This window comes from Bradyrhizobium sp. 62 (assembly GCF_023073035.1).
GTDB lineage: Bacteria > Pseudomonadota > Alphaproteobacteria > Rhizobiales > Xanthobacteraceae > Bradyrhizobium.
In genome coordinates this window covers 1,031,254-1,076,774 of sequence record NZ_JADPIT010000015.1, presented here as the reverse complement: position 1 = coordinate 1,076,774, position 45,521 = coordinate 1,031,254, and the positions used below count along the sequence as shown (strand labels likewise).

The 45,521-nt window shown below is 64.4% G+C and carries 41 protein-coding genes, 3 tRNA genes and 1 pseudogene; 23 read left to right on the top strand and 22 right to left on the bottom strand.

The window, feature by feature from the left end; translation table 11 throughout:
- Positions 1-50: 50 nt before the first annotated feature.
- Positions 51-1,232 carry a GNAT family N-acetyltransferase gene (locus tag IVB47_RS15675; RefSeq protein WP_247462488.1) on the bottom strand — a complete coding sequence of 394 codons (1,182 nt, stop codon included), beginning with the start codon at positions 1,230-1,232 and terminating at the stop codon, positions 51-53.
- Between the two features lie 127 nt (positions 1,233-1,359).
- Here IVB47_RS15675 and IVB47_RS15670 point away from each other — a divergent pair, with 127 nt between their 5' ends.
- Positions 1,360-2,403 carry a polysaccharide deacetylase family protein gene (locus IVB47_RS15670; RefSeq protein ID WP_247462486.1) on the top strand — a complete coding sequence of 348 codons (1,044 nt, stop codon included), beginning with the start codon at positions 1,360-1,362 and terminating at the stop codon, positions 2,401-2,403.
- A 5-nt stretch (positions 2,404-2,408) separates the two neighbouring features.
- Here the strand turns inward: IVB47_RS15670 and IVB47_RS15665 are convergent, their stop codons facing one another.
- Positions 2,409-2,630, bottom strand: a complete 222-nt coding sequence (locus IVB47_RS15665) for a DUF2842 domain-containing protein (protein WP_247462484.1) — start codon at positions 2,628-2,630, stop codon at positions 2,409-2,411.
- A 93-nt stretch (positions 2,631-2,723) separates the two neighbouring features.
- Here IVB47_RS15665 and IVB47_RS15660 point away from each other — a divergent pair, with 93 nt between their 5' ends.
- Positions 2,724-3,806 (top strand): COX15/CtaA family protein, encoded by a 1,083-nt coding sequence (locus tag IVB47_RS15660; protein WP_247462483.1) that lies wholly within the window; start codon positions 2,724-2,726, stop codon positions 3,804-3,806.
- A gap of 13 nt (positions 3,807-3,819) precedes the next feature.
- Here IVB47_RS15660 and IVB47_RS15655 read toward each other — a convergent pair whose 3' ends face one another.
- The 4 genes from IVB47_RS15655 to IVB47_RS15640 all read right to left on the bottom strand — a co-directional run bounded on the left by IVB47_RS15655 (position 3,820) and on the right by IVB47_RS15640 (position 7,285).
- Positions 3,820-4,164: a hypothetical protein gene (locus IVB47_RS15655; protein ID WP_247397375.1), complete on the bottom strand. Its 345-nt coding sequence runs from the start codon at positions 4,162-4,164 to the stop codon at positions 3,820-3,822.
- Positions 4,165-4,284: 120 nt separating this feature from the next.
- Positions 4,285-5,565 carry an O-acetylhomoserine aminocarboxypropyltransferase gene (locus tag IVB47_RS15650; RefSeq protein ID WP_027567230.1) on the bottom strand — a complete coding sequence of 427 codons (1,281 nt, stop codon included), beginning with the start codon at positions 5,563-5,565 and terminating at the stop codon, positions 4,285-4,287.
- Between the two features lie 138 nt (positions 5,566-5,703).
- Positions 5,704-6,288, bottom strand: a complete 585-nt coding sequence (locus tag IVB47_RS15645; RefSeq protein ID WP_247356251.1) for a CoA-binding protein — start codon at positions 6,286-6,288, stop codon at positions 5,704-5,706.
- Between the two features lie 172 nt (positions 6,289-6,460).
- Positions 6,461-7,285: an enoyl-CoA hydratase gene (locus IVB47_RS15640; RefSeq protein ID WP_027567228.1), complete on the bottom strand. Its 825-nt coding sequence runs from the start codon at positions 7,283-7,285 to the stop codon at positions 6,461-6,463.
- Positions 7,286-7,371: 86 nt separating this feature from the next.
- Between IVB47_RS15640 and IVB47_RS15635 the strand changes: the two genes are divergently transcribed.
- The 6 genes from IVB47_RS15635 to IVB47_RS15610 all read left to right on the top strand — a co-directional run bounded on the left by IVB47_RS15635 (position 7,372) and on the right by IVB47_RS15610 (position 11,059).
- Positions 7,372-7,800, top strand: coding sequence for a PaaI family thioesterase (locus IVB47_RS15635; RefSeq protein WP_007603483.1), 429 nt, complete (start codon positions 7,372-7,374; stop codon positions 7,798-7,800).
- Between the two features lie 158 nt (positions 7,801-7,958).
- Entirely contained in the window at positions 7,959-8,423 is a 465-nt protein-coding gene (gene rplM, locus IVB47_RS15630; protein ID WP_007603484.1) for a 50S ribosomal protein L13, read from the top strand.
- 1 nt (position 8,424) lies between these two features.
- Entirely contained in the window at positions 8,425-8,904 is a 480-nt protein-coding gene (gene rpsI, locus IVB47_RS15625; protein ID WP_007603485.1) for a 30S ribosomal protein S9, read from the top strand.
- A 229-nt stretch (positions 8,905-9,133) separates the two neighbouring features.
- Positions 9,134-10,366, top strand: coding sequence for a GGDEF domain-containing protein (locus tag IVB47_RS15620; RefSeq protein ID WP_247462481.1), 1,233 nt, complete (start codon positions 9,134-9,136; stop codon positions 10,364-10,366).
- 57 nt (positions 10,367-10,423) lie between these two features.
- Positions 10,424-10,660, top strand: a complete 237-nt coding sequence (locus IVB47_RS15615) for a hypothetical protein (protein WP_247435244.1) — start codon at positions 10,424-10,426, stop codon at positions 10,658-10,660.
- A gap of 102 nt (positions 10,661-10,762) precedes the next feature.
- Positions 10,763-11,059: an antibiotic biosynthesis monooxygenase family protein gene (locus tag IVB47_RS15610; protein ID WP_027518288.1), complete on the top strand. Its 297-nt coding sequence runs from the start codon at positions 10,763-10,765 to the stop codon at positions 11,057-11,059.
- A gap of 6 nt (positions 11,060-11,065) precedes the next feature.
- Here IVB47_RS15610 and IVB47_RS15605 read toward each other — a convergent pair whose 3' ends face one another.
- Positions 11,066-12,202 carry an AI-2E family transporter gene (locus tag IVB47_RS15605; RefSeq protein WP_247463182.1) on the bottom strand — a complete coding sequence of 379 codons (1,137 nt, stop codon included), beginning with the start codon at positions 12,200-12,202 and terminating at the stop codon, positions 11,066-11,068.
- 136 nt (positions 12,203-12,338) lie between these two features.
- Between IVB47_RS15605 and IVB47_RS15600 the strand changes: the two genes are divergently transcribed.
- Together IVB47_RS15600 and IVB47_RS15595 are read left to right on the top strand one after the other, a co-directional pair.
- Positions 12,339-13,043, top strand: a complete 705-nt coding sequence (locus IVB47_RS15600; protein WP_247435249.1) for a hypothetical protein — start codon at positions 12,339-12,341, stop codon at positions 13,041-13,043.
- Positions 13,044-13,134: 91 nt separating this feature from the next.
- Positions 13,135-13,908, top strand: a complete 774-nt coding sequence (locus IVB47_RS15595) for a gamma-glutamyl-gamma-aminobutyrate hydrolase family protein (protein WP_027567222.1) — start codon at positions 13,135-13,137, stop codon at positions 13,906-13,908.
- 318 nt (positions 13,909-14,226) lie between these two features.
- Here the strand turns inward: IVB47_RS15595 and glnA are convergent, their stop codons facing one another.
- Complete coding sequence (gene glnA / locus IVB47_RS15590) at positions 14,227-15,636, bottom strand: type I glutamate--ammonia ligase (protein WP_007603494.1); 1,410 nt, start codon at positions 15,634-15,636, stop codon at positions 14,227-14,229.
- Between the two features lie 149 nt (positions 15,637-15,785).
- A complete protein-coding gene (locus tag IVB47_RS15585; protein WP_007603495.1) occupies positions 15,786-16,124 on the bottom strand; it encodes a P-II family nitrogen regulator in 339 nt (112 codons plus the stop codon).
- 381 nt (positions 16,125-16,505) lie between these two features.
- Here IVB47_RS15585 and IVB47_RS15580 point away from each other — a divergent pair, with 381 nt between their 5' ends.
- Entirely contained in the window at positions 16,506-18,005 is a 1,500-nt protein-coding gene (locus IVB47_RS15580; RefSeq protein ID WP_247462479.1) for an NAD(P)H-hydrate dehydratase, read from the top strand.
- A gap of 4 nt (positions 18,006-18,009) precedes the next feature.
- Here IVB47_RS15580 and IVB47_RS15575 read toward each other — a convergent pair whose 3' ends face one another.
- Positions 18,010-19,326, bottom strand: coding sequence for a multicopper oxidase domain-containing protein (locus IVB47_RS15575; RefSeq protein WP_247462477.1), 1,317 nt, complete (start codon positions 19,324-19,326; stop codon positions 18,010-18,012).
- A 152-nt stretch (positions 19,327-19,478) separates the two neighbouring features.
- Here IVB47_RS15575 and IVB47_RS15570 point away from each other — a divergent pair.
- From IVB47_RS15570 to IVB47_RS15545, 6 genes are all read left to right on the top strand, one after another.
- A tRNA-Leu gene (locus IVB47_RS15570) sits at positions 19,479-19,563 on the top strand.
- Positions 19,564-19,736: 173 nt separating this feature from the next.
- The gene (gene tig, locus IVB47_RS15565) at positions 19,737-21,098 is read left to right on the top strand and encodes a trigger factor (RefSeq protein WP_247462476.1); all 1,362 of its coding nucleotides are present in this window, start codon (positions 19,737-19,739) and stop codon (positions 21,096-21,098) included.
- A gap of 306 nt (positions 21,099-21,404) precedes the next feature.
- Positions 21,405-22,040 carry an ATP-dependent Clp protease proteolytic subunit gene (locus tag IVB47_RS15560; RefSeq protein ID WP_007603501.1) on the top strand — a complete coding sequence of 212 codons (636 nt, stop codon included), beginning with the start codon at positions 21,405-21,407 and terminating at the stop codon, positions 22,038-22,040.
- 441 nt (positions 22,041-22,481) lie between these two features.
- Positions 22,482-23,753: an ATP-dependent Clp protease ATP-binding subunit ClpX gene (gene clpX, locus IVB47_RS15555; protein ID WP_007603503.1), complete on the top strand. Its 1,272-nt coding sequence runs from the start codon at positions 22,482-22,484 to the stop codon at positions 23,751-23,753.
- Between the two features lie 322 nt (positions 23,754-24,075).
- A complete protein-coding gene (gene lon / locus IVB47_RS15550) occupies positions 24,076-26,499 on the top strand; it encodes an endopeptidase La (protein ID WP_007603504.1) in 2,424 nt (807 codons plus the stop codon).
- Positions 26,500-26,588: 89 nt separating this feature from the next.
- Entirely contained in the window at positions 26,589-26,993 is a 405-nt protein-coding gene (locus IVB47_RS15545) for a GFA family protein (protein ID WP_247462474.1), read from the top strand.
- 34 nt (positions 26,994-27,027) lie between these two features.
- On the opposite strand, the gene IVB47_RS15540 is transcribed toward IVB47_RS15545, so the two are convergent.
- Positions 27,028-27,104, bottom strand: a tRNA-Val gene (locus IVB47_RS15540).
- A 128-nt stretch (positions 27,105-27,232) separates the two neighbouring features.
- Between IVB47_RS15540 and IVB47_RS15535 the strand changes: the two genes are divergently transcribed.
- Positions 27,233-28,093, top strand: coding sequence for a methyltransferase domain-containing protein (locus IVB47_RS15535; protein WP_247462472.1), 861 nt, complete (start codon positions 27,233-27,235; stop codon positions 28,091-28,093).
- Positions 28,094-28,249: 156 nt separating this feature from the next.
- Here the strand turns inward: IVB47_RS15535 and IVB47_RS15530 are convergent, their stop codons facing one another.
- The 6 genes from IVB47_RS15530 to IVB47_RS15505 all read right to left on the bottom strand — a co-directional run bounded on the left by IVB47_RS15530 (position 28,250) and on the right by IVB47_RS15505 (position 35,429).
- Positions 28,250-29,212, bottom strand: a complete 963-nt coding sequence (locus IVB47_RS15530) for a cation diffusion facilitator family transporter (RefSeq protein ID WP_247289448.1) — start codon at positions 29,210-29,212, stop codon at positions 28,250-28,252.
- Positions 29,213-29,214: 2 nt separating this feature from the next.
- Entirely contained in the window at positions 29,215-32,424 is a 3,210-nt protein-coding gene (locus IVB47_RS15525) for a CusA/CzcA family heavy metal efflux RND transporter (protein ID WP_247462470.1), read from the bottom strand.
- Complete coding sequence (gene ihpB / locus IVB47_RS15520) at positions 32,417-33,394, bottom strand: divalent metal ion exporter adaptor subunit IhpB (protein ID WP_247462468.1); 978 nt, start codon at positions 33,392-33,394, stop codon at positions 32,417-32,419. Before ihpB ends, IVB47_RS15525 begins: the two co-directional genes overlap by 8 nt.
- Positions 33,391-34,665, bottom strand: coding sequence for a divalent metal ion exporter subunit IhpA (ihpA, locus tag IVB47_RS15515; RefSeq protein ID WP_247462466.1), 1,275 nt, complete (start codon positions 34,663-34,665; stop codon positions 33,391-33,393). Before ihpA ends, ihpB begins: the two co-directional genes overlap by 4 nt.
- A 55-nt stretch (positions 34,666-34,720) precedes the next feature.
- Positions 34,721-35,083, bottom strand: a complete 363-nt coding sequence (locus IVB47_RS15510) for a hypothetical protein (RefSeq protein ID WP_247462464.1) — start codon at positions 35,081-35,083, stop codon at positions 34,721-34,723.
- A 121-nt stretch (positions 35,084-35,204) separates the two neighbouring features.
- A complete protein-coding gene (locus tag IVB47_RS15505; protein ID WP_247289457.1) occupies positions 35,205-35,429 on the bottom strand; it encodes a hypothetical protein in 225 nt (74 codons plus the stop codon).
- 352 nt (positions 35,430-35,781) lie between these two features.
- On the opposite strand from IVB47_RS15505, the gene IVB47_RS15500 reads away from it, so the two are divergent.
- A complete protein-coding gene (locus tag IVB47_RS15500) occupies positions 35,782-36,672 on the top strand; it encodes a hypothetical protein (protein WP_247462462.1) in 891 nt (296 codons plus the stop codon).
- Positions 36,673-36,727: 55 nt separating this feature from the next.
- On the opposite strand, the gene pepT is transcribed toward IVB47_RS15500, so the two are convergent.
- Both pepT and IVB47_RS35425 read right to left on the bottom strand, forming a co-directional pair.
- Positions 36,728-37,978, bottom strand: a complete 1,251-nt coding sequence (pepT, locus tag IVB47_RS15495) for a peptidase T (RefSeq protein WP_027567208.1) — start codon at positions 37,976-37,978, stop codon at positions 36,728-36,730.
- A gap of 102 nt (positions 37,979-38,080) precedes the next feature.
- Positions 38,081-38,551 (bottom strand): HU family DNA-binding protein, encoded by a 471-nt coding sequence (locus IVB47_RS35425; protein ID WP_256465240.1) that lies wholly within the window; start codon positions 38,549-38,551, stop codon positions 38,081-38,083.
- Between the two features lie 62 nt (positions 38,552-38,613).
- On the opposite strand from IVB47_RS35425, the gene IVB47_RS15485 reads away from it, so the two are divergent.
- Together IVB47_RS15485 and IVB47_RS15480 are read left to right on the top strand one after the other, a co-directional pair.
- Positions 38,614-38,690, top strand: a tRNA-Asp gene (locus tag IVB47_RS15485).
- A gap of 3 nt (positions 38,691-38,693) precedes the next feature.
- Entirely contained in the window at positions 38,694-39,278 is a 585-nt protein-coding gene (locus tag IVB47_RS15480) for an FkbM family methyltransferase (RefSeq protein ID WP_247462460.1), read from the top strand.
- A 90-nt stretch (positions 39,279-39,368) separates the two neighbouring features.
- Here the strand turns inward: IVB47_RS15480 and IVB47_RS15475 are convergent, their stop codons facing one another.
- The 3 genes from IVB47_RS15475 to IVB47_RS15465 all read right to left on the bottom strand — a co-directional run bounded on the left by IVB47_RS15475 (position 39,369) and on the right by IVB47_RS15465 (position 42,262).
- Positions 39,369-39,572 (bottom strand): hypothetical protein, encoded by a 204-nt coding sequence (locus IVB47_RS15475; protein WP_007603528.1) that lies wholly within the window; start codon positions 39,570-39,572, stop codon positions 39,369-39,371.
- Between the two features lie 142 nt (positions 39,573-39,714).
- A complete protein-coding gene (locus tag IVB47_RS15470; RefSeq protein ID WP_346015282.1) occupies positions 39,715-41,010 on the bottom strand; it encodes an MFS transporter in 1,296 nt (431 codons plus the stop codon).
- Between the two features lie 61 nt (positions 41,011-41,071).
- A complete protein-coding gene (locus IVB47_RS15465) occupies positions 41,072-42,262 on the bottom strand; it encodes an aromatic ring-hydroxylating dioxygenase subunit alpha (protein WP_247462458.1) in 1,191 nt (396 codons plus the stop codon).
- Positions 42,263-42,442: 180 nt separating this feature from the next.
- Between IVB47_RS15465 and IVB47_RS15460 the strand changes: the two genes are divergently transcribed.
- Together IVB47_RS15460 and IVB47_RS15455 are read left to right on the top strand one after the other, a co-directional pair.
- The gene (locus IVB47_RS15460; protein ID WP_027567203.1) at positions 42,443-42,958 is read left to right on the top strand and encodes a MarR family transcriptional regulator; all 516 of its coding nucleotides are present in this window, start codon (positions 42,443-42,445) and stop codon (positions 42,956-42,958) included.
- Between the two features lie 201 nt (positions 42,959-43,159).
- Positions 43,160-45,398, top strand: a pseudogene (locus IVB47_RS15455) (TonB-dependent siderophore receptor).
- The last annotated feature ends 123 nt before the right edge of the window (positions 45,399-45,521 follow it).

The window sequence follows — 45,521 nt, the reverse complement described above, 5'->3', positions numbered from 1 at the left end:
GCCACCTTCTCCCACAAGGGGAGAAGGAGGGCAGTCGTGCAATGCGAGAGCTACCCGAACGCTCGCCGTAGCCGCTGCGCCAGGTCGAACAACATCTGGTTCTGCTTCACCAGCCGCTTGCCGTGGCTCAGCGAGGACATCGCCATGGCCGCGAGCTTTCCGCGTGACGTCAGCGGAACAAAACTGTCGAAGATGTCCTGGTCGTCCTTGCAGAACATCCGCTTGTACTCGTCCGAGCCGATGCCGAGGTCGAGCGAGCGGTAGCCGCGCTCGGCGCAGCGGTCGATGATGTAACGCATCAGGATCAGCCCGGGGCTGTAGCGGGCGTGCTCGGACATCGTGTAGGTGTTGAACATCATCGAGAAGCGCTGGCCGTCGGCGACGCCGGCGAAGATCGCGATCACCTCGTCGTCGCATTCGAGCGCATGGATGTCGATGGCGCGGCCGTCACCGCGTGGCGCAAGGCAGGCGCTGCGGACGAATGGCTCGACGCCGGGCTCGGCGAAGACGTTGGGAAGCTTCTGTTCGGCCATCCGCGCCGGCTTGACGCGGAAGAACCAGTCGAGCAGGCGGGTGATGTCCGCATCGGTGGTCGCCAAATGATAGCGATAGCCGGCGAGCGCCTGGAGCTTCTTCTCCTTGCTCTTGAGGCGGCGGCGGAAGGAGTTGCTGATCCGCGATGCCGGCGGACCGCCCGGTTCCATCGTGAGCAGCGGGCAGCCGTTGATCGCGCTCTGGCGCGGCAAATGCGCGAACGGGTTCTGCTGGTCGTTCCAGTGCAGCGGCTGCTGCGTCAGTGCGAGAACGTCGGCATGCTCGCCGAGCGGCGTAAGCAGCGCGTCGAGATCGCCGATGGTGACCTGCGCTGCAAATTCGGCGTTCCACAGGCCCATGTTGAAGGTCGTATGCTTGCCGCCCATGAAGCAGGCCGTGCGGACGCCGTGGTTTTGGCGCAGCGAGAGCGGCAGCAGCAGCAGTGGCTGATGCTCGGCGTCGCGGGCCACGACGATGAAAGGGCGGGCGCGTTCGTGCTCGCCGACCAGACGCTGCCAGGGACTGAGCAGATCAAATCGCTGATAGGGCGTGAAGAGCTGGCCGGGCTGCTCGAAGGCGCGCCAGGCGGCCTCGGCCGCGCCGAGATCGGTCACGATATCGACATGCACGATGCGGTCCGCTTTCGACCGCGCTGGCAATTCTGCCGTCCGGCTTTGCATCGCCGCAGCCATGGTCATTCGCGAACCTGTCGAGAAATCAAAAATATGCGTAATTCGGCCTGTGGCCGACCTTTGCAAAGAAATGTCAACAAAGAGTAATGACTATAAGAGGGGGAACGGCCGCCGACGGGCGCGAGGTGGGACATTGGCATCCGACGACAGATGGCTGGAACGGCTGCGCCTTGAGCTGACTTGGTTCACAGGCCAGGCTGCGCTGCGCAGTCGTGGTGCCGGCGCCATCCTGCGTTTTGCGCATGTGCGGCCGAGGCGGCGCGGCGGGTTTCAGCCGCTGCGCGAAAACGAGATCACGCCGCATTTCCTCGATCGCGCCATTCGCGCGCTGAAGCGGTGGAAGTATGATTTTCTCGGCATGGACGAGGTCTGCCGGCGCGCGGTGACGCTGTCGGAACAGCGGCGCTTCGTGGCACTCACCTTCGACGGCGCCGGCAAGGACCTGATCGACTTTGCCTATCCGGTGCTGGCGCGCCATGCCGTGCCCTTCACGATCTATGTGCCCACGGCGTTTCCCGACGGCGTCGGTGAGGCCTGGTGGCTCGGACTCGAACAGGTGATCGCGCGCGAGAGCCGTGTCAGCCTGATGATGGGCGAGAAGGAGCAGCGCTTTACTGTGACTGGCAACGCCGAGAAGCAGGCGCTGTTTTCGTTCGTCGAGGCCTGGCTGCGCTCGCTGCCGCCGGCGGATGTGTCGGCCGCGATCGCAGACCTCTGCGCGCGCTACCGGGTCGACCTTGCCGCGCTCTCACGCGAGGCATCGATGAATTGGGAGGATCTGGCAAGGATTGCGGCCGACCCGCTGGTGACGATCGGCAGTGCGACCGTGAACTATCCCGTTCTCGCCAACATGAAGGATGCGGCCGCGCTGCGCGAGATGACGATGGGCAAGGCAGTCGCGGAAGCGGCCTTCGATCGCGACATCCGGCATCTCGCCTTTCCGTTCGGCGATCGCGCCTCGTTCCGGCGCAGCCATGTCATCATGGCGGAGGAGGCCGGCTTTGCCAGCGCGGTGACGACGATCCCGGGTGTCGTGGACGCGGAGGGACGCACCAATCTGCGCGCGCTGCCGCGCATTTCCTGGGATGGCCGGGTGCGCTCGCTGCGCATCATGCGGGGGCTGGTGTCGGGGGTTGCTTTTGCGCCGGTGAAGCCGACCAGCACAGCCGCGATCTAGAAGCGCTACGAACTCGACTTGACCCGGTCGCGCCGCTGCATCCAGCTCACGATCGGCATCGCCGGCAGCACCCAGCCCATGCCGACCACCACGTAATAGATTGCCTGCCGCCAGCCGGACTCGGCGATCCAGGGCATCTGCGCCAGCGCCATGCCGAGCAGGGCCCAGACGGTGGCGAGCACCAGGAGCAGGATGGTGCCGAGGAACTTGCGGGTGCGGATCGTCATGATGGAATGTCGCGGCTTTCACGTAACTTGCGCTGCGGAAGCGGGGGACTATAAGGGGCACGCAGTCCGGTTCAAGCTCTGGTTTTGCCTCGAATGACGACGATTTCCACCCCGTCCGAGCCACATCGCGCCGTGCGTTGGTGGCTGATCTCAGTCGCTGCGCTGATCGCACTGATGGTGTTGGTCGGGGGCGCGACGCGGCTGACGGAATCCGGACTCTCGATCGTCGAATGGAAGCCGGTCACGGGCAGCGTTCCGCCACTCTCGGAAGCGCAGTGGACGGCGGCCTTCGAGGCCTACAAAACGATCCCGCAATATCGCGAACTCAACGCCGGCATGAGCCTGTCCGAGTTCAGGGAGATATTCTGGTGGGAATGGAGCCATCGGCTGCTCGGCCGTTTCATTGGCGTCGCCTATCTTTTGCCGTTCCTGTTCTTCCTCTGGCGCGGCGGCCTGTCCGGCGAGTTGAAGCGGCGGTTGTGGCTGTTGTTCGGGCTCGGCGGGCTCCAGGGCGCGGTGGGGTGGTGGATGGTGGCCTCGGGGCTGTCTGAACGCGTCGAGGTGTCGCAATATCGGCTGGCAACGCATCTTGTGCTCGCGCTCGTGATCTTCGCCGGCATCGTCTGGACGGTGCGGCGGCTCGCCGAGCGTCCGCCGATCGCAGCACCCTCGCGGCTGCGCTTCACGAGCGCCTTGCTCCTGGTCGTGACCTTCATCCAGATCTATTTCGGTGCGCTGGTTGCGGGCTTGCGCGCCGGCCGCGCCTACAACACCTGGCCGCAGATCGACGGCGCGTTCATTCCGTCAGGGGAGCGGCTGTGGTTCGAGACGCCGTGGTGGCGCAATATGTTCGACAATGTGCTGACGGTGCAGTTCGAGCACCGCATGACGGCCTATGCGCTGTTCGCGCTGGCGGCGTTGCACGCGTTCGATGCGGTGCGTTCACGCGCGGGGTCTGCGGCGAGCGGCGCGCTTTTGCTGCTGGGCGCGGTCAGCCTGCAAGGCGTGCTCGGCATCCTCACGCTGCTCAACCAGGTGCCGATTGATCTCGCGCTCGCGCATCAGGCGGTCGCGATCCTGGTGCTGACGCTTGCGGTGATGCAGACCGAACGGCTCGCGACGCGTGGCGCAACCGAAGCGCAGCCGCGCGCCGTTCCCGTCGGTCAGGCCGGCTGATCGGATCTGCTCTTCAGCAATAGCCGTAGATGCCGCACGAATAGGGCAGGCGCCAGAAATAATCGACCTGCTTCCCGCCGTAATACGCGCCCTGGTAATCGTAGTCCCAGGGGCGGCCGTAATAGCCCGGCAGCGTATGCGAGCCCGGCAGTAGTGGCGTACCCGGCAAATTGCGAATGTAGCTGCCGATGCCATAGGCCGGCGAGATCAGCGCATCCGGATCGGTTTCGACATAGACCTGCGGCGGCTCCTGTGGCGGAGCGGCCGCCCGCCGCCTCGGCGTGGCCGGCAAATCGGCCGCAACCGCAGCTGAGACCGTCAGCATCGCCGCAAGGGCAGGCACCATCCAGCGCAGCATCGTCGGCTCCGAATCAAAAGGGGTGATCCAGGGACGATGTATGCGGCAGATATGGTTAATGACTGTTAACTGGAGCCATATTCCGGGGCGCACTCAAGCGCCCCGGAATGACCAGGACAGCTACGCGCCCAGCGCCTGCTCCAGATCGGCGATCAAATCTTCCTTGTCCTCGATGCCGATCGAGAGCCGCACCACGTCGGGGCCGGCGCCGGACTTGACCTTGGCGGCGTCGTCGAGCTGGCTGTGCGTGGTCGAGGCTGGATGGATGACGAGCGAGCGGGTGTCGCCGACATTGGCCAGATGCGAGAACAGCTGCAACTTCGACACCAGGCTGACGCCGGCATCGTAGCCGCCCTTCAGGCTGAAAGTGAACACGGCGCCGGCACCCTTCGGCGCGTATTTGCGCGCGAGCTGGTTGTACTTGTCGCTTGCAAGGCCCGCATAGTTCACCGCGGCCACCGCCGGATGGCCGGCGAGGAATTCGGCGACCGCTTTCGCATTGTCACAGTGCTTCTGCATGCGCAGCGGCAATGTCTCGATGCCGGTGAGGATCATGAAGGCGTTGAACGGCGACAGCGCCGGTCCGAGGTCGCGCAGGCCGAGTACGCGGCAGGCGATCGCGAAGGCGAAATTGCCAAACGTCTCCTGCAGCCGGATGCCGTGATATTCGGGCCGCGGCTCCGACAGCATCGGATATTTGCCGCCGGTCGACCAGTCGAAGGTGCCGGCATCGACGATGATGCCGCCGATCGAATTGCCATGGCCGCCGAGAAATTTCGTCAGCGAGTGCACGACGATGTCGGCACCGTGGTCGATGGGACGGATCAGATAGGGCGAGGCCAGCGTGTTGTCGACGATCAGCGGTACGCCGGCCTTGCGCGCCACCGTCGAGATCGCCTCGATGTCGGTGATGCTGCCGGCGGGATTGGCGATGGACTCGATGAAGATCGCTTTCGTGCGCGGCGTGACCGCGCGTTCGAAGCTCGCGATGTCGTCGGGATCGGCCCACACCACGTTCCAGCCAAAGCTCTTGAACGCGTGCGTGAACTGGTTGATGGAGCCGCCATAGAGCTTTCGCGCGGCGATGAACTCGTCGCCGGGCTGGAGCAATTGCTGCAGCACCACGACCTGCGCGGCATGGCCCGAGGCCACCGCAAGCGCGGCCGTGCCGCCTTCGAGCGCCGCGACGCGCTCTTCCAGCACCGCATTGGTGGGATTGCCGATGCGGGTATAGATGTTGCCGAACGCCTGCAGGCCGAACAGCGAGGCGGCGTGGTCGGCGTCGTTGAAGACGAACGATGTCGTTTGATAGATCGGAGTCGCGCGCGCACCGGTGGTGGGATCGGGCTGTGCACCGGCATGCACGGCGAGGGTCGAAAATCCCGGAAGGCGATCGCTCATTGAGGGCGTCCTGTTCTCGTGGTCTGAAATCGCGCGGCATGCTGATTGGCGCCGCGGCTGCCGTCAAGGCGCGGCTTCACATCGGAACGATCGTGCTACGCATTGTCGCGTTCGCGAAATGAAACCTTCGCAATTGCGTCAGCTTTGCTCGCTCTTGTTCTTGGCGGCGCGGTCCGATGCCGCGGTGTCGCCGCCGCCGACACTCATCCGATTGAGGGATAAGCGCATGCCCTGCGTCGGCACCGGGGCGCGTTTGGAGCTCAGCGTGCGTGAATTGACGCCCATCCAGGAGATCTCCGACGACAGGCGGCCATATTCGATCTTGGGACAGCGGTTCATCACCACCTTGATACCGACCGATTCCGCCTTCAGCGCCGCCGCATCGTCCCGCGCCCCCAGCTGCATCCAGATCACCATCGGCAGCGGATCGAGGGTGAGGGCTTCCTCGACCACCGGCATGATGTGGCTGGAGTTGCGGAAAATGTCGATCATGTCGACGGGACGGCCGATGTCGGACAGCGAGGCGACGAAGGGTTTTCCGAGCAGCTCCTTGCCGACATGGCCGGGGTTGACCGGAATCATGTCGTAGCCGCGCTGGGCCAGATATTTGAACGCGAAATAGCTTGGCCGCACGTTGGCAGGCGAAGCGCCGACCATCGCGATCGACTTCACGTTGTTGAGGATGCCCCGGATGTAATTGTCGGGATAGGCGTCGTGGTTCATTGGCTTATCTTTTCGGGCTCATCTTTTCGCCGTCATTGCGAGGAGCGAAGCGACGAAGCAATCCAGTCTGCCTCCGAGGAGGGAGCAATCCAGAATCCGTGCCGCGGAAATAGTTGGATTGCTTCGCTTCGCTCGCAATGACAGATTGCTTCGCTTCGCTCGCAATGACGAATTACTCGTCCCGCCATGTCGGCGTGCGCTTCTCGATGAAAGCGCCGATGCCTTCCTCGGCGTCTCGCGCCATCATGTTGTCGGTCATCACCTCTGCCGCATAGCGATAGGCGTCTGCAAGGCTCATCTCGGCCTGGCGATAGAACGCCTCCTTGCCGAGCTTGACGGTATAGGCGGATTTCAGCGCGACCTGTTCGGCGAGCGCAATGGCGGCAGCGCGCTCAGTGCCGGCCGCGACGACACGATTGACGAGGCCGATCTCGCGGGCGCGCGCGGCCGGGATCGGCTCGCCCGTCAGCAGCATCTCCATCGCCTGCTTGCGCGGCACGTTGCGCGACAGCGCCACCATCGGCGTCGAGCAGAACAGGCCGATGTCGACGCCGGGCGTGGCGAAGTGTGCTGCTTCCGAGGCGATGGCGAGATCGCAGCTTGCCACGAGCTGGCAGCCCGCGGCGGTCGCAATGCCCTGGACCGATGCGACCACAGGCTTGGGCAGGTGCACGATCGCCTGCATCATCGCGCTGCAGGCGGTCATCATCTCGGCGAAGAAGGCACGGCCACGGTCCGGGTCGGTGCGGCGCGCGGTCAGCTCCTTCATGTCGTGGCCCGCGGAGAAGGCGGGACCGTTGGCCGCGATCACGACCCCGCGGACGGACTTGTCGTCCCGGATCTCGTTGAGCTCGGCATGCAAGCTTGCGATCATCGCCGCCGACAGGCTGTTGCGGGCGGCCGGGCGGTTGAGGGTCAGGACCGCGATGAGGCCCACGGTCTCGCGCAGCAGGATCGGTGGTTGCGGGGAGGGGACGCGGGCGGCCTGGACGGACATCAAAGCGTTTCCGATTGGATTATTGCGATTGGATGACGCAGATAACTTAATGTAACAGGGGACGTGAAGCGAGGGTGAGGGGTAGCATGGCGTTAGCGAAAATGAGCGTGGCGGAGCTCGAGCAGTTCCTCCGCAACGAGTTTCCCCAGGCCTTCAGCGGCGACGACATCACGATCGAGAGCGCGGACGGTCAGGCCTGCCTTTTGCGTCAACGCTATAGCGAAAAGATGCTGCGGCCGGGCGGAACCGTGTCCGGCCCGACCCTGATGGCACTCGCCGATTTCGCGATGTACGTGGTGCTGTTGTCCGCAATCGGGCCGATCGGGCTCGCCGTCACCACCAATCTCAACATCAACTTCCTGCGCAAGGGGCAACCCGGGCAGGACGTGCTGGCGGAGGCGCGGCTGCTCAAGCTCGGGAAGCGCCTCGCGGTCGGCGAGGTGAAGCTGTTGTCCGGTACCTCGCCCGATCCGATTGCCCATGTCACCTCGACCTATTCCATTCCAAACGTTTAAGCTTTTTGAGGGTACCTTAATACCATATTTCTAAGCAATTGATATTGCACATGTAAATTACGCCTTTGGGCATTGACCGCGGCGCCCCCGTTCTCTAGAAAACCGCCCAGTCCGGTGCGGTGTTCGCGCCGATGCTCCCCGTCCACGGAAACTCTGACATGAAAACCTTTTCGGCAAAGCCGGCTGAGGTGACGAAGAAGTGGGTATTGATCGACGCCAAGGGTCTGGTCGTCGGCCGTCTCGCCACCATCGTCGCCATGCGCCTGCGCGGCAAGCACCTCCCGACCTACACCCCGCACGTTGATTGCGGCGACAACATCATCATCATCAACGCGCAGTATGCGGTTCTCACCGGCCGCAAGCGCGAGCAGAAGACCTATTACAAGCACACCGGTTACGTCGGCCACATCAAGGAGCGCACCGCGCGCCAGATCCTCGAGGGCAAGCATCCCGAGCGCGTGCTCGAGAAGGCCGTCGAGCGCATGATCCCGCGTGGTCCGCTCGGTCGCGTCCAGATGGGCAACCTCCGCGTCTATGGCGGCGCCGATCATCCGCACGAGGCCCAGACGCCCGAGAAGATCGACATCGCCAAGTTGAACCGCAAGAACACGAGGGCCGCATAACATGGCCGAATCCATCCAGTCGCTCGACCAGCTCTCGCAGCTCAAGACGGCGGCCGCGCCCGACGCGCCCAAGCACGAGAAGAAGGTCGACAAGTTCAACCGCGCCTATGCCACCGGCAAGCGCAAGGACGCGGTCGCCCGCGTCTGGATCAAGCCGGGCGCCGGCAAGGTCACGGTCAACGCGCGCGAGGTCGAGGTCTATTTCGCCCGTCCGGTGCTGCGTATGATGATTGAGCAGCCGTTCTCCGTGGCCGCGCGCTCGGGCCAGTATGACGTGATCTGCACCGTCGCCGGCGGCGGTCTGTCCGGCCAGGCCGGTGCCGTCCGTCACGGCATCTCCAAGGCGCTGACCTATTTCGAGCCGGAGCTGCGCACCGTGCTCAAGAAGGGCGGCTTCCTCACCCGCGACTCCCGCGTGGTCGAGCGCAAGAAGTACGGCAAGGCCAAGGCCCGCCGGTCCTTCCAGTTCTCGAAGCGTTAATCGCTTCGGTCGCATTCGCTGCGAAAGCGGCTTCAATGAGATGCAAAAGGGCGCTGATTTCAGCGCCCTTTTTGCTGTTCGTTTGTATGCAAATTGATGGCGTGTTTCCTGAAAACTTGGGCTCGCATGAAAACCTGAATGGAACCCGCGAGACATAGCGTCGCATTTGGAAGGGCGCGCAAATCGGTGGAGCCGATCGCGTAACTGCTATGTCTAGAAGGGGGCCGACATGATGTCGCTCGATAGCATCACGCTCTATTTGGTCGCCACCATGGTCGCCGCACTGCTCGGCGCCATGATGGTATTTTTCGGAAGGCAGGAGAACAGCCCTGCGCTGAAATGGTGGGGCACCGCCTATCTCCTTGGCGCCGCATCGGTCGCGCTCTGGACGGCGGCCGGCGACAAGCTGGGCCCGCATCTTTACCTTGCGCTGAACGCAGTTGGCTTCGTCGCCTGCGGCATGGTGTGGAATGCGGCGCGCGTCTTTCATGGCCGCAAGCCGAACTGGCCGGGTCTCCTGGTCGGCGCGCTCGCCTGGACCGCTGCCGCCACGCTGCTCGATCCCGCGGTGTCCATGCTGCGCATGATCGTCGGCGCCGGCATCGTCTCGGTCTATGCGGCGCTGACGGCGAGCGAGCTCTGGGTCGAGCGGCGCAAGAGCCTGCAACGGCGCTGGCCGGCCTTCGTGGTCCCGGTGATGCACGGCTGCGTCTTGATGCTGCCGATTCTGCTCGGCAGTTTCCTGCGCCCGAACGATGCCGGCTTCTCCAACAGCATCTGGGTCACCGTGTTCGCGGTCGAGCTCGTGCTCTATGCCGTCGGCACCGTGTTCGTGATCTTCATGCTGGTGTCCGAGCGCACGGTCACTGCGCACCGGACCGCCGCGTCCACCGATCCGCTGACCGGCATGCTCAACCGCCGCGGCTTCTCGGAAGCCTGCGGACGCGTGATCGAGCGCGAGGCCAAGGCCGGCCGTCCCGTGACCGTGATGATCTTCGATATCGATCATTTCAAGTCGATCAACGACCGCTTCGGCCATCCCGCCGGCGACGAGATGCTGAAACTGTTCTCGACCGTCGTCGTCAGCAACCTGCGCATCAGCGACATGTCGGGTCGCATCGGCGGCGAGGAGTTCGCCGCCCTCCTGCCGTGTTCGCTGGAGGAGGGCGTGCTGGTGGCCGAGCGCGTGCGCGAAGCCTTCGAGACCTCCGGGGTCGTCGTCGATGAGGGCCCGGTCGACACCACCGTCAGCATCGGCGTCGCGGGCGGTCCGGCCGGCACCGAACTCGAAGTGCTGCTGGCCTCGGCTGACACCGCGCTTTACCAGGCCAAGCGCGGCGGCCGTAACCGCGTCGAGGCGGCGGAGGAGCTGCCATTGTCGCTGGAGAACTGGCGCCGCCAGAGCGCCGCACGGATAGGCGTCTCCAACACGCAGTCCAAGGCGCAGACGGCGACAGCTTAGGCAACGGAGGCCTTGCGGTAATCCCCTGTTTACCATTCGATCCCTACCATTGCGGTCATGGAATCGATCCGTCGACAGAGCCCGCAGACCGCCCTGATGTCGCTCGAAGCCGCGGCGACTTCGGCACGCGGCGGCTTCGCCTGCCTGTTCTCGACCGCGGACGAATATGAGAGCGCGCTGATCACCGAGCGCCGCGCCCAGGGGCATTACACGCAAGGCCGCAATTACTGGCCGCTTGCGCTGTTCGCCGGTTGTGCGCTGATCGTGGCGGGCACCGCTCTGCTGCTCGCCTGAGTGATCTGCATTCTCGGACCGGGCAGGGCGCCATTTCGGCGCCTTTTTCTTTGTCGCGGGCTGCGGTAGACACTCCCATCGAACAAAAATGGGTGGAAACAGATGATCACCGAGATCGCGCAAATCGACGTCAAGCCGGGCAGCGAGAAGGACTTTGAGGCTGCCGTCGCCAAGGCCAAGGCCGCTTTCGGCCGCTCCAAGGGTTTCCATGGTTTCGAGCTGCACAAGTCGATCGAGAAGCCGCAGCGCTATCGTCTGATGGTGAAGTGGGAAACGCTCGAGAACCATACCGTCGATTTCCGCGGCTCCGAGAATTTCACCGAATGGCGCGGCCTCGTCGGCCAGTATTTTGCGGCACCCCCTGAGGTCGAGCACACCGAAACCGTGCTCACCACCTGAGGCGGCTCAGGCCGCCTCCGCCAGAGGCGGCGCTTCGTACGTCTTGAAGTGGTCGATCACGACTTTGGCGATGGCGACCAGTGGCAGCGCCAGCGCCAGACCCCAGATCCCGAAGACGACGCCGAGCAGGATCTGGAACGCGAACAGCGTAGCCGGCGGGATGTCCAGTGCCTGCCGCTGCAGCAGGGGCGTCAGCACGTAGCTCTCCATGGCGTGGACGCCCATGAAGAGGAGAAAGGCCGACAGCGCCGGAATCCATCCTGAGGCGAGGCTCGCCAGCACGACCACAACGCCGGCAATGATGGCGCCGACGGTCGGAATGAAGCCGAGCAGTCCCGCCTGAATCCCGAGGATGAAGGAGCCCGGGATGCCGATGATGAGAAGCCCGATCCAGGTTACCGCCCCGACCGCGAGCATGACGATCATCTGTGCGATCAGCCATCGTTCAAGTGTCTCGCTGACGCGGTCGATGATGACGGCCGCGCGCGCGCGATGTTTTGCAGGCGCGATGAACAGCAATCCCTCGCGATAGACGCTGGGTTGGGCGGCGAAGGCGACTCCCAGAAACAGCACGATGAAGATGTTTCCCACGCCGTGGATGGTGCCAAGCAGCAGCTTGAACGTCTGGCTCACGATCGCCCCGCCGTTGGAGGCAAGGGCGCCTGCGCCGGGTATTGCCCCGCGCGACGTCGTGCCGGCCGACGGCGTCGGCTCCGGTTGCGCGTCGGGAGACGAATCGGGTCCGGAGCTCCCGAAATCGAAGAAGCTGGTGTCGATGCCGTGATTGTCCAGGAATGATTTGACGTTGCCGATCTGGGATTTGATGGTTTTGCTGAGTCCCGCCGCCTGATCGGCGATGGTGGCGCCGCCGAGATATGCGATGCCCGCGAGCATGAGCGCGAGGGCCAAGCAGACGATTGCGAGCCGCAGCGCATGCGGCAGACGCGCATGCCGGCCAAGCGCGTTGGTCAGCGCGTTGAGCCCAAGGCCCAGCAGCACCCCGGCGAAGATCAGGAGCAGGGTGGTCGCGAAGTACCAGGAGAACGCGAGCAGCACGGCGAACAGCACCACGCCGATGCCGCCGACCGAAATGCCCCAAGCCAGATCAAAACGGGTCGGGGGTCGTTCATCCGGGAATGTGATCACGCAATGTCCTTTAGGTGGACCGGGGGGAAGTCTTTCGGCAAACACGCTTTTGATCAAGACCGCGTCAACGCGCTGGTTTGACGCTGCCGTGTGAACGGTGCAGACGGACGAGGAGAGAACAGGTGGGGCGCGCTTGAGTTTCATCAGCAAATGGGTGGGTCTGCTCGGGCTTTTGGCCGTGCTCGTGATTGGCGACCAGATCCGGATCAACCGGCCCGGCCACAAATATCGCCTCACGGTCGAGGTGACGACGCCCGAAGGCGTCAAGTCCGGCTCCGGTGTTCTGGCCGTCGTGCCCGATCGCGGCTATAGCCGGGGCGGCCGCACCACGATGCGCGGCGAGGCTGTGTTCGTCGACCTCGGCCGGGGAAAGAATGTGGTGGCATTGCTGGCACATCAGCAGGGCGCGAAGCTCGATCTCGACGACATCAACTATGTCGCGCTCCGCGCTTATGGCGCCGCGCGAGGCAACCGTGTCTCGTTCAACGAGCTCAACCGGCAGACCGGCGTCGTCGCGGTGCAGGGGGACCTAATGCCCGTGCTGGTGAGCTTTGGCGATCCCATGGACCCTGCGACGGCGCGCCTTGTCGCCGGCGACCATGCGGAGGCGGTCCTGGGCGACGGCTATGCACTCCGTGGCCTTACCGCCGAAATGGTGCCCAACGGGCTTTGGCCGATCGATTTCGGTGGCGCGCTCGGGGAGTCCGTGACGCGCGGAATCGAAACGAAACTGCCCTGGTTGGCTGCGCCGGGCGACCCGGCGGCGACCGCACTGAAGACCGCCGGCCTGCCCCTTGGCGGCGCGATCGTGGCCCGGGAGGCATTTGCGCGAAAATAGCATTGCCGTCCCGCGTACCCTTCTGTTGAATTTGTTCCACCCCGGGGGCATGTTTGGAGAATCTTCTTCGGCGGGGAGGTCTGAGCGGGAGATGAGAAAGCCGGTCGTCGGCGTGATCGGGAATGCCCATCGCGTTGAAAATCGATTTCAGGTCCAGATGGTCGGCGAGCGTAATCTGCGCGCCGTGGCCGAGGTTTCAGGCGGCCTGCCGGTGATGTTCGCGGGGTCGCCTGACATCACCGATATCGGCGCGCTGCTCGATACGGTCGACGGCATCGTGCTGACTGGCGCCCGGGCCAACGTCCACCCGACCCGTTTCAACGTCGATCCATGTGAGGCGCACGAGCCCTACGACATCCACCGCGACGAGGTGGCGCTGGCGCTCTCGGTCGCCTGCGTTGCTCGCGGTATCCCGCTGTTCGGCATCTGCCGGGGCCTCCAGGAGATGAATGTCGCCTTCGGCGGCTCGCTGCATCCCGAGATCCGCGAGATCCCGGGCCGCATGAACCATCGCATGCCGAGGCTCGAGAACGGTGAGATCCACCCCGATCCGACAGTGGTGTTCGCCGATCGCCACGACGTCGATCTGACGCCGGGCGGCGCGTTCGCAGAATTGCTCGGCTGTGACAAGATCAGGGTCAATTCGCTGCACGGCCAGGGCATCCTCGATCCCGGCAAGCGCGTGCTGATCGAGGGCATTGCCGAGGACGGCACCATCGAGGCAATCCGCATCGCGGAAGCCAGGGCTTTTGCGCTCGGGGTGCAATGGCACGCCGAATACGACCCGCAGCACAATCCGATCAACCGAAAACTGTTCGAGGCGTTCGGTCAGGCCATGGTGGCGAAGCAGCGCGCGGCGGCGTAGCTGCGGGGTTGCGCCGAGGCCGATAAGGCTCTCGATCGTTGCGACCGGCGGCGGAGGATTGGCGATTTTCGCAAACAGGCACGAGAACTAGTCTCCAGGATGGATTTCGCGGCGCTGAACGCATCCTGCGATTACCAACAGCGCTCGCGATCTCTCGGGCGCAATAAACCAGATATCAAGAATTGATGCGCGCCAGTTTTCTCGATTCCGATTCGTTCTTTGAGAACGAAGTGGAGTCAGACGCAGAACAAAACTCGAGGACCACAAAAAAAGGCGCCCCGAGGGGCGCCTTTCGTGCGTCGTAGTCGTTCCGGCGGCTTAGCCCGAATAGTACATTTCGAACTCGACCGGGTGCGGGGTCATTTCGAAGCGGGCGACTTCGGTCATCTTCAGCTCGATATAAGCGTCGATGAAGTCGTCGTCGAACACGCCGCCGTTCTTCAGGAAGCCGCGATCCTTGTCGAGGTTTTCCAGCGCCTCGCGCAAGCTGCCGCACACCGTCGGGATCTGCTTCAGCTCTTCCTTCGGCAGATCGTAGAGGTCCTTGTCCATCGCCGGACCCGGATCGATCTTGTTCTTGATGCCGTCGAGGCCCGCCATCAGCATCGCGGCGAAGCCGAGATAGGGATTGGCGAGCGGATCGGGGAAGCGCACCTCGACGCGCTTGGCCTTCGGCGAAGCGGTGTAGGGGATGCGGCAGGACGCCGAGCGGTTGCGGGCGGAATAGGCGAGCAGCACGGGAGCCTCATAGCCCGGGACCAGACGCTTGTAGGAGTTGGTCGACGGGTTGGTGAAGGCGTTGATCGCCTTGGCGTGCTTGATGATGCCGCCGATGTAGTGGAGGCAGGTCTCCGACAGGTCGGCGTATTTGTTGCCGGCGAACACCGGCTTGCCGTCCTTCCAGATCGACTGGTGCACGTGCATGCCCGAGCCGTTGTCGCCGAAGACCGGCTTCGGCATGAAGGTGGCGGTCTTGCCGTAGATGTGCGCGACCTGGTGGATGCAGTATTTGTAGATCTGCATGTGGTCGGCCATCAAGGTCAGCGTGTCGAACTTCATGCCGAGCTCGTGCTGGGCGGAAGCGACCTCGTGATGGTGCTTCTCGACCTTCACGCCCATCTTGGCCATGGCGCCGAGCATCTCCGAGCGCATGTCCTGCACGGAGTCCTGCGGCGGCACCGGGAAGTAGCCGCCCTTGGTACGGACACGATGGCCGAGATTGCCGCCTTCATATTCGGTGTCGGAGTTGGTCGGCAGCTCGGAAGAGTCGAGGCGGAAGCCGGTGCTGTAGGGGTTGGCGGAGAAGCGCACGTCGTCGAACACGAAGAACTCGGCTTCGGGGCCGACGAACACGGTGTCGCCAACGCCCATCGACTTGACCATCGCCTCGGCCTTCTTGGCGATGCCGCGGGGATCGCGGTTGTAGGGCTCGCCGGTGGTCGGCTCGAGCACGTCGCAGGTGATGACCATGGTGGTCTCGGCGAAGAACGGATCGATCGTCGCGGTCACCGGATCGGGCATCAGGCACATGTCGGACTCGTTGATCGCCTTCCAGCCGGCGATCGAGGAGCCGTCAAACATCGTCCCTTCGGCGAAAATGTCCTCATCGATCATGCTGATGTCGAAGGTGACGTGCTGCCACTTGCCGCGCGGATCGGTGAAGCGCAGGTCGACGTATTTGACGTCGTTGTCCTTGATCGATTTCAGGACGTCTTTGGCGGTCTTCATGCATACCCCTTTTGGCTCTGCGGGTCGGTTTCCAAACTTCGAGCGACCGTGTTCACGCTTCTTGAGGCGCGCGAGGCACAAACAAAATGAGGCCGCCGAAGCAGCCTATTTCTTGTCAGAATGTCGCAAAATGCGGGATAGCACCCGGCTCAGATAGCGTCCAGCCCGGATTCTCCGGTTCGGATGCGGATCGCCTCTTCGATGTTGGAGACGAAGATCTTGCCGTCGCCGATGCGCCCGGTTTGCGCAGCGCGGCGGATTGCGTCGATGGCGCGCTCGACCAGATCGTCGCCGATCACGATCTCGATCTTCACCTTGGGCAGGAAGTCGACGATGTATTCTGCGCCGCGGTACAGCTCGGCGTGACCCTTCTGCCGGCCGAAGCCCTTGGCTTCAGTGACGGTGATGCCCTGAAGGCCGACTTCCTGAAGCGCTTCCTTCACCTCGTCGAGCTTGAATGGCTTGATGATGGCTTCGATTTTCTTCACTGCGCGCCTCCCGGCCTTTCGAACAAATAGCAACGTCTTCGTCAGGATGCGCTTTTCTTAACGCACGATCTTGTCTTCGCTATGCCGGGATCCCTGACCAGTCCGGCAACAACGGCCGGCCACACCCTGATAAATGCCAGTGAGCACGACGAACCGAAGCGACTTCCGCGAAAGCAGGGTCTATGCCAAGTTGCAAATGCCCTGATTATTGGAGCGTTATCAGCCTTTTAACGTGCAGCTCTGATAGGTGGCGCCGACCCGCACAAAATACCGCAGACTACGAAATAGGCAAACGGTTCAATATCTGTGCAGATCGTCGTTCCGTCGGATGGCCTGGTGCGGAACGTGCCTCTTGAAAAGGCTTTTGGACAGGGAAGTGGCATGGAAGTTCTGACCAACGCCGAAATACAGCGCGCCGACCAGCTCAGCATTGCGGCAGGCACCCCCGGCTTCAAGCTGATGCTCAGCGCCGGTCAGGCGGTCGCCGAGGCCGCCCACGCGCTGGTGGAGGAGGGGCCGATCCTGATCGTGGCCGGCCCGGGCAACAACGGCGGGGACGGTTTTGTCGCAGCCGCCGAGCTCGCCGCGCAAGGCCGCGAGGTCTCGGTGATCCTGATGTGCGAGCGCGACCAGCTCCAGGGCGATGCGGCCTCGGCCGCGCGGGGCTGGAAGCACCCGGTGCTCCCGTTCAACCCGCAGGCGATCGGGCGACCGGCGCTGATCATCGATGCGCTGTTCGGCGCGGGCCTCAGCCGTCCCGCCGAGGGCGAGGCGCGTGCGATGATCGAGGCGATCAACGCCAACGGTGCGCCGGTGCTCGCGGTCGACCTGCCGAGCGGCATCAATGGCACCAGCGCAGCCGTGCTGGGCGTGGCGGTGAACGCCACCGAGACCCTTACCTTCTTCCGGAAGAAGCCGGCGCATCTGCTGCTGCCGGGGCGGATGCATTGCGGCCACGTGCGTGTCGCCGACATCGGTATCGACGCGCAGGTGCTGGACGAGATCGCGCCGCAAATATTCGAAAACGATCCGGACTTCTGGGGCGCGGCCTTTCCGGTGCCGCGCATCGACGGCCACAAATACGCGCGCGGCCATGTGCTGGCGGTCTCGGGCGACGCGGCGGCGACCGGTGCCGCGCGGCTCGCCGCGCGCGGGGCGCTGCGGGCAGGTGCGGGCCTGGTGACTCTGGCCACGCCGCGTGATGCGCTCGCGATCAATGCGGCTGCGCTCACCGCGGTCATGGTTCGCCCCGTCGATACCGCCATCGAGTTCGGCGAGCTGCTCGGCGACAAGCGTTACAACACCTGCATCATCGGCCCCGGCGCGGGTGTCGGCGAGCGCACCTGCGATCTCGTCCACACGGCGCTTAACGCGCAGCGGCATCTGGTGCTCGACGCGGATGCGCTGACGAGCTTTGCCGCGAATCCCGAGCGCCTGTTCGAATCGATCAAGACGTCGCAGGACAAGGCGGTGGTGCTGACGCCGCACGAGGGCGAGTTCCCACGGCTGTTCTCCGACCTCAGCAATAAATATCCGGGCCGCTCGAAGATCGAGCGCGTGCGCGCCGCCGCCGAGCGCTCCGGCGCGGTCGTGCTGCTGAAGGGCGCGGACACCACGATCGCCGCGCCCGACGGCCGCGCCACCATCGCCGCCAACGCACCGCCCTGGCTCGCCACCGCGGGTGCCGGCGACGTGCTCGCCGGCATCATCGCAGGGCTGCTGGCGCAAGGCGTGCCGGCATTCGAAGCCGCCAGCATCGCCGTCTGGATGCATGGCGAAGCGGCGAGCGAGGCGGGGCCGGGGCTGATCGCGGAGGATCTCACCGAGACGCTGCCGGCCGTGCACCGGCGAATCTATGGTGCGCTGGGGGTGGAATACTGAGCTCTCACTCCACCGCGTACCAGCGCACCAGCCGCGGTGCGGCCCAGTCGGTTGCGACGGATTCGATCAGCCACCGCCCGGGGGAGGCCGCAGCGAATGCGATGCGCTGGGTCTGGCCGGGTTCGATCGCGAGCGTGTCGAGCCAATAGGGCTTCCAGCCGTCGTCGAGCTTGTCGAGCAGGCGGAAAGGGTGGCCGTGGAGATGGAAGACGGTGGCGACGGGTGCGGGGTTCTTGAGGGCCAGCACGACGGTGCGGCCGGCCCTGGTGCGAAAGGTAGGGGCGGAGGACGTCGAGAAATTTGCGGGCCGTACCCACCCGACGTCGGCTGCCCCAAGCGCGACATCGAATCGCAGGGCGCCTCTCAGATCGAGGCGGTCGGGCTGGTCATTTGGAGGGAGCGGCTGCGGCGGCAACAGCGGCACGCGCCGGTCAAGCTTGCCGGAGACAGTGAGGCGGCCGACCTGGTGCGCCTCCTTGCCGTCATGCAGCAGGAATGGGGCCGATGTGGCCGCATCCACGAAGGCGTCGGCGCGTGAGCCGGGAGCCAGCACCAGCGCGCCGTTGCGAGCCGGGAACGGCTCGGCCGGCTGTCCGTCCAGGGCCAGCACCTGGACTTCGTGGCTTTCCAATTTGATCGCCAGAACAGAACGTTGCGAGCCGTTGATAAAGCGCAGCCGCAGCCGCTCATTTGCCGCAGCTGAGAGTTCGAATGAAGTCGTTCCGTTGATTGTATAGAGCGGGGATGTGTCCTTCGGGTCCCGGCCCGGGGGAAGTGCGGTTCCATCTGGCCGTAGCCGCCATTCCTCGATCAAGAGAACCACGTCGCGATCGGCGGCGACCGGGTTTGTCTCGGCGGCAATGATCGGAAGCGGGCGCGCGGGCTGCTTCAGGCCGTCCTCGAACAGCCGGAAGTTGGCCAACAGGGTTCCCGCGTTTAGCACTGAAATAATTGATGTTTCCGTCGCGTCCGGGGCCGTTGGGGCGCGTCCTCGAAGCGGGTCGGCCGCGGCCGGGCCGCCAAGGCCGTACCAGACTGGTGCAAGCGGCACAGGCAGGTCGTTGCGGAAGACCACCTCGCAGTGGTCGCCACGTTTGAGACGGACATCCCCGAGGTGGCTGACGGCGGCCAGCTCCCAGATGGGTGTGGCCGGCTGCCCCGGCCTCAGAGCCAGCGTCGCCGGCCTTGCCTGAAGCGCGAGCTGGGCGGTCACGGTCGGGACTGCGCCGCCCGCCATCAGCCCGGCCACAGAGGCGCCAAGTCCGGCTCCAAGTCCGGCCAAAACCTCGCGCCTCGTCGGGTCGAAGATCCGCGTTTTCATGGCCGATCCGGACCACGGCGTGCTGGATAAGTCCAGCCGTCGTGCCTAGTTGAAGCCTGCCTCTATCGGGCCATTTTTTTGCTGCGAACAGGCGGGCACATGCTATAAGCCCGCCGCCCGCGGCATCGCGGCCGGTCTTGATGCAAATTTACGCGGGCGTGGCGGAACTGGTAGACGCGCTGGATTTAGGTTCCAGTGACGAAAGTTGTGGGGGTTCGAGTCCCTCCGCCCGCACCAAGCGCTTTCAGCGTTTGCACGGATTACGCGATCTGCTCCCGCGCGGATGTTTGTCCGCCGGAAGCCGGTCCGATGAACCACCGGCGTTGAGGCGTTCGCCTCGCGCCGGATCGATTAATGACAGCGTCCCGACGCATGCGCGCCGGGACCGAACGAGAAGAAGATTGGACACCATGCAGGTCACAGAAACCCTCTCGGAAGGTTTGAAGCGCGAGTTCAAGATCAGCGTTCCCGCGTCTGATCTCGACGCCAAGGCCGGTGCCAAGCTCGTCGATCTCAAGGACAAGGTCCGCATCAACGGCTTCCGTCCCGGCAAGGTGCCGGTCACGCACCTCAAGAAGGTCTACGGCCGCTCGGTGATGGCCGAGACCATTGACCAGACTATCCGCGACACCAACACGCAGCTGTTCTCCGAGCGCGGCTTCCGCCTGGCGACCGAACCGAAGATCACCATGCCGACCGAGCAGGCCGAGGTCGAGGAGCTGCTCAACGGCAAAACCGATCTGACCTACACGGTTGCGATCGAGGTGGTGCCGTCGATCGCGCTCGCCGACTTCAAGACCTTCGAGGTCGAGAAGCCCGTCGCCGAAGTCACCGACGCCGACGTCGATGAGGCGATCAAGCGCATCGCCGATTCGAACCGTGGCTATGCCGCGAAGGCCGAGGGCGCCAAGGCCGAGTCGGGTGATCGCGTCACCGTCGCCTTCAAGGGCACCATCAACGGCGAGGCCTTCGAGGGCGGCGCCGGCGAGGGCATCCAGGTCGTGATCGGATCCAACACCTTCATCCCCGGCTTCGAAGAGCAGCTCACCGGCATCGCCACGAACGAGACCCGCACGCTGAAGGTGGCGTTCCCCAAGAACTACATGAACGACAAGCTCGCGGGCCAACCGGCCGAGTTCGAGACCACCGCGACGCTGATCGAGGCGCCGCAGGACCTCGCGATCGACGACGAGTTCGCCAAGACGCTCGGCCTCGAATCGCTGGACAAGCTGAAGGAAGCGGCGCGCGAACGGCTGGTCGCCGAGTTCGCGACCGCGACGCGCCAGCGCGTCAAGCGCGCGCTGCTCGACCGCCTCGACGAGGCCCATCGCTTCGAGGCTCCGCCCTCGCTGGTCGACGAGGAGTTCAATCTGATGTGGAACTCGGTGAAGGCCGAGATGGACTCCGCCGGCAAGACCTTCGCCGACGAGGACACCACTGAAGAGGCCGCCAAGGAAGAGTACCGCAAGATCGCCGACCGCCGCGTGCGGCTCGGCCTCGTGCTCTCCGAGATCGGCGAGAAGAACAAGATCTCCGTGACCGACGACGAGGTCGGCCGCGCCGTGATCGAGCGGGCGCGCTCGATGCCGGGCCGCGAGAAGGAGGTCTGGGACTATTACCGCAGCAACGCCCAAGCGTTGGCCCAGCTTCGTGCACCGATCTATGAGGACAAGGTCGTCGACTTCATCCTCGAACTCGCCAACGTGACCGAAAAGAAGGTTTCGCGTGACGATCTCTACAAGGACGACGAGGCGGAAAAGACCGCCGCCTGAGGGCTCCAGAAGACCCTTTAGGATAGCCTTGCATTAAGGATGATCAGCAAAGAGGTCGAGCTAGCCAGGTGGCCGGCTGGGCCTCTTTGTACGAATCAGCTTCAACTGCCTCACGGATTAAGCCTTAATTCGCTCCGCACTTGTCAGGCGCGAATTGGGCTATATCTGTCGCTACGCCTTCCGCTTCTACCAAGTTCGTCTATCAAGTTCCTGCATCACGGGACGTCCATCGGCCCTCCGGCAGATCCAGCCCCGACTGGCAGCCGGGCCTGGCGATGTCCGCCTCTTCAAAACCCTAGGTGACTCATGCGCGATCCGGTTGAAACCTACATGAACCTCGTGCCCATGGTGGTCGAGCAGACCAACCGTGGCGAGCGCGCCTACGACATTTTCTCGCGCCTTCTGAAAGAGCGCATCATCTTCCTGACCGGGCCGGTCGAGGACGGCATGTCGACGCTGATTGTCGCGCAGCTGTTGTTCCTTGAGGCGGAAAATCCGAAGAAGGAAATCTCGATGTACATCAACTCGCCGGGCGGCGTGGTGACGTCGGGCCTCGCGATCTACGACACCATGCAGTTCATTCGCCCGCCGGTCTCGACGCTGTGCACGGGCCAGGCCGCCTCGATGGGCTCGCTGCTGCTCTGCGCCGGCGAGAAGGACATGCGCTTCTCGCTGCCGAACGCGCGCATCATGGTGCATCAGCCCTCCGGCGGCTTCCAGGGCCAGGCCACCGACATCATGCTGCACGCCCAGGAAATCCTGAACCTGAAGAAGCGGCTGAACGAGATCTACGTGAAGCACACCGGTCAGACCTACAAGGCGATCGAGGACGCGCTGGAACGCGACAAGTTCCTGACCGCGAGCGACGCCAAGGAGTTCGGCCTGGTCGACAGGGTCATCGACAAGCGCGCCGAGGAAACCGCGGCGCCGAAGACCCCGTAGCACTACTGCGGCGGCGAACCCTGCGGGCTCGCCGGCGCCATCAGGGAGCGTTCACGTTAAGGACACGTGCGCGCGTCGCAAAACGTAGTTTTGCGCCCTGCGACAGGCAGAAAGTTCCGCTTTCGTGCTTGTTTTTCGTGGCAATCCAGCAACGCCGGGGTGATTTCGATCACTTCGCCCGTGCCAAGACCGGAAATCACGGTATTGTCACGGGTAGCCGGCGACCCCCGATTAGCGAATTCTTGATAGTCGGGTGACAGCATGGTTCGCTACGACTGATCGGCTATGATCGCGGGGAATCGAGTGACCGTGATTCGCACGGCATGTAACGCGTAGGGTCTTTTTTGGTACGGAATTTGCTCTATTTGAAGGACTGTACCGGCTGTCGTGCCGGAATAGGGCGATCGAGCGGACGGGATCGAACCGCGGACGGAGACATGAATGAGTAAGGTCGGCACGAGCGACTCCAAGAACACGCTGTATTGCTCGTTCTGCGGCAAGAGCCAGCACGAAGTGCGCAAACTGATCGCGGGTCCCACGGTCTTCATTTGCGACGAGTGCGTTGAGCTCTGCATGGACATCATTCGCGAGGAGAACAAATCCTCGCTGGTGAAGTCGCGCGACGGGATTCCGACGCCGAAGGAAATCTGCAAGGTGCTGGACGATTACGTGATCGGCCAGAACCATGCGAAGAAGGTCCTCTCGGTCGCGGTGCACAATCACTACAAGCGCCTCAACCACCAGACCAAGCACAACGACGTCGAGCTTGCGAAGTCGAACATCCTGCTGATCGGTCCGACCGGCTCGGGCAAGACGCTGCTCGCGCAGACGCTCGCCCGCATCCTGGACGTGCCGTTCACGATGGCGGATGCGACGACGCTGACCGAGGCCGGCTATGTCGGCGAGGACGTCGAGAACATCATCCTGAAGCTGCTCCAGGCCGCCGACTACAATGTCGAGCGTGCCCAGCGCGGCATCGTCTATATCGACGAAATCGACAAGATCAGCCGCAAGTCCGACAATCCCTCGATCACGCGCGACGTGTCGGGTGAGGGCGTGCAGCAGGCGCTGCTCAAGATCATGGAAGGCACGGTGGCTTCGGTCCCGCCGCAGGGCGGCCGCAAGCATCCGCAGCAGGAATTCCTGCAGGTGGACACCACCAACATCCTGTTCATCTGCGGCGGTGCGTTCTCGGGCCTCGAAAAGATCATTTCGGCACGCGGACGTTCGACCTCGATCGGTTTCGCCGCCCAGGTGCTCGCGCCGGAAGACCGCCGCACCGGCGAAATCTTCCGTCACGTCGAGCCGGAGGATCTCCTGAAGTACGGCCTGATCCCGGAATTCGTCGGCCGTCTGCCCGTCGTGGCGACGCTGGAGGATCTGGACGAGGCTTCGCTCAAGAAGATCCTGGTCGAGCCGAAGAACGCGCTGGTGAAGCAGTACCAGCGGCTGTTCGAGATGGAGAACATCGAGCTGACCTTCGCCGACGAGGCGCTTGGCGCGGTTGCCCGCAGGGCGATCGAGCGCAAGACCGGTGCGCGCGGACTGCGCTCGATCCTCGAGGCGATCCTGCTCGAGACCATGTTCGACCTGCCGGGCCTCGAAGGTGTGGAAGAAGTCGTGATTTCCCGCGAAGTCGTGGAAGGAACGGCGCGTCCGCTCTACATCTACGCCGATCGGTCCGATCGCGCCGTCGAGAACGCCAGCGCCTGATTTCGGCGCTGGGACGCTCCAATCGTCTCCTCAAGCAAGGGCTGCGGAAAGTATCTCCGCAGCCGGTGTTGTGTCGCTTATTTGCGTGCGTAAGCGCCTGATGGCGCGCGTCTTCAATGACTTGACACCCCCCGGGTCGATAGCCACCTAATGTCGGCGGCGAGCAAAAATTCTCTCCAAGATTCGCCTCAGTTCCGATCCGGCGAGCCGGTCCAACCTCAAAAGGACCGACCGGTTTTGCCGATCACCTCGGCACCTTGTGGCGGTTGCGCATGAGCATGGCGGGCTGCGTGCAAGGGGGCAAAGCAAAAGGAAAAAGGCCATGACCAATCCAAAACCCAGGCCAACCATCGTTCATGGCGAAACGCACGCCTACCCCGTGCTGCCCCTGCGCGACATCGTCGTCTTCCCGCACATGATCGTTCCGCTCTTCGTCGGCCGCGAGAAGTCGATCCGCGCGCTCGAAGAGGTGATGAAGAACGACGCGCTGATCATGCTCGCGACCCAGAAGAACGCGTCCGACGATGATCCGGCACCCGATTCCATCTACGAGACCGGTACGCTTGCCAGCGTGCTCCAGCTCTTGAAGCTTCCCGACGGCACCGTGAAGGTGCTGGTGGAAGGGCTCGAGCGTGCGCGCGTGCAGAAGTACACCGATCGCGCCGACTATTACGAAGCGACTGCGATTGCGCTCGCCGACACCGATGCGAAGTCGGTCGAGGCCGAGGCCATGGCGCGCTCGGTCGTGTCCGACTTCGAGAGCTATGTGAAGCTCAACAAGAAGATCTCGGCCGAGGTCGTCGGCGTCGTGCAGGCGATCACCGATTTCGCCAAGCTCGCCGACACCGTCGCCTCGCATCTCGCCGTCAAGATCGCGGATCGCCAGGGCATCCTGGAGACGCTGTCGGTCACGCAGCGCCTGGAGAAGGTGCTGGGCCTGATGGAGAGCGAGATCTCGGTGCTTCAGGTCGAGAAGCGCATCCGCTCGCGCGTCAAGCGCCAGATGGAGAAGACCCAGCGCGAGTACTATCTCAACGAGCAGATGAAGGCGATCCAGAAGGAGCTCGGCGACGACGACGGTCGCGACGAACTCGCCGATCTCGAAGAGAAGATCTCCAAGACCAAGCTCTCCAAGGAAGCGCGCGAGAAGGCGCAGCATGAATTGAAGAAGCTGCGCCAGATGTCGCCGATGTCCGCGGAAGCGACCGTCGTGCGCAACTATCTGGATTGGCTGCTGTCGATCCCGTGGAACAAGAAGTCCAAGGTGAAGAAGGATCTGGAAGCCGCGCAGGCGGTTCTGGATGCCGATCACTACGGGCTGGAGAAGGTCAAGGACCGCATCGTCGAGTATCTCGCCGTGCAGTCGCGCGCCAACAAGCTGACCGGCCCGATCCTGTGCCTCGTCGGCCCTCCCGGTGTCGGCAAGACCTCGCTCGGCAAGTCGATCGCCAAGGCGACCGGGCGTGAGTTCGTGCGCGTGTCGCTCGGTGGCGTGCGTGACGAGGCCGAGATCCGAGGTCACCGCCGCACCTATATCGGTTCGATGCCCGGCAAGATCATCCAGTCGATGCGGAAGGCGAAGTCGTCCAATCCGCTGTTCCTGCTGGACGAGATCGACAAGATGGGCGCCGATTTCCGCGGCGATCCGTCCTCGGCTTTGCTCGAGGTCCTCGACCCCGAACAGAACGCGACCTTCAACGACCACTATCTCGAGGTCGATTACGATCTGTCCAACGTGATGTTCATCACGACCGCGAATACGCTCAATATTCCCGGGCCGCTGATGGACCGCATGGAGATCATCCGGATCGCGGGCTACACCGAGAACGAGAAGGTCGAGATCGCGCGCAAGCACCTGATCCCGAACGCGGTGTCCAAGCACGGCCTGGACTCCAAGGAGTTCTCGATTGACGACGATGCGCTGCTGCTTCTGATCCGCCGCTACACCCGGGAAGCGGGCGTGCGCAATTTGGAGCGTGAGCTCTCCACACTCGCCCGCAAGGCGGTGAAGGAGCTGATGATCTCCAAGAAGAAGTCGGTCAAGGTCACCGAGAAGACTCTGGAAGAGCTGCTCGGCGTGCCGAAGTACCGCTACGGCGAGATCGAGAGCGAGCCGCAGGTCGGCATCGTCACCGGCCTTGCCTGGACCGATGTCGGCGGCGAGTTGCTGACGATCGAAGGCGTCATGATGCCCGGCAAGGGCAAGATGACGGTCACGGGCAATCTGCGCGACGTGATGAAGGAATCGATCTCGGCGGCGGCGTCCTACGTCCGCTCGCGCGCGATCGTCTACGGTATCGAGCCGCCGCTGTTCGACCGGCGCGACATCCACGTGCACGTGCCGGAAGGCGCGACGCCGAAGGACGGTCCGTCGGCGGGCGTGGCGATGGCCACCGCGATCATCTCGGTCATGACCGGCATCCCGGTCCGCCACGATGTCGCGATGACCGGCGAGATCACGCTGCGCGGCCGCGTACTGCCGATCGGCGGCCTGAAGGAGAAGCTGCTGGCTGCTGCCCGCGGCGGCATCAAGACGGTGCTGATCCCCGAGGACAACGCCAAGGATCTCACGGAGATTTCCGATGCGATCAAGGGCGGCATGGAGATCATCCCGGTCTCCCGCCTCGACGACGTCGTCGCCAAGGCGCTGGTCAAGAAGCCGGTGCCGATCGTCTGGGAAGAGGACACCAAGGTCACGGTCAAGCCGGACGGCGACGAAGCCGCCGGCGGCCTGACCGCTCACTGAGATCGCAGCTCGAAAAGATGATAAAACGGCGCCTTCGGGCGCCGTTTTTGTTGTGGGGGGCATTTTGTTTTGGGCAGTGGATGACGACAATGCACATCGACGGGCAATGCCATTGCGGCGCGATCACCTTTGAAGCCGAGATCGATCCCGAGACGGTGTCGGTCTGCCATTGCCGGGACTGCCAGACCCTAACGGGATCGCCGTTCCGGGTGACGGCGATCTGCACCAAGACCGACGTCAAGCTGACCGCCGGCACGCCCAGGATCTACGGCAAGCGCGGCGATAACGGTCGGATGCGCTTCCAGCACTTCTGCGCCGAGTGCGGTTCCCCGCTGTTCACGAGCGGCGAGGGCGACCAGGAGGACGATTGGGGCATCCGCTGGGGCAGCATCCGCCAGCGCGACAAATTGCGGCCCGTCAGGCAGATCTGGTGCCAGTCGGCGGCGGTGTGGATCGACGCGGTGCCACTGTTGCCGGGCCGGCTGGAAGATTGAGGTTCGGCTTGCCCAGCCGCGCGCGAGCGAAGGCTGGTGGGCGGTCACGGATTCGAACCGCGGACCCTCTCGGTGTAAACGAGATGCTCTAACCAGCTGAGCTAACCGCCCCACGGCGCCTCTTTAGCGCCCCCTCGGGTGTTGGAGCAAGAGGCGGCCGCACCGCAAATCATGCTCATTTGAACCGCTTGATGGCCTTCCGGCGTGGTATCACGACCGGCAAAACGACAGAGGCCCCAATGGAACAACCGAGCGGACACGAGCAGAACGCCGATCAGATCGCCTACTGGAACGGTCCCAGCGGGCAGCGCTGGGCCGATCGCCATGCGGCGCAGGAGAGCCTGCTCGGACCCATTGCCGATGTGCTGATCGACCGCGCCAAGCCGAAGCCGGGGGAGCGCGTCCTCGACGTCGGCTGCGGCTCCGGCGCGACGACGTTCGCGTTCGCGAAGGTTGTCGCGCCTGATGGCTTCGCGCTCGGGCTCGACGTCTCCGAGCCGATGCTGTCGCAGGCGCGCGCGTTTGCGCCAAAGGGCCTGCCGCTCGATTTCGTGCTGGCGGATGCGACGGTGCATCGGTTCGAGCCGGCCAGTTTTGACCTGCTGGCCTCGCGGTTCGGCGTGATGTTCTTCGCTGACCCGATCGTGTCTTTCACCAACCTCCGCCGCGCATTGAAGCCAAGGGGGCGGCTGGCGTTTGCCTGCTGGCGCGAGCCGAAGGAAAATCCCTGGATGATGGCGCCGCTGATGGCGGTCTACAAACACGTGCCCAAGATGCCGCCGGTCGGGCCGGACGAGCCGGGCCCGTTCGCCTTTGCCTCCGAAGAGCGCGTGACGCGCATCCTGAAAGGCGCGGGCTTCGTCGACGTCGCGATGGAACCGCACAATCTCGCGATGGATGTCGCGATCGGCGGCGGGCTCGATGCCGCGGTCGAGGGCTCGCTCCAGATCGGCCCCGCCAGGCGCGCGCTGCAAGGCCATCCGCCCGAGACGTATGCCGCGGCAAAAGCCTCGATCCGCGAGATGCTCGCCCCGTTCCTGAAGGGGTCGAGCGTGGCGCTCCAGGGTGCGATCTGGATCGTGACGGCGAAGGCGGCGTAGGCGCCGCTCTGTGCTCGCATTGCGAGCGAAGCGAAGCAATCCAGGCCATTGCGAGCGCAGCGAAGCAATCCAGACTGTTCTCCGCGGAGGCAGTCCGGATTGCTTCGTCGCTTCGCTCCTCGCAATGACGATGGGGACGCAGCAACGCTGCGTCGCTCACACCACATCATCCGGCGCCAGCGCGCAGCCGTTGTCGGGATGCGTCTCGACCTGAAGGGTGGTGTGGCCGATGCGGTGGGAGCGCTTCAGCATCTGCGCCGTCTCCATCAGGAATGCATCGCCGGCGCCGGTGGGCATGACGAGATGGCAGGTCAGCGCCGTCTCAGTGGTCGAGATCGGCCAGACGTGGAGATCGTGGATCGCAGTGACGCCGGGCCGCTCCAGCAGTAGGATCTTGATTGCGGCAATGTCGGTGCCCCTGGGCGCGGCCGCCATCGACATGTCGATGGAGCCGCGGAGCAGGCTGGTGGTGCTCCAGAGAATGGTGGCGCAGATGACGAGGCTGGTGACGGGATCGAGCCAGAGCCAGCCGGTCCAGATGATCAGCGCCGCCGAGACCACGACGCCGAGCGAGACCGCGGCGTCGGCCGCCATGTGCAGATAGGCGCCTTCGATGTTGATGTCGTCCTTGCGCCCGCGCGCGAACAGCATGGCCGTAAAACCGTTGATGAGGATGCCGATGCCGGCGACCACCATTACGGTGATGCCGGCGACGGGCTCCGGTTCACGCAGGCGCAAAAACGCTTCCCAGCCTATCGCACCGGTCGCGACCAGCAGGAACACCGCGTTCGCCAGCGCCGCCAGGATGGTGGAGGCGCGCAGGCCATAGGTGAAGCGGCCGCTGGGCGCGCGCCGCGCCGCGATCGACGCGCACCAGGCCACGACCAGGCCGAGCACGTCGCTAAGGTTATGGCCGGCGTCCGCAAGCAGGGCGGTGGAGTTGCCGATATAGCCGTAGACGGCCTCGGCCAGGACCAGCGCGGTATTGAGCGTGATGCCGATCGCGAACGCCGTGCCGAAGCTGGCGGGCGCATGGGCATGGGCGTGGCCACCATGATCGTGATCATGGCCGTGGCTATGATCATCGTGATGATGGCCGTGATGGTCGTGGCTGCCCACCTCTAGCGCTCCCTGGACGCTGCCAAATCAGGCGCCATTGTAGGCGTTTCGGCAGCCCCGTCACGGCGGAACAGCACGTAGAGCGCCGGCAGCACCAGCAGCGTCAGCACGGTTGAGGAGATGATGCCGCCGATCACCACAGTCGCGAGCGGCCGCTGCACCTCGGCGCCGGCCCCGGTAGCAAGGGCCATCGGCACGAAGCCGAGGGACGCGACCAGCGCCGTCATCAGCACCGGACGCAGGCGTGTCAGCGCGCCCTCGCGCACCGCGTCGGCAACGGGCTGGCCCTCGCTGCGCAGCCGCTCGATGAAGGCGATGATGACGAGCCCGTTGAGCACGGCGACGCCCGACAGCGCGATGAAGCCGACGCCGGCGCTGATGGACAGCGGGATGCCGCGCAGCAGCAGCGCCATGACGCCGCCGGTCAGCGCCAGCGGCACGCCGGAGAACACGAGGGCCGCATCCGCCGCCGATCCCATGCCCATGAACAGCAGCAGGAACACCAGCAGCAGCGCCACCGGCACCACGAGCGTCAGCCGCTTGGTGGCGGAGACCAGTTGCTCGAACTGTCCGCCCCAGCCGATCCAGTAGCCCGGTGGCAGCTTGACCTTCTCCGCGACGGCGTTCTGGGCCTCGGCGACAAAGGAGCGCAGATCGCGCCCGCGAACGTTGGCCATAACCACCACGCGACGCTTGCCGTTCTCGCGGCTGATCTGGTTGGGTCCCGGTGCGATTTCGATCGCCGCGACGGAGGACAGCGGGACGTAGCGCAACGCCGCGTTTCCGCCCGGCCATGCGGTTTTGGTGACGGCCGGTACATCCTCGCCCGGCGGCAGCGGGATCGGCAGCGACTTGATCGTGTCAGGGTCGGCACGCAGGCTTTCCGGCAGCCGCACCACGATGTCGAAGCGGCGATCGCCCTCGAACAGCTTTCCGACCGGCTTGCCGCCGATCGCGATCTCGACCACGTTCTGCACCTCGCTGAGGCTGAGGCCGTAGCGTGACAGCGCCTGGCGGTCGAGCCTGACGGTGAGGATCGGCAGGCCCGCAATCTGCTCGGTCTTGACGTCGGCCGCGCCCTCGATGGCGTGGACGACGCCGTTGACCTGCTGGGCGATGCCAGCAAGCACGTCGAGATCGTCGCCGAAGATCTTCACGCCGACGTCGCTGCGGATGCCGGCAATGAGCTCGTTGAAGCGCATCTGGATCGGCTGGGTCATGCCATAGGCCGTGCCGGGCAGGGTGTTGGCGGTGCGTTCGAGCTCGGCGATCACCTCGTCCTTGGGCTTGTCCGGGTCGGGCCATTCGTCGCGTGGCCTGAGCGTGACATAGGTGTCGGTCATATTCGGCGGCATCGGATCGTTGGCGATCTCGGCGGTACCGATCTTGGAGAAGATGGTCGCGACCTCCGGTACCTGCTTGATCGCCATTTCCAGCCGCAGCTGCATGCCGACGCTCTGGGTCAGGCTGGTGCCGGGAATCCGGATGGTTTCGATGGTAATGTCGCCTTCGTCGAGGCTCGGGATGAATTCGCCTCCCATGCGCGTCGCGGCGAAGACGCTGCCGGCAACGATCAGCATGGCGCCAAACGCGACCATGCCGCGGTAGCGGATGGCGCGGTCGAGCAGCGGCACATAGAACCGCTTGGCCGCTCTCATGAAGATGTTCTCCTTCTCCGAGACCTTGCCGGTGACGAAGATCGCAACCGCGGCCGGGACGAAGGTGATCGACAACAGCGCCGCGCCGGCGAGGGCCATCAGCACGGTCAGCGCCATCGGCGTGAACATCTTGCCCTCGGTCCCCGTCAGGGTCAGGACCGGCAGGTAGACCACGGCGATGATCAGCGTGCCGAACAGGCTCGGCTTGATGACCTCGCTGCTGCCGGCGCGGATTGTCTCCATCCTCTCCTCGAGCGACAGCAGCCGGCCGCGCCTGTGCTGCTCGGCAGCGAGTAACCGCAGACAGTTCTCCACGATGATGACCGCGCCGTCGACGATGATGCCGAAGTCGATCGCGCCGAGGCTCATCAGATTCGCGCTGACCTTGCTCTCGACCATGCCTGTGATCGTGAACAGCATGGAAAGGGGAATGACACAGGCGGTGATCAGCGCGGCGCGGATGTTGCCGAGGATCAGGAAAAGCACAGCGATCACCAGCGCCGCGCCCTCGACGAGATTCTTCTCGACGGTCTGGATGGTGGCTTCCACCAGATGCGTGCGGTCATAGACGGCGCGCGCGATCACGCCGTCAGGGAGCGATTTCGCGATCTCCGTGAGCCGGGCCTTCACGCGCTGGGCCACCGTGCGGCTGTTCTCGCCGATCAGCAGCATGGCAGTGCCGAGCACGGTTTCGCTGCCGTTTGCGGTTGCTGCGCCCGAACGCAGGTCCTGGCCCTCCTGGACGTCGGCGACGTCGCGGATACGCACCGGGACGCCGCCGCGCGAACCGATCACGATGTCGCGGATCTCCGCGATAGTGGCGACCTGGCCCGGGGCGCGGACGAGATATTGCTCGCCGTTGCGCTCGATATAGCCGGCACCGACATTGGCGTTGTTGGCGGCCAGCGCCGTCATGATGTCGCGAAAGCCGAGTTTGTAGGCCATCAGCCGGCCGGGGATCGGCAGCACGTGGAACTGCCGCTCATAACCGCCGATCGAGTTGACCTCGATCACGCCGGGAATGGTGCGCAGTTGCGGCTTGATGATCCAGTCCTGGATGGTGCGCAACTCCGTCGGCGTGAACTCGGCACCGGTCTGTGACTTCGCGCCGGCCTTGGCTTCGACGGAGTAGACATAGATCTCGCCAAGGCCGGTCGAGATCGGGCCCATCGCGACCTCGGTTCCGGCCGGAAGCTGGTCCTTCGCCTGCTGGATACGCTCGTTGACGAGCTGCCGCGCGAAGTAGATGTCGGTGCCGTCCTGGAATACGACGGTGACCTGACTCAGGCCATAGCGTGAGATCGACCGGGTGTATTCGAGCTTGGGCAGCCCGCCCATCACGGTCTCGATCGGGAAGGTGATGCGCTGCTCGGATTCGAGCGGCGAGAGGCCCGGGGCACGGGTGTTGATCTGGACCTGCACGTTAGTGACGTCGGGGACCGCGTCGATCGGCAGGCGGGTGAAGTTCCAGGCGCCGAAGCCGCCGGCCGCGAGCGCGAACAGCAGGACCAGCCAGCGCTGCTGCAGCGAGACCGCGATGAGACGCTCAATCATGTTCGGCCTCGCCCTTGCCCATCTCCGCCTTCACGACGAAGCTGTTTTCCGCGACGTAATGCTCGCCGGCCGATAGACCGGCCTTGATCTCGACATGGCGGGGATCGGAATCGCCAAGCTCCACCGGGCGCGCCTCGATCTTGTCGCCATCCTCGCGGACGAACACGATGGTCCGGTTCTCCAGGGTCTGGATCGCGCTTCGGCGCACGGCGACCGCGACGTTGCGTGCGGCGAGGATCAGCCGTGCCGTGACGAACAGGCCGGGACGCAAACGCCCGTCCGGATTTGGCAGCACCACGCGCGCCAGCGCGGTCTGGGTCTCGCTCGAGCCGATCGGGGCCATGTAGGAGATGGAGCCCTTGATCTCGCCGCGGCCGTCGTCGGGATCGATCAGCACCTCGTCGTTGAGGCGAACGCGCCGCAGATCCTGCCGGTAGATCGATAGGTCGACCCAGATGGTGGAGAGGTCGGCGACCACGAAGGCCGGCTTCTGCTCGGAGGCGTATTCGCCGAGCGAGATCTGCCGCTCGATGATGGTGCCGGCAATCGGCGCCTTGAGCTCGTAGACGGTGAGGCTCTGGTTGCTCTCGATCGCGGCGAGCAGATCGTCCTTGCCGACCTTGTCGCCGATGCGCTTCTGGATCGATTTAGCGACGCCGGGAAAACGCGGCGTCACCTGCACCACGGCTTCCTGGTTGGCGCGCAGGATGCCGTTGAAGGCGAGCGTGTCGGTCAGCGTGACGCTCGCGGCTTCCGCCAGCGTCACGCCTGCGGCTGCAAGCTTGACGTCGGAGATGCGGATCCGGTCGGCGCCGTGCTCGTCCTGCTCGACATGGTCGTTCGGCTTCTCCGGCCTCTTGTCCGCGGCGTGTTCGGCATGCTCGACCCCTGTTGGGGCCAGCAGGGAATAGCAGTAAGCGCCAAGTGCGGCGGCAAACAATGCGACGAGGATGGTGGAGGACGTCTTCATCGTGCGCTCTCCCGCGCCAGCGTGAAGGGATTGCCGACGAGGCCTTCGATGGTCGCCACCCCCGCGTGGAAATTCTGCAGCGCCTCCTGCTCGCGCAGCCGCGCCTGGGTGACGCTGGCCTGCGCATCGAGCACTTCGAGCAGGCTGAAGCGGCCCTGGCCGTAGCCTTGCGCGATGGCGTCCGACGCTTCGGTAGCCTTGGGAATGGCGCTCTCGCGCAGCACCGCGAGCTCGCGCAGCGAGCCCTGCAGCGAGTCGTAGGCGCGGCCCGCGACCACAATCAGCGTGTTGCGGTTGGCCTCGCGCTCGGCCTTGGTCTTGGCAAGGCTTTCCTGCGCCGAGAGGATATTGCCCTGGTTCTGGTCGAACACGGGGATCGGCACCGAGACGGTGAGGCGCGCCGCGTCGTCATTGGTCTCGTTGAAATGGCGCCAGCCGGCGGCGATCCGCACGTCGGGATAGGGACGCAGCCGCGCCAGCAACAGCTCGGCGTTGCGCTGGGCATAGATCGCGGTCCAGCGCACCAGCTGCGGATTGGCATCGATCGCGGCGACGACCGACTGGAATGTCGGCGGCCGTCCCATGGTGTCGAGCCGTCCGGAGACCTCGCCGAATCTCGGCGCCGCGTCGCCCATCAGGACCGCAAGCTCGCGCCGGGCGCTGGCCATCGTCGCCTTGAAGCGCTCGCGGTCGGCCTTCACCAGGGCGGATGCCACTTCCGCACGGCCGGTCTCGGCCGGCGAGGAGGCGCCGGCCTCGACGCGGCGGCGCAGAAGCGGCGTCAGCCGGTCGATGGCGGTGATCTGCTCGTCGAGGATCTGGATGCGCCGCTGTGCGCCGAGCACGCTGAGGAAGGCGATCGCGGTCTCCGACAGCACCTCCAGCCTGACGGCCTTGCGCTGGATCGCGGCGACCTCGATGCCGGCGACACCCGCGGCGATCCGCGCGTCGCGCTTGCCGAACAGCTCGAAGGCCTGGCTGATCTGGAGCGTGGTCTCGGCCGATCGCGTGCCGCGATAGATGCCGGACCCGAACGAATTGTCCTGTTCGTAGGTCAGCTCCGGATTGAGAAGCGCACCTGCCTGGATGCGCTGGCCCGTGGCGATGCCGACATCGCGCTCCGCCGCGGTCAGCCGCGGGCTCGTGGCCAGCGCGCGCGAGAGCGCGCTCCGCATCGTCAGAGTCTGGGCGTGAGATGGCGCAAGCGCCAATCCGACAATCAGACACGCTGCCGCGCACGCCAGGCGCGCGGCCATTCCCCTGTAAAACATGAAACCGACCTGTGAAGGATGAACCTCATGGGCGCGGAGCGCCCGACCAATCCGTTCAGGCCATCTGTTTGGGAGGCGGGGAGTCGGTATCGGGAATAATGCCGGCGAGCCGGGGTGCGCGTTGCGGGCGCGATGCGGACACGAGCCCGATCGATGCGGCCGGTGGCGCCGGCTGCGCCACCGTCACCGAGAAGCAGCCATGGCAATGATGACCGCCGATGGCCTTGTGGTCGTTGTGATCTCCCGAGCCGTCAAGGACGGCGCTGATCTCCGAGCCGCCACCGGGCGTGGTGACGTCGATGTCGTGCAGGCCATGCAGCGCTCCCGCGAGCAGGTAGACAACCGCGATCAGCACAGACAGCAGCCCGCGCCAGTGGCGCGGCCGGCATGATCCTGAGGGCTGGCGGTTCGCGAGCACGATTTCACTCTGGTTGCGGTCTGTGTCCGGCCTAGCATGGGGGCGGGAACAGTGTCGACCCGCAACATTGTTACGTCCCCTGGAACAATTGCCGCAGCGATTGCGAAGACGACAGCGCTTCTCATTGGCGCGTGATCAGGCTCAACTGGGCATCGGCTGACGCTCCGCTTGCTGCGTTCGGCACATCGCCGGCTTCGACGGTCACGACGGCGCGACAGCCGGCTTCCATGGCCCGTTCCAGCCATTTGATGGCTTCATCAATCCACTGGTCGTGGTGCTCGGGATCGGCGATCGCCTTTTCCCGGAATGCATCTGCCTGATGAAGGCACGCGGTTCTGCGATCCACGCCGCTCTCCCGATCCGGAGGTTCCGCCCCGATCGCATCCTTGTTGATCGGCGAGCCGGCGTCGTTAACATAGGACAGGAACCGGCGCCCAAAAAGAAAGCCCCAGCCGGGACTGACCGGCTGGGGCTTTCGTGCTCACAAACTTCATCCTTGGGACTTGGACAGCTAATCCGCATCGCGCCGGTTCGTTCCCGCGGGCTCGGTCCAGTTTGGAACGTTCTTTCTTCGTCGTGATTAGCGACGAGGAGAAATCGAGGAGGACGGACCATGGACGGATTGATTTATCTCATCGGCTTGATCGTCGTCGTCATGGCGATCCTGTCGTTCTTCGGCCTGCGCTGAGAGAGCGGCGATGACGATGGAAACTCTCATACAGGAAGACATCATGGAAGGCGGCGGCGTCGCTGCCGATGGGCGCACCATCCAGTGGAGCTCGGTGATTGCAGGCGCTTTGGCTGCCGGCGCAATGTCGTTCATCCTGGTCGGCTTTGGAGTCGCCGTCGGCCTGGGCGTCAGTTCAGCCTCGCCGACATGGCGCGATGCATCGGCGGCGCTGGCTTTGCTGTCGGGGCTGTATCTGATCATCCAGGCGATTATCAGCTTCGGCTTCGGCGGCTATGTCGCCGGCCGGACAACGCGACCAGCCCCGACGATCACAACGATCGAAGACGACGGCGAACGGCGGGACGGGCTGCATGGCCTGATGTCCTGGGCGCTTGCCGTGCTGCTTGGTGCCGCTCTGCTCGCGATACTCGGCGCAGCTGCGATTGATCGTTCGCCGATGCGCAGTTCGGCGAGCAATACCTCCGCCGCCGAGCCTCTGTTGAGCTACGAGCTGGACAAGCTGTTTCGCGCGCCGCGGCGGCCCCCTAACACCGACCTCAGGGAAGCCCGCGCCGAAGCAGGACGCATCTTGATGACGTCATCGAGCCACAGCGGCATCAGCACCGATGATCGGACCTATCTGGTGCAGCAGGTGGCCGCGCTGACGGGACTCGCCGCTCCCGACTCGGAACGACGGGTCGACGCGCTGATCGCGGATTCAAGGACGGCGATCAATCGGGCGCGGCGCAATTCCATCATCGTCGCCTTCTCCGTTGCCGCAGCAACCCTGATCGGCGCTGCCGTGGCCTGGGCTGCGGCGGTGGCCGGCGGGCGGCACCGCGATGGAGAGCCGTTGCCGAACTGGATGGCAAGCTCGAACCGCTTCCATCGCTCTCCGCGCGCGATGCCGGTGCCCTGACGTGCAGGACGATGGCCGGGAGCGATCCCGGCCATGTTGCCTTTGACGAGAGGCGCTAGGCCTTCTCCTCCCAGATCATGGCGAGGTGCACGATCGTCTGCACCGCCTTCTCCATGTCCTGCCGGCTGACCCATTCGAGCCGGGAGTGAAATGCGTGCTCGCCGGCGAAGATGTTGGGGCAGGGCAGGCCCATGAAGGAGAGGCGCGAGCCATCGGTGCCGCCGCGGATTGCGGTGCGCATCGGGCGCAGGCCGGCGCGGCGGATCGCTTCGATGGCGTATTCGAGAATGTGCGGGTGACGATCGATTACCTGCTTCATGTTGCGGTACTGCTCCCGCACCTCGAATGTGTAGGTCGAGCGCGGAAAATCCTTCATCACGTCCTTGACGATGTTCTCGAGCAGGATCTCCTTCTCCTTCAGCCCTTCCTCGGTGAAGTCGCGCACGATGAAGGAGAGCGTCGCCTGCTCCAGCGCGCCCTCGATGCCGATCGGATGCAGAAAGCCCTGCTTGCCTGATGTCGTCTCGGGCGAGCAGCCTTCGCGGGGCAGTCGCTCGACGATGGCGGCGGCGATCTTGATCGCATGCTCCATCTTGCCCTTGGCATAGCCGGGATGGGCGCTGACGCCGTTGATGGTGATGGTGGCGCCGTCCGCTGAGAAGGTCTCGTCCTCCACGCTGCCCGCGCTCTCGCCGTCCATGGTGTAGCCGAACTCGGCGCCGAGCTTCTTGATGTCGACATTGTCGACGCCGCGGCCGATCTCCTCGTCGGGCGTGAACAGGATCTTGATGGTGCCGTGCTTCACGTCCGGGTTGTTGATGAAGAAATGCGCGGCATCCATGATCTCGGCCACGCCCGCCTTGTTGTCGGCGCCGAGCAGGGTGGTGCCGTCGGTGGTGATGATGTCGTTGCCGATCTGGTTCTTCAGCGCCGGATGCTCGGCGAAGCGGATCACCTGGCTGGTGTCGCCCGGCAGCGTGATGTCGCCGCCGCGATAGTTCTTCACGACCTGCGGCTTGACGTTCTTGCCGGTAACGTCGGGCGAAGTGTCCATGTGCGAGCAGAAGCAGATCACCGGCACCTTCTTCGTCGTGTTCGCCGGGATCGTTCCGTAGACGTAGCCGTAATCGTCGAGATGCGCGTCCTCGACGCCCATCTGCCTGAGCTCGGCGGCGAGCACACGGCCGAGATCTTTCTGCTTCTCGGTCGAGGGCGAACTCGGGGATTCCGGATCGGACTGGGTGTCGATGGTGACGTAGCGCAGGAAGCGCTCGGTCACGGTATGCGAAAAGGTGAGGGAGGACATTTCTGGTCAAACCGCCGGGTCAGGGGAGAGGGGCGGTATACCAGAAAAGCAGGGCGCGGTGAGGCCGGAGGACGCTGATCAGGCTTAACGAAACGTGAGGGGTCAGATCGCCTCTTTCAGTTCCTTGACCGGGCGGAAGGCGACCTTCTTGCTGGCCTTGATGTGGATGGGCTCGCCGGTGGCGGGATTGCGGCCGGTGCGGGCGGCGCGCTTGCGAACCTGGAGGATTCCAAGCCCGACGATCCGGACGCGGTCGCCCTTCTTCAGGTGCTTGGTGATCAGGTCGACCATGTCGGTCAGAACGGCCTCAGCGCGCTTCTTCGACAGGTCCTGGCTCTCCGCAATGTCGGCAGCGAGGTGCTTGAGCGTGATGGTGGCGGGAGCGGCAGCCTTCTTCGCCATATCTGGCCTCCTCGATGCTTGCCGGTGGTCGGGTGACGATCCCTGAACCGCCAAGTTCCGGAGGCGTAGACGATTCGGGACCGGACTGACTACGCCGCCGGCATGAGCGCGGGCCACGTCCGTGCGCGCCCTCGACGGAAATCCGCCCCGTTCAGGCTGTGGACGCAACATCCTTGACTTCAACAGGTCCGGCCTTTAAGTCCCCCCTCGTTCCGCAGACATTTGCGTGTCACGCGGGAGTAGCTCAGTTGGTTAGAGCGCCGGCCTGTCACGCCGGAGGTCGCGGGTTCGAGCCCCGTCTCTCGCGCCATTTTTGGCAATCCTTTCATACCCTTACCTTCAAATCCTGATCTCGCTTCGATCCCGGGTCGCGCGCGCCCTCAACGACCTCACCACCAGCAAGGTGAAAGTACCGGCGACGACGCTTGATGCGCTGGTCGAAGAGCTGTCGCTCAAGCCGCCGTTCCTGCTCAAGCTCGACGTGCAGGGCGCGGAACAGGCCGCGCTGAAGGGCGCGCGCGACGTGCTCGAGAATTGCAGCGTGGTCGTCTGCGAGACCGATGTTGACGACTTCCAGGACATCAACGCGATGCTGCTGGCCGCAGGTTTCTTCCTCTACGATTTGACGACGCTGCAGCGCCTGCGCGACGGAACGCTCGGCTGGTTCTACCCGGTCTTTGTCAGCGGCAAGCTCGCCCATCTGAAGCCGCAGGCGTTCTGGGACGCCGGCGACAATGCTGCCGTGATCGGCGTGCAGGAGACGCGCCGCAAGATCATCCTGGAGCAGAACAGGAAGGCCCTCAACCGGCTGCGTTATGGGCAGAGCGGTGTCGGCCGCAACGATCCCTGTCCTTGCGGTTCAGGCGAGAAATTCAAGCACTGCTGCGGCAGCTATTGACCCGCTTCATGTTGGCTCACTCGCTCGTCGCCTGAATCAGAAAGGCCGCCCGAAGGCGGCCATTTGGTATCGAACCGGACCTTTTCGTCCTCAGCGGATCTCCGACGTCCCGGCGCTGGTGACGACGACCGGCTTGCCGGCCTTGATCACGTGGGCGGACTGGGCGGTCTGGCTGTAATCGGCATTGGTGCGAGCTGCGATCCCGAAGGCGGCCACCGTGATTCCGGCTACCAGCGCCACCACCACGATCTTGAGGTGGGTCGCACGATCAGCAGAGTGAATGGAGTGGTTCATCTGAGCCTCCCGACGGGCTTTGCCGCCGTCTATGGCTCTTCTTGTAAGGACCGTCTGTTTCCGGATGGTTTCGCGGGTTCCGCAAAATGGTTTCATCTCCCCGCGAGCGGGTTTCGCCAGGGAGAGGCGTCCGGGGCCGGCGTCAGGCTGCGGCCCGGCCGATATCGTCCCGGATCGAGCGCGCCGCCCAAACGAACAGGAGCGCCCCCAGCGTGGTCGTGACCGCCGCCGAGAGCAGGGAATAGCGCACCGCGTCGGCGCCGTAAGCGCCCTTCAGGGCGTCGTTGACCATGCCCACGGCGAGCGGGCCGACGCCCTGGCCGAAGCAGGTGGCGGTGAGCGCGATCAGGGCAGAGGCCAGCGCCCGCATGCTCGGCTTCGCCACCGTCTGCGCGATCGCGAAGATCGGCCCGAGATGGAAGCCGACCAGGAACGAGGTCAGCGCCAGCATGGCCACCATCATCGCAAAGTCCTGCGTCAGCATGCACAGCGCGAACACCGGGCCGGCAAGGCCCGAGGTGATGGCGGGCGCCCACAGCTTCCAGCGGTCGTCGCGGCGACTGATCTGCGCCACCACGAAGCCGCCGAGCAGGGTGCCGGCCATGCCGGCGAGCCCCTTGAAGGTGCCGGCATAGGTGCCGATCTCGGCGCTCGACAGATGGTGCACGCGCGCGAGGAACGGCGGGATCCAGGCTGCGGTCGCGTAGTTCGTGTAAGTGGTGAGGCAGAAGCCGATCAACACGATGATGAAGCTCTGCTGCGAGGCCAGGAAACGCAGCGTCGGCCCGAGCGGCTCGGGCACGAAATTCTCCTGCATGGCGCCGCGCTTCGGCTCGGAGATCGTCAGCCACAGGATAATCGCGAGCAGGATGCCGGGCAGGCCCGCGACGTAGAACGCCATCCGCCAGCCGTAGTGCTGGTTGACGTAGCCGCCGACGAAATAGCCGAGGAAGACGCCGAGATAGGTACCGACGGCGTAGATGCCGAGCGCGCGCGGACGCTCGTTCTTGGCGAAGAGGTCGGCGACGATGGATTGCGAGGCGGGCGAGCCTGCGGATTCGCCGATGCCGACGCCGATCCTCGCCAGCGCCAGCGACGTGACGCTCGAAGCAGCGCCGCACAACGCCGTCATCGCGCTCCAGAAAGCAAAGGCGACGGCGACGATGTTGCGCCGGTTGAGCCGGTCGGCGACGCGCGCGATGGGAATGCCGAGCAGGGAATAGAACAGGGCGAAGCCGAAGCCCGCGAGCAGGCCCATCATGGTGTCGCTGAGCTGGAACTCCTTCTTGATCGGCTCGATCAGCACGTTGAAGATCGTGCGGTCGAGGAAGTTCAGCGCGTAGATGATTGTGAGCAGGCCCAGCACGTAATAGCGCCGCGCCGGGGGTTTTGCCGTCGCGGCCGTTTGCACCGACATTTGTGACGTCACATCGACCATCGCTTCCCCCAATTAGTCTTTGTTATCGTTGTCGGTCCAGCTTTGATTGGAGCTGGCTGCTTCACGCGTCGCGGATGTAATTCCCCGCTTCGAATTCGACCGGAGGCGCGCTCACATCGAAGGAGATTCCGATCGGATCGCGGCCTGCTTCCATCGCCTCGAGCTGCTCGCTCAGCATGCGTCGGATCATGAGGATGCCGCGGTCGCTCTGGCCGAAATGCTCCTCGGAATGGATGGTCTGCGGTCCCTGGCCGACCTGGGCTTCATAGTCGCCCGGAAATTGCTGGTGCTCTTCCTCGGTCATGTCCCACCAGAATTTGCCGTTGAATTTCGAGCGCATGCGGCCGATGTCGCCGGGGTTCTTGACGCGGCCGGCGACGTAGATGCGGAACGAGGTGTCGTCGATCGGCAGCGTCCAGCCGATCGACTCGACACGGGCGAACTGCGCCACGCGCGGGTTTGGCACGACGCGCAAGGTGGGGAGCGCCGCCTCGGTGACGCGGTAAAACACCTTGCCGTCATCCTGCTTGCGGATCGAGCGCACGGCGATCCCGCGCGGCGTCTTGTCGAACGTCACCTCCGGCATCGACGCCATCATGTTGGTGAATTGCGGGCCCGAGAAGGAGCCGTGCAGCACCGGCACGTGGTAGGGATCGACCACGTTCTCGAAATGCTGGAGCCAGTTGCAGGGGATGATCGCCGGACCACCGCCGCCGATCGAGGAATCGTCCGCCTCCACGAACTCGCCGTCGTCCGTGGTCTCCAGGCAATCATAGGCCGGCAGCACCGGGCGTTTCTCGGCCGGGCCCATATAGGCGAAGATCAGCCCGTAGCGCTCCTCGACCGGATACCAGGGCTGGCGCACCTTGTCCTTGAACTGGCCGCCGTCGGGCTCGCAGGGCTGCTCCAGACAGTGACCTTCGGCGTCGAACTTCCAGCCGTGATAGCAGCAGCGGATGCCGTCCTCCTCGACCTTGCCGTAATAGAGCGTGGTGCCGCGGTGGCAGCAGCGGGCGTGGAGCAGTCCGGCGCGGCCGTGCTTGTCGCGGAACAGCACCATATCCTCGCCGAGCGCGCGAACCTTTTTCGGGGTGTCGGTGGCATCGCTGATGAGCCCGACCGGGTGCCAGTAGCGTCGCAGCAGTTCGCCCATCGGCGTGCCGCGCATGACCGAGGTGAGCTCGGTGCGCGTGTGCGCCGGCTTCATCGCATAGGCCGTGCCGAGATCGCGATCTCGCTGGGTGATGGTCATGCTGATCCTCCCGCTGTCGGCCTTACTGGCTCGGCTTGTGACGCCCTGAACACCAGTGAAGGGCTGATCGATGACAATGTCAACGATTTTCCAAATGCCTCTTAGTCGCATTCGGATCAGGCTGGGGAGGTTGCGCTACCAAGACTTGGCACGCCGCGGCTTTCTTGGCAGAGGTGGATCATGAGCCAGACATCAAGCAGGGCCGGGCGCGCATCGTCCGATGCGGACGAAAGTCAGTCGCCGGCGCCGATCACTGTGATGCTGTCGTCGCGGCTGATGGTGCTGGCCAATTTGCTCAAGCGCGGCGCCATCCTGCGCTACAAGCGTCTCGCCGGATTGTCCTCGGTCGAGTTTGGCCTGGTCGCCTCGCTCGGACGGCGGCCGCCGATGAGCGTGGCGCGGCTTGCGGAAGCTGTCGGCCAGGACAAGGGGCAGATCAGCCGCGCGCTTGCGGAACTCGTCTCGCGCAAGCTGATCGCGAAATCAGCGAACCCGAAAGACAGCCGCGAGGTTCTGGTCTCGCTGACCGCAACCGGCCTTGCGGCGCATGATGCGATCGTCGCCGGTGCGCAGGAGCGCAATCGGCGCTTGCGCAAACATCTGAGCGAAGCCGAGTTCGAGGCGCTGCTGCAGCAGGTCGATCAATTGACGACGATCGCTGCCGAGATGCTCGAGAGCGAGAAGACTTCGCGCTGACGTTTCGGCAATCCGGGACATGTTGGATCGCTTCCAAGAATCTTTCCAAGAACCCTTCCAAGACTCTTTCTAAGAGGCTTTCAATTAGGGAATTCGCGCGCGCTCCCCTAAGCGTCACCGCAAGCGCATGCCGTCATGGGACTGACGGCATGGGCAAATCAAAACATGCAGTTTTGGGGTTGCGCGTTGAACAGTCTTGGAATGCTGCGGTCGGCCGTATTGGCGACCGCATCCGCTTGGGTTTTGGTGCCGCAGGCATCGCTTGCACAATCTCCTGCGCAGAGTGGCGCGCAGAACATTCCGTCGGTCACCGTCACCGCGCCGGAAGCGCGCCGCCGGGCGGCGCCCTCCGTCCAGCGCCGCGCGCCGCGATCATCCCAGCAGACCGCCAACCGAAGCAAGCCGCAGCCGCAGCGCAATGTCGGTTCCGTGGAGACCCCGCTCGGCCCGGTGCACGGCTACGTCGCCGGCCGCAGCTCGTCCGGCACCAAGACCAACACGCCGATCATGGAGACGCCGCAGGCGGTGTCGGTGATTGGCGCGGAGCAGATCCGCGACCAGAAGGCAAACAAGCTCGACGAAGTCCTGCGCTATACCGCCGGCGTCCGCGCCGGGACCTTCGGCGCGGACACGCGCAACGACTGGTGGCTGATCCGCGGCTTCAAGTCCGACGACGTCGGACTGTTTCTCGACGGCATGCAGCTGTTCTACACGTCCTATGCGAGCTGGAAGCTTCAGACGCCCAACATGGAGCGCGTCGAGGTGCTGCGCGGTCCGTCGGCCGTGCTCTATGGCGGATCGAGCCCGAGCGGCATCGTCAACGTCATCAGCAAGATGCCGCCGGCGGAGCCCGTCCGTTTCATCGAGACCGGCGTCAACAATTTCGGCAACGCCTATGTCGGCTTCGATGTCGGCGGTCCGGTCGCGACGACCCCTGAGAACGGCAAGCTGTTCTACCGCGTCGTCGGTCAGGTCCAGAACGGCCCGACGCAGGTCAATTTCACCCCGGACAACAACTACTTCATCGCGCCGTCGGTGACCTGGAAGCCGGACGCCGACACGACGTTCATGGTGCTGGCTTCAGCTTCCCGGCATCAACTTCCTGCCCTATGAGGGCACGGTGACCAACGCTCGGTTCGGCAAGATCCCCACCAGCTTTTTCGCCGGCGATCCCAGCGTCGACAAGTTCACGCGCGAGCAGGAGATGCTGGGCTACCAGTTCGAGCGCAATCTCACCGACGATCTGACGTTCCGGCAGAATGCGCGGTTTGCCCACGTCGATGTGACCTATCGCGGCTACGTCGGCAATAATTGGGCTGACATCAACACGGGCAGTCTCGGTCGCTATAATTGGTATGCAAAGAACACCGCCAATCAGGCCAATCTCGACAACCAGCTGGAGTACCGCTTCAACACCGGCGCGGTGCGGCATACGATGCTGTTCGGGGTCGATTTGAAGGGCTACCAGATCGACGATTATCAGGCTTTCAACTTCGGCACCGTTCCTTCGATCAATGTCTTCAATCCCGCCTATGGATTTGACATTCCATTGACGGGCGCACCGTTCCGCAACTTCCAGATCACGCAGAAGCAGGCCGGCACCTATCTTCAGGACCAGATGAAGCTCGGCAACTTCACGCTGGTGCTGAGCGGCCGCAACGATTGGGTCGAGACGACGCAGGCTGGCCGTGATACCGGCGCCACGCTCGCCAGCCGCGACGACAGCAGGTTCAGCGGGCGCGCCGGGCTGATCTACAATTTCGACAACGGCATCGCGCCCTATGTGTCTTACGCCACGAGCTACAATCCGATCATCGGCCTCAACGCGCAAAACCAGCTGTTCCTGCCGGAGACCGGCCAGCAGGCGGAAATCGGCGTGAAGGTCGCGCCGCGGGGATTTGACGGCTACTTCACCGCTTCGGTGTTCGACCTGAAGCGCCAGAACGTGGCAACCACTGATCCTGTCGTCACGACCTTGCAGAACCAGACCGGCGAGGTGACATCGCGCGGCATCGAGCTCGAAGCGGTGGCGAACGCCACGCGTGAGCTGAAGCTGATCGGCTCGTTCACGGCCTACCATTTGTTCAACAGCAGGGATCTGGACCCGTCGTTGGTCGGCAAGACCCCGACCAACACGCCTGAGCTCCTGGTGTCGGGCTGGGCGGACTACACCTTCAAGGACGGGCCGCTCGCGGGGTTCGGCTTCGGCGGCGGCGTCCGCTATGTCGGTTCGTCGTGGGCGGATACCGCCAATACCCTCGAGGTTCCCGCGGTCGTGCTCGGCGATCTCGCGCTCCACTACGAGTGGCAGAACTGGCGCACCGCGCTGAACGTGGTCAATCTGACCGACAAGGTCTACGTCGCGAGCTGCGCAGCGGCGTCCTCCTGCTTCTACGGCGACCGCCGGCGCGTCACCGCCAGCGTCTCCTACAAATGGTGAGGCAAATGACGAGAACAGGCGAGGGAAGGCCATCGTGAGAGCCTGACCGGCTCGTCACTGGCTTCCAACCACGAGATCGATGAGCTCGCGGGCCATGCCCCCCGGCCCGAAGCTCATGCGAGC

What these genes read in the sequence shown, in the direction of transcription:
- IVB47_RS15675 (WP_247462488.1), bottom strand. Translation starts at nt 1,232, where the DNA reads ATGACCATGGCTGCGGCGATGCAAAGCCGGACGGCAGAATTGCCAGCG.
- IVB47_RS15665 (WP_247462484.1), bottom strand. Translation starts at nt 2,630, where the DNA reads ATGACGATCCGCACCCGCAAGTTCCTCGGCACCATCCTGCTCCTGGTG.
- IVB47_RS15660 (WP_247462483.1), top strand. Translation starts at nt 2,724, where the DNA reads ATGACGACGATTTCCACCCCGTCCGAGCCACATCGCGCCGTGCGTTGG.
- IVB47_RS15655 (WP_247397375.1), bottom strand. Translation starts at nt 4,164, where the DNA reads ATGCTGCGCTGGATGGTGCCTGCCCTTGCGGCGATGCTGACGGTCTCA.
- IVB47_RS15650 (WP_027567230.1), bottom strand. Translation starts at nt 5,565, where the DNA reads ATGAGCGATCGCCTTCCGGGATTTTCGACCCTCGCCGTGCATGCCGGT.
- IVB47_RS15645 (WP_247356251.1), bottom strand. Translation starts at nt 6,288, where the DNA reads ATGAACCACGACGCCTATCCCGACAATTACATCCGGGGCATCCTCAAC.
- IVB47_RS15640 (WP_027567228.1), bottom strand. Translation starts at nt 7,285, where the DNA reads ATGTCCGTCCAGGCCGCCCGCGTCCCCTCCCCGCAACCACCGATCCTG.
- IVB47_RS15635 (WP_007603483.1), top strand. Translation starts at nt 7,372, where the DNA reads ATGGCGTTAGCGAAAATGAGCGTGGCGGAGCTCGAGCAGTTCCTCCGC.
- rplM (WP_007603484.1), top strand. Translation starts at nt 7,959, where the DNA reads ATGAAAACCTTTTCGGCAAAGCCGGCTGAGGTGACGAAGAAGTGGGTA.
- rpsI (WP_007603485.1), top strand. Translation starts at nt 8,425, where the DNA reads ATGGCCGAATCCATCCAGTCGCTCGACCAGCTCTCGCAGCTCAAGACG.
- IVB47_RS15620 (WP_247462481.1), top strand. Translation starts at nt 9,134, where the DNA reads ATGATGTCGCTCGATAGCATCACGCTCTATTTGGTCGCCACCATGGTC.
- IVB47_RS15615 (WP_247435244.1), top strand. Translation starts at nt 10,424, where the DNA reads ATGGAATCGATCCGTCGACAGAGCCCGCAGACCGCCCTGATGTCGCTC.
- IVB47_RS15610 (WP_027518288.1), top strand. Translation starts at nt 10,763, where the DNA reads ATGATCACCGAGATCGCGCAAATCGACGTCAAGCCGGGCAGCGAGAAG.
- IVB47_RS15595 (WP_027567222.1), top strand. Translation starts at nt 13,135, where the DNA reads ATGAGAAAGCCGGTCGTCGGCGTGATCGGGAATGCCCATCGCGTTGAA.
- glnA (WP_007603494.1), bottom strand. Translation starts at nt 15,636, where the DNA reads ATGAAGACCGCCAAAGACGTCCTGAAATCGATCAAGGACAACGACGTC.
- IVB47_RS15580 (WP_247462479.1), top strand. Translation starts at nt 16,506, where the DNA reads ATGGAAGTTCTGACCAACGCCGAAATACAGCGCGCCGACCAGCTCAGC.
- IVB47_RS15575 (WP_247462477.1), bottom strand. Translation starts at nt 19,326, where the DNA reads ATGAAAACGCGGATCTTCGACCCGACGAGGCGCGAGGTTTTGGCCGGA.
- tig (WP_247462476.1), top strand. Translation starts at nt 19,737, where the DNA reads ATGCAGGTCACAGAAACCCTCTCGGAAGGTTTGAAGCGCGAGTTCAAG.
- IVB47_RS15560 (WP_007603501.1), top strand. Translation starts at nt 21,405, where the DNA reads ATGCGCGATCCGGTTGAAACCTACATGAACCTCGTGCCCATGGTGGTC.
- clpX (WP_007603503.1), top strand. Translation starts at nt 22,482, where the DNA reads ATGAGTAAGGTCGGCACGAGCGACTCCAAGAACACGCTGTATTGCTCG.
- lon (WP_007603504.1), top strand. Translation starts at nt 24,076, where the DNA reads ATGACCAATCCAAAACCCAGGCCAACCATCGTTCATGGCGAAACGCAC.
- IVB47_RS15545 (WP_247462474.1), top strand. Translation starts at nt 26,589, where the DNA reads ATGCACATCGACGGGCAATGCCATTGCGGCGCGATCACCTTTGAAGCC.
- IVB47_RS15535 (WP_247462472.1), top strand. Translation starts at nt 27,233, where the DNA reads ATGGAACAACCGAGCGGACACGAGCAGAACGCCGATCAGATCGCCTAC.
- IVB47_RS15525 (WP_247462470.1), bottom strand. Translation starts at nt 32,424, where the DNA reads ATGATTGAGCGTCTCATCGCGGTCTCGCTGCAGCAGCGCTGGCTGGTC.
- ihpB (WP_247462468.1), bottom strand. Translation starts at nt 33,394, where the DNA reads ATGAAGACGTCCTCCACCATCCTCGTCGCATTGTTTGCCGCCGCACTT.
- ihpA (WP_247462466.1), bottom strand. Translation starts at nt 34,665, where the DNA reads ATGTTTTACAGGGGAATGGCCGCGCGCCTGGCGTGCGCGGCAGCGTGT.
- IVB47_RS15500 (WP_247462462.1), top strand. Translation starts at nt 35,782, where the DNA reads ATGACGATGGAAACTCTCATACAGGAAGACATCATGGAAGGCGGCGGC.
- pepT (WP_027567208.1), bottom strand. Translation starts at nt 37,978, where the DNA reads ATGTCCTCCCTCACCTTTTCGCATACCGTGACCGAGCGCTTCCTGCGC.
- IVB47_RS35425 (WP_256465240.1), bottom strand. Translation starts at nt 38,551, where the DNA reads ATGTTGCGTCCACAGCCTGAACGGGGCGGATTTCCGTCGAGGGCGCGC.
- IVB47_RS15475 (WP_007603528.1), bottom strand. Translation starts at nt 39,572, where the DNA reads ATGAACCACTCCATTCACTCTGCTGATCGTGCGACCCACCTCAAGATC.
- IVB47_RS15470 (WP_346015282.1), bottom strand. Translation starts at nt 41,010, where the DNA reads ATGGTCGATGTGACGTCACAAATGTCGGTGCAAACGGCCGCGACGGCA.
- IVB47_RS15465 (WP_247462458.1), bottom strand. Translation starts at nt 42,262, where the DNA reads ATGACCATCACCCAGCGAGATCGCGATCTCGGCACGGCCTATGCGATG.
- IVB47_RS15460 (WP_027567203.1), top strand. Translation starts at nt 42,443, where the DNA reads ATGAGCCAGACATCAAGCAGGGCCGGGCGCGCATCGTCCGATGCGGAC.